The organism is Alkalibacterium pelagium, assembly GCF_900109325.1.
In the GTDB taxonomy this organism is placed as follows: Bacteria; Bacillota; Bacilli; order Lactobacillales; family Carnobacteriaceae_A; genus Alkalibacterium; species Alkalibacterium pelagium.
Map to the genome: position 1 here is coordinate 1 of NZ_FNZU01000006.1, position 57,671 is coordinate 57,671.

50 protein-coding genes and 1 riboswitch (1 of these 51 running past the window's edge) are annotated in these 57,671 nt (G+C 42.5%); of the genes, 30 read left to right on the top strand and 20 right to left on the bottom strand.

Annotated elements, in window-relative coordinates:
- A partial coding sequence (locus BMX79_RS06005) for a transposase (RefSeq protein ID WP_143059420.1) occupies positions 1 to 192 on the bottom strand: 192 nt, incomplete at its 3' end.
- A 255-nt stretch (positions 193 to 447) separates the two neighbouring features.
- Positions 448 to 1,101 (bottom strand): DNA alkylation repair protein, encoded by a 654-nt coding sequence (locus BMX79_RS06010; protein WP_091480328.1) that lies wholly within the window; start codon positions 1,099 to 1,101, stop codon positions 448 to 450.
- A gap of 346 nt (positions 1,102 to 1,447) precedes the next feature.
- On the opposite strand from BMX79_RS06010, the gene BMX79_RS06015 reads away from it, so the two are divergent.
- Positions 1,448 to 3,013: a Mur ligase family protein gene (locus BMX79_RS06015; protein WP_091480330.1), complete on the top strand. Its 1,566-nt coding sequence runs from the start codon at positions 1,448 to 1,450 to the stop codon at positions 3,011 to 3,013.
- Between the two features lie 92 nt (positions 3,014 to 3,105).
- Positions 3,106 to 4,614, top strand: coding sequence for a DUF1846 domain-containing protein (locus BMX79_RS06020; protein WP_091480333.1), 1,509 nt, complete (start codon positions 3,106 to 3,108; stop codon positions 4,612 to 4,614).
- Between the two features lie 48 nt (positions 4,615 to 4,662).
- Here BMX79_RS06020 and BMX79_RS06025 read toward each other — a convergent pair whose 3' ends face one another.
- Positions 4,663 to 5,082 carry a reverse transcriptase-like protein gene (locus BMX79_RS06025; RefSeq protein WP_091480335.1) on the bottom strand — a complete coding sequence of 140 codons (420 nt, stop codon included), beginning with the start codon at positions 5,080 to 5,082 and terminating at the stop codon, positions 4,663 to 4,665.
- Between the two features lie 101 nt (positions 5,083 to 5,183).
- Positions 5,184 to 5,393 (bottom strand): cold-shock protein, encoded by a 210-nt coding sequence (locus tag BMX79_RS06030; protein ID WP_091480338.1) that lies wholly within the window; start codon positions 5,391 to 5,393, stop codon positions 5,184 to 5,186.
- Positions 5,394 to 5,566: 173 nt separating this feature from the next.
- Between BMX79_RS06030 and BMX79_RS06035 the strand changes: the two genes are divergently transcribed.
- The 3 genes from BMX79_RS06035 (at position 5,567) to BMX79_RS06045 (ending at position 8,965) form a co-directional block, all read left to right on the top strand.
- Positions 5,567 to 7,450, top strand: a complete 1,884-nt coding sequence (locus tag BMX79_RS06035) for an ABC-F family ATP-binding cassette domain-containing protein (RefSeq protein WP_091480340.1) — start codon at positions 5,567 to 5,569, stop codon at positions 7,448 to 7,450.
- 13 nt (positions 7,451 to 7,463) lie between these two features.
- Positions 7,464 to 8,408 carry a thymidylate synthase gene (locus BMX79_RS06040; RefSeq protein WP_091480343.1) on the top strand — a complete coding sequence of 315 codons (945 nt, stop codon included), beginning with the start codon at positions 7,464 to 7,466 and terminating at the stop codon, positions 8,406 to 8,408.
- Positions 8,409 to 8,473: 65 nt separating this feature from the next.
- Entirely contained in the window at positions 8,474 to 8,965 is a 492-nt protein-coding gene (locus BMX79_RS06045) for a dihydrofolate reductase (RefSeq protein WP_091480346.1), read from the top strand.
- A 119-nt stretch (positions 8,966 to 9,084) separates the two neighbouring features.
- On the opposite strand, the gene trhA is transcribed toward BMX79_RS06045, so the two are convergent.
- Complete coding sequence (trhA, locus tag BMX79_RS06050; protein ID WP_091480348.1) at positions 9,085 to 9,741, bottom strand: PAQR family membrane homeostasis protein TrhA; 657 nt, start codon at positions 9,739 to 9,741, stop codon at positions 9,085 to 9,087.
- Between the two features lie 164 nt (positions 9,742 to 9,905).
- On the opposite strand from trhA, the gene BMX79_RS06055 reads away from it, so the two are divergent.
- The 13 genes from BMX79_RS06055 to hslU all read left to right on the top strand — a co-directional run bounded on the left by BMX79_RS06055 (position 9,906) and on the right by hslU (position 22,359).
- On the top strand, positions 9,906 to 10,529 hold the full coding sequence (locus BMX79_RS06055; protein ID WP_091480351.1) for a YpmS family protein: 624 nt from the start codon (positions 9,906 to 9,908) through the stop codon (positions 10,527 to 10,529).
- Between the two features lie 45 nt (positions 10,530 to 10,574).
- Entirely contained in the window at positions 10,575 to 11,096 is a 522-nt protein-coding gene (gene msrA, locus BMX79_RS06060; RefSeq protein ID WP_091480353.1) for a peptide-methionine (S)-S-oxide reductase MsrA, read from the top strand.
- Entirely contained in the window at positions 11,093 to 11,314 is a 222-nt protein-coding gene (locus BMX79_RS06065) for a YozE family protein (protein WP_091480355.1), read from the top strand. Before msrA ends, BMX79_RS06065 begins: the two co-directional genes overlap by 4 nt.
- 30 nt (positions 11,315 to 11,344) lie before the next feature.
- The gene (gene deoD, locus BMX79_RS06070; RefSeq protein WP_091480357.1) at positions 11,345 to 12,067 is read left to right on the top strand and encodes a purine-nucleoside phosphorylase; all 723 of its coding nucleotides are present in this window, start codon (positions 11,345 to 11,347) and stop codon (positions 12,065 to 12,067) included.
- Between the two features lie 22 nt (positions 12,068 to 12,089).
- Positions 12,090 to 13,586, top strand: a complete 1,497-nt coding sequence (locus tag BMX79_RS06075; RefSeq protein WP_091480359.1) for a S41 family peptidase — start codon at positions 12,090 to 12,092, stop codon at positions 13,584 to 13,586.
- A 114-nt stretch (positions 13,587 to 13,700) separates the two neighbouring features.
- Positions 13,701 to 14,321, top strand: coding sequence for a signal peptidase I (lepB, locus tag BMX79_RS06080; protein ID WP_246117654.1), 621 nt, complete (start codon positions 13,701 to 13,703; stop codon positions 14,319 to 14,321).
- Positions 14,322 to 14,348: 27 nt separating this feature from the next.
- Complete coding sequence (gene ylqF, locus BMX79_RS06085; protein WP_091480363.1) at positions 14,349 to 15,212, top strand: ribosome biogenesis GTPase YlqF; 864 nt, start codon at positions 14,349 to 14,351, stop codon at positions 15,210 to 15,212.
- Positions 15,213 to 15,225: 13 nt separating this feature from the next.
- A complete protein-coding gene (gene rnhB, locus BMX79_RS06090; RefSeq protein ID WP_091480586.1) occupies positions 15,226 to 15,960 on the top strand; it encodes a ribonuclease HII in 735 nt (244 codons plus the stop codon).
- Between the two features lie 80 nt (positions 15,961 to 16,040).
- Positions 16,041 to 16,913, top strand: a complete 873-nt coding sequence (gene dprA / locus BMX79_RS06095; RefSeq protein WP_091480365.1) for a DNA-processing protein DprA — start codon at positions 16,041 to 16,043, stop codon at positions 16,911 to 16,913.
- A gap of 152 nt (positions 16,914 to 17,065) precedes the next feature.
- On the top strand, positions 17,066 to 19,135 hold the full coding sequence (gene topA, locus BMX79_RS06100) for a type I DNA topoisomerase (RefSeq protein WP_091480367.1): 2,070 nt from the start codon (positions 17,066 to 17,068) through the stop codon (positions 19,133 to 19,135).
- A 199-nt stretch (positions 19,136 to 19,334) separates the two neighbouring features.
- Entirely contained in the window at positions 19,335 to 20,231 is an 897-nt protein-coding gene (xerC, locus tag BMX79_RS06105) for a tyrosine recombinase XerC (RefSeq protein ID WP_091480369.1), read from the top strand.
- Positions 20,232 to 20,381: 150 nt separating this feature from the next.
- Entirely contained in the window at positions 20,382 to 20,921 is a 540-nt protein-coding gene (gene hslV, locus BMX79_RS06110; RefSeq protein WP_091268314.1) for an ATP-dependent protease subunit HslV, read from the top strand.
- A 13-nt stretch (positions 20,922 to 20,934) separates the two neighbouring features.
- A complete protein-coding gene (gene hslU / locus BMX79_RS06115) occupies positions 20,935 to 22,359 on the top strand; it encodes an ATP-dependent protease ATPase subunit HslU (protein WP_091480372.1) in 1,425 nt (474 codons plus the stop codon).
- Positions 22,360 to 23,016: 657 nt separating this feature from the next.
- Here the strand turns inward: hslU and plsY are convergent.
- On the bottom strand, positions 23,017 to 23,619 hold the full coding sequence (plsY, locus tag BMX79_RS06120; protein ID WP_091480374.1) for a glycerol-3-phosphate 1-O-acyltransferase PlsY: 603 nt from the start codon (positions 23,617 to 23,619) through the stop codon (positions 23,017 to 23,019).
- 256 nt (positions 23,620 to 23,875) lie between these two features.
- Here plsY and parE point away from each other — a divergent pair, with 256 nt between their 5' ends.
- Entirely contained in the window at positions 23,876 to 25,849 is a 1,974-nt protein-coding gene (parE, locus tag BMX79_RS06125) for a DNA topoisomerase IV subunit B (RefSeq protein WP_281282339.1), read from the top strand.
- A gap of 14 nt (positions 25,850 to 25,863) precedes the next feature.
- On the top strand, positions 25,864 to 28,347 hold the full coding sequence (gene parC, locus BMX79_RS06130; RefSeq protein WP_371862071.1) for a DNA topoisomerase IV subunit A: 2,484 nt from the start codon (positions 25,864 to 25,866) through the stop codon (positions 28,345 to 28,347).
- 145 nt (positions 28,348 to 28,492) lie between these two features.
- On the opposite strand, the gene BMX79_RS06135 is transcribed toward parC, so the two are convergent.
- On the bottom strand, positions 28,493 to 29,503 hold the full coding sequence (locus BMX79_RS06135) for a potassium channel family protein (protein ID WP_091480377.1): 1,011 nt from the start codon (positions 29,501 to 29,503) through the stop codon (positions 28,493 to 28,495).
- A gap of 601 nt (positions 29,504 to 30,104) precedes the next feature.
- Entirely contained in the window at positions 30,105 to 32,702 is a 2,598-nt protein-coding gene (gene adhE / locus BMX79_RS06140; protein WP_091480380.1) for a bifunctional acetaldehyde-CoA/alcohol dehydrogenase, read from the bottom strand.
- A 347-nt stretch (positions 32,703 to 33,049) separates the two neighbouring features.
- Between adhE and pflB the strand changes: the two genes are divergently transcribed.
- The 3 genes from pflB (at position 33,050) to BMX79_RS06155 (ending at position 37,159) form a co-directional block, all read left to right on the top strand.
- A complete protein-coding gene (gene pflB / locus BMX79_RS06145; protein WP_091480383.1) occupies positions 33,050 to 35,311 on the top strand; it encodes a formate C-acetyltransferase in 2,262 nt (753 codons plus the stop codon).
- A gap of 40 nt (positions 35,312 to 35,351) precedes the next feature.
- Positions 35,352 to 36,104 carry a pyruvate formate-lyase-activating protein gene (gene pflA / locus BMX79_RS06150; protein ID WP_091480385.1) on the top strand — a complete coding sequence of 251 codons (753 nt, stop codon included), beginning with the start codon at positions 35,352 to 35,354 and terminating at the stop codon, positions 36,102 to 36,104.
- A 128-nt stretch (positions 36,105 to 36,232) separates the two neighbouring features.
- Positions 36,233 to 37,159 carry a manganese-dependent inorganic pyrophosphatase gene (locus tag BMX79_RS06155; RefSeq protein WP_091480388.1) on the top strand — a complete coding sequence of 309 codons (927 nt, stop codon included), beginning with the start codon at positions 36,233 to 36,235 and terminating at the stop codon, positions 37,157 to 37,159.
- 66 nt (positions 37,160 to 37,225) lie between these two features.
- On the opposite strand, the gene BMX79_RS06160 is transcribed toward BMX79_RS06155, so the two are convergent.
- From BMX79_RS06160 to BMX79_RS06195, 8 genes are all read right to left on the bottom strand, one after another.
- Positions 37,226 to 37,990, bottom strand: a complete 765-nt coding sequence (locus tag BMX79_RS06160; RefSeq protein WP_143059421.1) for a hypothetical protein — start codon at positions 37,988 to 37,990, stop codon at positions 37,226 to 37,228.
- A 601-nt stretch (positions 37,991 to 38,591) separates the two neighbouring features.
- Positions 38,592 to 39,647 (bottom strand): alanine racemase, encoded by a 1,056-nt coding sequence (locus BMX79_RS06165; RefSeq protein ID WP_091480392.1) that lies wholly within the window; start codon positions 39,645 to 39,647, stop codon positions 38,592 to 38,594.
- Positions 39,644 to 40,804: a M20 metallopeptidase family protein gene (locus tag BMX79_RS06170; RefSeq protein ID WP_091480395.1), complete on the bottom strand. Its 1,161-nt coding sequence runs from the start codon at positions 40,802 to 40,804 to the stop codon at positions 39,644 to 39,646. Before BMX79_RS06170 ends, BMX79_RS06165 begins: the two co-directional genes overlap by 4 nt.
- A gap of 103 nt (positions 40,805 to 40,907) precedes the next feature.
- On the bottom strand, positions 40,908 to 41,624 hold the full coding sequence (dapD, locus tag BMX79_RS06175) for a 2,3,4,5-tetrahydropyridine-2,6-dicarboxylate N-acetyltransferase (RefSeq protein ID WP_218025361.1): 717 nt from the start codon (positions 41,622 to 41,624) through the stop codon (positions 40,908 to 40,910).
- 3 nt (positions 41,625 to 41,627) lie between these two features.
- Positions 41,628 to 42,362, bottom strand: coding sequence for a 4-hydroxy-tetrahydrodipicolinate reductase (gene dapB, locus BMX79_RS06180; RefSeq protein ID WP_091480399.1), 735 nt, complete (start codon positions 42,360 to 42,362; stop codon positions 41,628 to 41,630).
- 1 nt (position 42,363) lies between these two features.
- Positions 42,364 to 43,245, bottom strand: coding sequence for a 4-hydroxy-tetrahydrodipicolinate synthase (dapA, locus tag BMX79_RS06185; protein ID WP_091480404.1), 882 nt, complete (start codon positions 43,243 to 43,245; stop codon positions 42,364 to 42,366).
- 1 nt (position 43,246) lies between these two features.
- Positions 43,247 to 44,236, bottom strand: coding sequence for an aspartate-semialdehyde dehydrogenase (locus tag BMX79_RS06190; protein WP_091480408.1), 990 nt, complete (start codon positions 44,234 to 44,236; stop codon positions 43,247 to 43,249).
- Positions 44,237 to 44,260: 24 nt separating this feature from the next.
- Positions 44,261 to 45,463 (bottom strand): aspartate kinase, encoded by a 1,203-nt coding sequence (locus tag BMX79_RS06195; RefSeq protein ID WP_091480410.1) that lies wholly within the window; start codon positions 45,461 to 45,463, stop codon positions 44,261 to 44,263.
- 110 nt (positions 45,464 to 45,573) lie between these two features.
- Positions 45,574 to 45,753, bottom strand: a riboswitch (Lysine riboswitch).
- Positions 45,754 to 45,964: 211 nt separating this feature from the next.
- Between BMX79_RS06195 and BMX79_RS06200 the strand changes: the two genes are divergently transcribed.
- The 6 genes from BMX79_RS06200 (at position 45,965) to BMX79_RS06225 (ending at position 51,837) form a co-directional block, all read left to right on the top strand.
- Positions 45,965 to 46,714: a DeoR/GlpR family DNA-binding transcription regulator gene (locus BMX79_RS06200; protein ID WP_091480413.1), complete on the top strand. Its 750-nt coding sequence runs from the start codon at positions 45,965 to 45,967 to the stop codon at positions 46,712 to 46,714.
- Positions 46,711 to 47,634, top strand: a complete 924-nt coding sequence (pfkB, locus tag BMX79_RS06205) for a 1-phosphofructokinase (RefSeq protein WP_091480418.1) — start codon at positions 46,711 to 46,713, stop codon at positions 47,632 to 47,634. Before BMX79_RS06200 ends, pfkB begins: the two co-directional genes overlap by 4 nt.
- Complete coding sequence (locus BMX79_RS06210) at positions 47,635 to 49,536, top strand: PTS fructose transporter subunit IIABC (protein WP_091480420.1); 1,902 nt, start codon at positions 47,635 to 47,637, stop codon at positions 49,534 to 49,536.
- Positions 49,537 to 49,997: 461 nt separating this feature from the next.
- Positions 49,998 to 50,621: a hypothetical protein gene (locus BMX79_RS06215; RefSeq protein WP_091480422.1), complete on the top strand. Its 624-nt coding sequence runs from the start codon at positions 49,998 to 50,000 to the stop codon at positions 50,619 to 50,621.
- Positions 50,585 to 50,875: a hypothetical protein gene (locus tag BMX79_RS06220; protein WP_091480425.1), complete on the top strand. Its 291-nt coding sequence runs from the start codon at positions 50,585 to 50,587 to the stop codon at positions 50,873 to 50,875. The genes BMX79_RS06215 and BMX79_RS06220 overlap by 37 nt, the downstream gene beginning before the upstream one ends.
- 104 nt (positions 50,876 to 50,979) lie before the next feature.
- Positions 50,980 to 51,837 carry an aldo/keto reductase gene (locus BMX79_RS06225; RefSeq protein WP_091480428.1) on the top strand — a complete coding sequence of 286 codons (858 nt, stop codon included), beginning with the start codon at positions 50,980 to 50,982 and terminating at the stop codon, positions 51,835 to 51,837.
- A gap of 831 nt (positions 51,838 to 52,668) precedes the next feature.
- On the opposite strand, the gene BMX79_RS06230 is transcribed toward BMX79_RS06225, so the two are convergent.
- The 3 genes from BMX79_RS06230 to BMX79_RS06240 form a co-directional block, all read right to left on the bottom strand.
- The gene (locus BMX79_RS06230; protein ID WP_091480430.1) at positions 52,669 to 53,265 is read right to left on the bottom strand and encodes a hypothetical protein; all 597 of its coding nucleotides are present in this window, start codon (positions 53,263 to 53,265) and stop codon (positions 52,669 to 52,671) included.
- Positions 53,266 to 53,267: 2 nt separating this feature from the next.
- Positions 53,268 to 53,777, bottom strand: a complete 510-nt coding sequence (locus BMX79_RS06235) for a hypothetical protein (RefSeq protein WP_091480432.1) — start codon at positions 53,775 to 53,777, stop codon at positions 53,268 to 53,270.
- A 205-nt stretch (positions 53,778 to 53,982) separates the two neighbouring features.
- Positions 53,983 to 55,641, bottom strand: a complete 1,659-nt coding sequence (locus BMX79_RS06240) for an extracellular solute-binding protein (protein ID WP_170230992.1) — start codon at positions 55,639 to 55,641, stop codon at positions 53,983 to 53,985.
- Positions 55,642 to 55,856: 215 nt separating this feature from the next.
- Between BMX79_RS06240 and BMX79_RS06245 the strand changes: the two genes are divergently transcribed.
- Complete coding sequence (locus tag BMX79_RS06245) at positions 55,857 to 57,116, top strand: hypothetical protein (RefSeq protein ID WP_091480436.1); 1,260 nt, start codon at positions 55,857 to 55,859, stop codon at positions 57,114 to 57,116.
- Between the two features lie 77 nt (positions 57,117 to 57,193).
- On the opposite strand, the gene BMX79_RS06250 is transcribed toward BMX79_RS06245, so the two are convergent.
- A protein-coding gene (locus BMX79_RS06250; protein ID WP_170230991.1) for a macrolide 2'-phosphotransferase crosses the window boundary here: on the bottom strand, positions 57,194 to 57,671 show its 3' portion. It continues 425 nt past the right edge of the window; 478 of the gene's 903 nt are visible here — the last part of the coding sequence; the start codon falls outside the window, past its right edge; its stop codon occupies positions 57,194 to 57,196.

The following is a 57,671-nucleotide window of genomic DNA, read 5'->3' on the forward strand; positions in this document are numbered from 1 at the left end:
GAACAGAAGGGCCTTGAGTAGAACTTTTGGGTGATAAGCCGGCCGACCAAAGTCATTTTCAATCAGACGGTAATGAGCATCATCCAAGTCTTCGACGACCTCGTTGATAGAATATATAATATGATTATTGGGTAAAAGTGAGTCTATTTCTAATGGCAAGGTTGTCTGGTTCATGGTATATTGAGTATACATAAGGAGCACCCTTTCTATGATTTGTTGTGGTGACTTAATTATATCAAAGCCGTGCTCCTTTTGCGTACATAAACAAATAAGATCCGCTAAAAATCTCAAGTAGATTTTCAGCGGATCTTATTATTTTTCTGGGACTTTTGTCCCAGCCTCTTTTTTTCATCCGATTAAGACATGATTAATTTATTGACTGCAATACTGCACTTTGCATTAAGACAATCAATAGTCATCATAATTCCGTTTGGCGAGACACTGGTATTAAAGGTACTTGCTGGCTTCCCGGACGCTCAGTGGAGCCATCTCCTGTCTATGAGTTTCGATGAATCGTCGGACCCATTTTGGATCAGTCTTACTGTAATCTCTTAAACTCCAGCCGATTGCTTTATTAATGAAGAATTCAGTTTGGTTCAGGTTATTCACTATTATCTGCTCCAGAAGGACGGTGTCTGTCTGCTTTTTCCTCATTCTCTGATGGTCAATTGCGATTCTTCTGAGCCATATATTATCTTCCTTGCTCCAATCCAGTAAGGAATCGTTCAGCTCGGGGTGCTTCAAGGCAATTGTTCCAATCAGCTTATCAAGGTTGTCAATGGTGTCCCACCAGGATTTATCGAGTGCTAGCTGTCTGATATTATCTACATCTTCAATCGATAAATCATCTTTTTTCTGCAGAAGGTAATCACAGGCAATATACTGATATTCCCGGTAAGGTTGTTCCCACAGAAAAAAGACTAACTGCCAGTCTAACGCTGAGTTTTTTAATGAAGAAAGAAAAGGGCGTGAAACATCTCTCCGTTTAACAGACTGAAGGCCTAGAAACTTGAACTGATCTTTCATATATTTCTTCATTTGAACTGCCTTAACCGGGTCACGGTATCTTTCCATTGCTTCTATAAGCTCATAACGATCCATACCCTTGTTACTCCTTTCTCTATCTCACTTATAAAGTACTATAGAAATCAGTTAAAAGCCAGACGATATTAATGATTGAAAAATGAGTATTAGCCTCAATTCATTTAGAAACGCAGAAGGTCACTACTAGCTGACAGTTCAAGTTTGAAAAGTCTGTACTTGACCACTTAATGCAAAGCAGACAAGACGAATAGTGTTCTTTGTTAAATATCTTGAGCAAATGATATGACATTAAAATCCGAATAAAGTAAAATTAAACAAGTGAGAATTAGATAACATCCGTAATGTTAAATAAACTATATCCAGTAAAAGGATAGCTTAAACAGTGCATGAGAGGACTAACAATATGAAACTAAATTTACTACTTCAATCTATTTACTGCGTTACTTCAGCGAACGCAAATGACAATCTCGATATTGAGAAGATAGCCTACCATTCGGAAAGGGTAGACGAACAGACTTTATTTGTCTGCATACGTGGGTATCAGACCGACGGGCATGAATTTGCACATAAGGCTGTAAATGCCGGAGCGATTGCTTTGATCGTTGAACAGCTGATTCCGGATATTGAAGTCCCGCAGTATGTTGTTGAAGACAGCAGGAAAGCGCTATCTCATCTATCAGACCGTTTTCTTGATCGTCCATCTAAATCTATGCGTGTTTTTGGCGTAACTGGTACAAATGGCAAGACCTCAATTACATACATGACTGATGCTATCTTTAAAGCAGCTCAGCTGAATACTGGACTCATTGGTACTGTCATGGTTAAAACGAATGATAAAGTGGAACCAAGCACTTTGACCACTCCTGAATCTCTTGACCTTCAGAACTATCTGTTCAAGATGAAAGAATCTGAAGTGTCGCATGTTTCAATGGAAGTGTCGTCTTCTGCACTGGATCTTTGTCGAGTTGAAGACGTTGATTTTGATGTAGTTGCTTTTACTAATATAAATAAAGATCACATCGAACTGCACGGATCCTTTGAAGCATATTACAATGCTAAAGCAAAACTTATCAGAGAGGCTGCTGAATACAGTAAGGCTATTTTAAATATAGATCAGCCTTTACTGGAAGACTTGGTAAATGAGACTGCAGCTGAGGTCCTTACATTTGGTGTGAAAAATGACCGAGCAGATTTAACGGTCACTGATATCAATATGAATCAAGGAAGACCGGCTTTTACAGTGCAGCTGAAAACCCCACTCAAAACATTAGGCGGCAATTTAGTTGATCCGTGTTCGTTTACTGTCAAAATGGGGATTCCTGGCTATCATACGATTTATAACGCATTGACTGCCATAGCAGTCGGTCTGGTCAATGATATCCCGATTCAGCTTGTAAAAGAAGGGATAGAAGGATTTGACGGAGTAGAGAGACGCTTTCATATTTTATATGAAGATGAGTTTACCATTATAGATGATTTGTTCTTAAACGAAAATAATATCGAATCCAGCATGAATGCTCTGCAGAATCTGCCATTTAATGCAATCCACAACGTTCATGCCATCAGAGGAAGCAACGGTCCTTCTTTGAATCAAGGGAATGCACTGATTATGGCAGAATGGTATAAGAAACTTGGGATAGATCGTATGATCCTTACGGCTAGCCGGTCACATGTCAAAGCTAAGGATGAGGTATCCGATGAAGAACTAGGAGCTTTTCTTAAAGTCATGGGGGAAGCTGGAGTGGCTGTCAAATATTATGATGAACTGGAAGATGCGCTGTGCACCAGTTTGGACCACGTAAAAAAAGGGGATATTCTATTGATTACAGGAGCTCGAGGGATGGATTATGGTGCTAAAACTGTTCTGGAAATGCTGCTGGAAAAGAAGACATTAGTTAAAAGAGAAGCTGTCATAGATGTACTGAACAAGAAAATAGTGGGAATGGATGACCTGAAACTTGTCGAGTGATTTTCTTTTTAAGAATTTAATAAAATTCCTAAGATGTCCTCCTGTTTAGTGCTATAATGAGTCAGATAATGGACTAGTTACAGGAGGAAGAAATGAAGACAATCGGTTTTGACACAGAAAAGTATTTGAAGGAACAGTCTGCCTATATTCTTGAACGAGTTGAGAACAGTGACAAACTATATCTTGAGTTTGGTGGGAAATTAATCGGAGACAAGCATGCCAAACGTGTGCTGCCTGGGTTTGATGAAGATGCCAAGATGAAACTTCTGGCAACATTGAAAGATCAGTCTGAAATCATCATTTGTGTATATGCAGGAGACATAGAGAGAAACAAGGTGAGAGGGGACTATGGGATTACATACGACCGGGATGTGTTAAGGCTCATAGACGAGTACCGGGCATATGGTATTCCAGTGAACAGCGTACTGATTACTAGATACCAGAATCAGCCTAACGTTGACATCTTCATGACCAAGCTTAAACGCAATGGCATAAGTGTTCATACGCATAAAGCCATTGATGGTTATCCTACCAATGTCGAAGCAATTGTTGGAGAAAATGGCTTTGCTAAAAATGCCTACATTGAGACTACAAAACCGCTAGTCGTCGTTACAGCTCCAGGAGCTGGAAGCGGAAAACTGGCTACCTGCCTGAATCAGCTCTATCATGAATATGCTAGAGGAAATGAAGCGAGTTATGCAAAATTCGAGACGTTTCCGGTATGGAACCTTCCGCTCAAGCATCCGGTCAATACAGCATACGAAGCAGCTACTGTGGACCTTAAAGATGTTAATATGCTGGACAACTATCACTATGAAGCATACAGGGAAGTGGCGGTCAACTATAATAGAGACACAGAAATGTTCCCGGTCATTAGACGTATTATTGAAAAAATATCCGGAAAAGCTTCGGTCTATCAGTCTCCCACAGATATGGGAGTAAACCGGATCAAATCTGGGATTATCAATGATGAAGTGGTCTGTGAGGCTTCCAGACAGGAAATCATCCGCCGCGCATTTTCTGTTGAAAATGATTATAAGAAAGGGCTGGCTGATGAAGATTCTCTGCGACACATGCAGCTGATCTTGGAAGAAACGAATTTGAAAAAGGAAGATAGAAAGCCTGTTTTGATAGCAAGACATTACGCTGAAAAGGTACAGAGCAGGATGGATGATACGAGTCTTCAAGCAGTCGTTGCTATCGAACTACCTAATGGCAAAGTAGTGACTGGACGCACGACCAGTCTAATGGATGCCGCTGCGGCTGTAATCGTCAACAGCTTGAAATCTTTAGCTAATATTTCTGATGAAATTGATTTGCTGGCTCCTATGATCCTGCAGACGATTCAGACATTGAAAAAAGATGATCTGAAGAGCAAGGTACCTACCTTGTCTGCCAACGAACTGCTTATTGCCCTGGCAATCAGTGCGGTAACTAACCCGACCGCTGATCTGGCCTACAAACAGCTTGATAAATTGACTGATGCTCAAGCGCACTCAACAGTAATTCTGAACAGCGAAAATGAACAGACAATTAGAATGCTAGGAATAGACATTACGAATGATCCCGTCTATCCGACAGACAATCTGTATTACAATTAAGATTAAAGCTGCCGTCCGCTTATCTCAACTGAGATAGACGACGAGCAGCTACTTTTTTGCTGTTTTTTGCTTTAGCTGTTTCGCAATGGCCTGTTTCGCGAGATTGTCTGCACCTTTGTTCTGCTTTTCTGGAATCCACTTTACTTCATAAAAACTCAAGTGAGACAACAGGTGCTGTATATCTTTAAATATCTCAATGTAAGCTGGATTCTTCATATGATTCTTTCTGATGGACTGGGCTACAAGCTGACTGTCCGTATGGAATACAGTCCATTCCTGAGTTCGGTCATGCTCATGAACCCAATTGACTGCCAGGTAGAAAGCTTTTAATTCAGCAAGGTGATTATCCAGACAATCTTTGAGAGGGGCATTAAGCTGTTCATGCAGACCGTCCCCAGCAACTACCAGTCCTGTTCCAGCAAGCTGGTTTTTCTGAGATACAGCCGCGTCACTGTATATTTTAAGCATATCGGGATTCTCCTTATTTATTATTCATTTAAAAATGACGTAGAAAAAAGACCAGTTCCTCCGTGCAACTGATCCTCATTTCTATGTATAAGTATAATGCATTATTCAGATTCCACGACTGTAACATTTGTAGCTTGAGGACCGCGTGACCCTTCAACGATATCGAACTCGACTGTCTGGCCTTCATTAAGAGCTTTGTACCCTTCCATAGTGATGCCTGTGAAGTGAACGAACACTTCTTCCTCATCACCAAATTGAATAAACCCGTAGCCTTTTTGATTGTTAAACCATTTAACAGTACCTGTAGTCATCGTTTTCCCCCTAAAATTACTCATTATAGTTGGTTATATCCCTCAGTATAAAGGATACGGTAAACCTAGTCAATCATTGCTACAAGGGAGTCACCGGTACCTTCATTAATCCATGCTGTTTTGACCCGTGAAATGTGCTAGAATGATTAGGAGAAAAGGTGAGGGGATATGCAATGAAAGAGTGGAAAGTAGAACAGCTGACACATTCTTATGGAATAAAAACATTATTTGACGATCTGTCTTTTTCTATCCGTGAAGCACAGCGGGTAGGGCTGATCGGAGTCAATGGGACTGGAAAGACGAGTCTTCTCAGAATTGTAGCTGGTGAATTAAAGCCAGATAAAGGACTTATTTCAAAGCCAGGTGAATACGAGATTGGCTACCTTAGTCAGGAATCAGAACTGGATGAAGAGAAAACCTTGTTTGACACCGTGTTTGATGGGGATTCTCCAGTAGTGCAGGCTGCAAGACATTATGAAGAAGTCCTTCAGAAACTGTCAGAAGATCCGATGAATCCTAAAACTCAGCAGGCATTCACAGAAGCTGAAAAACGGATGAATCAGGAAGATGCCTGGACAGTCAGCTCCAGAGCTAAATCAATTCTTAACCAGTTAGGGTTGTCAGACAGTACAAAAAAAGTTGGTACTTTATCAGGCGGTCAGAAAAAAAGAGCGGCCCTTGCTCAAGTTCTTATTCAAGAACCTGATCTGCTGATTCTTGACGAGCCGACAAACCACCTCGATTTTCAGATGATCAAATGGCTCGAGGATTACCTTGCTGGATATAGAGGGGCCTTACTGATGGTCACTCACGACCGGTACTTTCTTGACCGGGTTTCCAATGAAATATTGGAGCTGGAGAACGGAAAGATACAGTCTTACCCAGGAAATTATCAGCAGTACGTTCAGTTAAAAGCTGAGCGGGAAGAAACTGAAGCCAAGATGGCTCACAAGCAGAAACAGCTGTATAAACAGGAGCTGGCCTGGATGCGTGCAGGCGTGCAGGCTCGAGGGACCAAGCAGGAGGCCAGAAAAGAACGTTTTGCTGGTATCGAAAAACAAGTCAAGAGTCAGGTGTCTAAATCTGATCTTGAACTGAATTTATCTGGATCCAGACTGGGAAAAAAAGTGCTGGAACTTGAAAATGCGACAAAACATATGGGTGATTTAACTATACTTGAGGACTTCAACTTGCTTATTCAGCAGACCGATAGAATCGGAATCACTGGTGTCAATGGAGCAGGAAAGACGACCTTCCTGAACATCCTCGCCCAGGAAACAGAACTGGATTCAGGGGAACTTATTATTGGAGATACAGTTAAAATAGGTTACTACAGGCAGTTAAATGAAGCATTTGACGAAGATAAGCGAGTGATTACTTATTTGAGAGAAATTGCCGAAGAAGTAAAACTAGCTGACGGAACCAGTGTCAGTGTGTCTCAGTTGCTTGAGAGATTTCTTTTTGACCGTTCAATGCACGGCTCACCGATCAATAAGCTGTCAGGTGGGGAGAAGCGACGCTTATATCTGCTGAAAATACTGATGCAGCAGCCTAATGTTCTGATTCTTGATGAGCCGACAAATGATTTGGATGTTCAGACGTTAACTATATTAGAAGAGTACATCAGTCAGTTCTCCGGCGCAGTGATTGCCGTCTCTCATGACAGATACTTCATAGATAAGATAGCCAGTAAGCTGCTTATCTTTAATGGCAATGGAAGGATCGAAGAAAGTTACGCCACATTAACTGAGTACCTGGAAGAGAATAGGGAAATAAAGGAAGAAAAGCCTTCAGTCAATAAGAACAAAACTGCTCCTGAAAAGAGAAAAGAACCGAAAGAAAAGACGTCACTGACTTATATGGAGAAAAAAGAGTGGGAGTCTATAGAAAGTGACATTGAGCAGCTGGAAATGGAACTGGAAGCCATTCAGGGAGAAATTGGTCACGTAGTATCAGATCACGTCAAGCTGAGTGAATTAACTGACAAGCAGACTGAAATAAGTGAACAACTTGCCGAAAAATACGAACGATGGGAATATCTCGCACAATACGTTTAGAGGAGAGATTAAAGTGGAACAGGAATACCTTGATTTAGCTAAGAGAATTATTAACGAAGGATCAGTAAGGGATGACAGAACAGGTACAGGAACACGTTCAGTATTTGGACACCAGATGAGATTCGACCTTCAAAAAGGCTTCCCTCTTCTGACAACAAAGCGCGTGTTCTTCAAGCTGATAAAAAGTGAACTGCTCTGGTTCTTAAAAGGCGATACAAACATCCGGTTTCTTCTGGAAAACAACAATCACATTTGGGACGAATGGGCTTTTGAACGCTATGTTAAGAGCGAGGATTATAAAGGTCCAGACATGACTGACTTCGGTATCAGAAGTCAGAAGGATCCGGAGTTTAAAGAACAATACGAAAATGAAATGGCACAGTTCAGAGAAAAAGTCCTAACGGATGATTCATTTGCAGAACAGTACGGGTCTTTAGGGAATGTTTACGGTGCTCAGTGGCGGGCGTGGAAAACAGCCGATGGCGGATTTATTGATCAGATCAAAGAAGTCATTGACTCTATTAAAAGGAATCCTAACTCAAGAAGACACATTGTGTCAGCGTGGAATCCAGAAGAAGTCCCAACAATGGCTCTGCCTCCATGTCACACGCTTTTCCAATTTTACGTGCAGGATAATAAACTGAGCTGTCAGCTCTACCAAAGAAGTGGCGACGTATTCTTAGGTGTGCCATTCAATATTGCCAGCTATGCGCTTCTTACTCATCTGATAGCTCAGGAAACAGGTCTGGAAGTCGGAGATTTCGTACACACTTTAGGAGACGCACATTTGTATCTGAATCATATGGATCAGATTAATGAACAATTATCCAGAGAGATTAGAGATTTCCCAACTCTGGAACTTAATAAAGATAAAAGTATCTTTGATTTTGAAATGGATGATATTAAAGTGAAAGACTACCATCCACATAAATCAATTAAAGCACCTATAGCGGTATAAGAACATAGTGTTGCGCTCTGCAACTTTTATGTTGCATAGAGCAACCAAACAACAGGAGGACTGACATGATCACATTTGTATGGGCAGAAGATGAAAATGGACTGATTGGAAAAGATGGGGAGCTTCCGTGGTCGCTACCTGTAGATATGGCCTTTTTTAAGAAGGTCACATTAACAGGTAATGTGGCTATGGGTCGTAAAACTCTCGACAGTATTCCTAATCCTCCATTAAAAAACCGAATCAATTATGTGATGACACGTAATAGAGATTTTCATATGGAAGGCGTGATTGTCACCCATTCTAAGGAAGAGCTGTTAGATTTAGCTGCGACGGACAAGCCACTTCATATTATAGGGGGAGTTTCACTTTTCGAGGCGTTTGTTGGGGAAGTTGACAGACTTTACCGGACAGTGATCCACGATTCCTTTGAGGGTGATACGTATATTCCGGAGATCGACTACAGTAAGTTTAAACTGATCGAAGAAGTAGAAGGAACAGTAGATGAAAAGAACCGTCATCCACATACGTTTCAGATTTTCGAGCGGATAAAAGACTGATTCCTCCTAAGAGCATGGATAAGATACAAAAAAGTCACACCCGACTGATCGGTGTGTGACTTTTTTGTATCATCAAAGATTACTAACTGTGAAAAAATTGAATGGAGCTTGAGATTGTCTTAAGTGTAAAGATAAATTGAGAAGAACATGCATACAGTTCCTGTCAGTACGAACAGATGCCAGACAACATGCATATATTTAACATGCTTCAGTCTGTAGAACAGTGCGCCGACTGTAAAGGCAACTCCTCCAGCCATTAACCAGATGAATCCTCTGGTGCCAAGCCCCTGGTACAAGTAGTTGAGGAAAAAGAGAGAGATCCAGCCCATTGCTATATACAACCAGACTGAAAGACCTTGGAACTTCTTGAACCATACCGTTTTGTACACGACACCCAGCAAGGCAATGAGCCAGATGATCGATGTCAGTATCGCTCCAAGCCTTCCTCCAATCGTAATCAGAGTATAAGGGGTATATGTTCCTGCGATAAGCAGAAAGATACTGCAGTGATCGATCACTCGAAAGACTTTTCTTGCTCGAGTAAACGTAAGACTGTGATAAAGCGTACTGGACAAGTACAGTAGAATTAGTGTGGAACCGTAAACAGTGTAGGATGTTACTTCAACTGCACCGCCATATTCAAGGCCTTTATGGACGAGAAACACCAGGCCGACAATGCTCAAAATCACTCCTATACCGTGAGTGATTGCGTTCAGGACTTCATTAAACACCAGATATTTCTTTGAAAATACTGGATGTTCTGTAAAATTTGACATAGACGCCTCCTTTGTCTCTCACGTTCTGTACGACCAATCAAATATTTGGTATACTACTTTAGAAAGACTACTTCTATCTTGTAGTCAGAAGTATAACATATTTACAGCAATCAGTTAAATGAAATTACAGAACTGAAATTAAAACCTGTGAAAGGAGACAGCAAGTGGCAGAATCACGAGGAAACAGAAATAGAGGAACAAATGGATGGATGTGGGCCTTTCTCATTCTGCTGGGGATCATTATCTCATTGAGTATCTGGATCATTGTCCGTCTGCAACCTACCAGTTCAGAAAATACAGGAGAACAAGCTGGAGACGTGACTGTAATCGAAGACAGTTTGAGATTCGAAGTTGTAACAGATAAAAATCAACTTAATAGGGTCATCAATCTTTATCTGGAAGAAGAGCTGGATGAACAGTTTGCCGGGTACAATGTAGTGATTGATGAGGATGTCCAGTTGAGCGGGGCTCTCCAAGTCTTCGGTTTTGATGTAGACTTTTTATTGAGAATGGACCCTTATGTTGTCGATGACGGCAATTTACAGCTTAGAGCAACTTCGATACAATTAGGGTCATTCGATTTACCTATTGGGATCGCAATGAATGTTCTCAGCCAGCAGCTTGATCTTCCTCAATGGATCAGAGTAGACAGCGAGCAGCAGATGATTCTGGTAGCATTGAACGAGTTTCAGCTCGAAAATGACCTTCAGTTCGCTATGCAGCGTATCGATCTGGAAGAAGATGATATCAGATTGAATATTATTTTGCCTGAAGAGGCTGTAAGATGATATACTGATAATCATTTATCATGATGTGTGAAAGGATTGAATACGATGGAAAAAGCTTTACTAGCTGGGGGATGTTTCTGGTGCATGGTCCAGCCTTTTGAAGAAATGGAAGGCATACTGAATGTAGAGTCCGGATATACTGGCGGCCATGTCGAAAATCCAACTTATGAAGAAGTGAAAAGTCAGAAGACAGGGCATACTGAAGCTGTACTGATCGAGTATGATGAAAAATGTGTGTCGTTTGACGATCTGCTGGAGATGTACTGGCAGCAGACAGATCCGACCGATGCAATGGGTCAGTTCATGGATCGCGGAGACAGTTACCGACCGGTTATCTTCTATTATAATGAAGAGCAGGAAAAAGCTGCACGGGACTCAAAAAGACGTCTGGAAGAAAGCGGGAAGTATAAAGAGCCCATTGTAACTGATATTGAGCCTGCGCAGACATTTTATCGTGCAGAAGATGAGCATCAGCAATTTTACAAAAAGAATCCAAGGTTATATGCAGAAGAAAAAAGGCAGCGCAAGGAATGGGTCGACGAAAGAAAACAGGTGGGCGCTGAATGAGGCGATCATTTTACCATTTTGTCAAAACGCTGGCAGATCCTTACAAAAAAGATGACATCACGCTATTCGCAAATGCCGTTTCTAGAGATGGCACATTTCCCAAACAATCTGAGGATTATGACGAACTGTCAGACTACCTTGAGCTGAATGCAGACTATGTGGAGTCTATGACTTTGTTCGATGAAGTTTTTCAGGAATACAAAGAAACAAACGGGTAGAAAATAATAACAGTCGGAGGAGATTTTATCATGAGTACACATATTGGAGCTAAACAGGGAGACATTTCAAAAACGGTTTTAATGCCGGGGGATCCGCTTCGTGCTAAATACATTGCGGAAACGTTCCTGGAAGATGTTAAGCAGTATAATACAGTCAGAAATGCCTTTGGTTACACTGGAACTTATAAAGGGCAGGAAATATCTGTTCAGGGAACAGGTATGGGTATTCCTTCCGTTATGATTTATGGTGAAGAACTGATTCAGGAATATGGTGTAGAGAATCTGATTCGTGTCGGATCTGCTGGAGGAATGAAGAAAGAAATCAAAATCCGTGATGTCGTACTGGCACAAGCAGCGACTACGGATTCCAGTCTGCACCGTCATATTTTCAATAATCAGGTCGACTTTGCACCGATAGCAGATTTTGATTTGCTTAAACACGCCTATGACATCGGGATGGATAAAAACATGAGCATCCGTGTCGGGAATGTCTTAAGTGCTGACCGATTCTACAATGCTGAACTGGACAAGCAGAAACTTGCTGATTATGGTGTGCTGGCAGTGGAAATGGAAGCAGCAGGACTCTACTCATTGGCAGCCAAGCACAATAAGAGAGCTCTCGCATTACTGACTATCAGTGATCACCTGCTGACAGGTGAAGAAACAACTGCAGAAGAAAGACAGACTACCTTTAATGACATGATGATTATTGCACTGGAAGCCGCTTTAAGAATAGAAGCACAAGCTAAATAAGCTTTAAGAAAAGGGGACACTCATGCAACATGAACCTGGTTCACAAAAAGAGACAAAAAAAGTCAGTTTACCTTTATATATCGGATCACTTTTGGTCGTACTTGTTGTCGCTATAGCTGGGACGGCTCTGGGACTCAGCTATTTCGGTGATGCCGCTGATGAAACTGATCAGCCAGAAACTGAAACAGCGCTTGATTTTACTGATGAAGAGGCAACACAACCGGTAGATTTTCAGCCAATCGAGGAAATGTACTCTATTCTCATGACCCAGTATCTTGAAGAAATAGACTCACAAACTTTGATAGAAGGCGCACTGGAAGGTATGGCTGATGCTGTCGGTGATCCGTATACAGAATATCTTGATGAAGTAGAAGCGACATCAATGGATGAGGACATTCAAGGCTCATTTGAAGGCATAGGAGCTGAAGTCATGAAGGAGGGCGAATATGTTCGTATCGTTTCCCCAATTGCCGGTTCACCTGCTGAAGAAGCTGGCTTAATGCCGAATGACTACATCGTTGAGGTCGACAATGAGTCTGTCGCAGATTTGAACATCAATGAAGCTGTCTCTCTTATAAGAGGGCCACAGGGGTCTGAAGTTGAGCTGCTTATTTTACGGGGAGAAAACTTGTTTAACATCACACTAACAAGAGATTCGATCCCTGTTGAGTCAGTCCGGTACGAACTGGACGAAGACAATCCGACCATAGGATACGTGCACATTACTAATTTCAATTTGCCAACCTATGAGGAGCTGGTCGAAGCGATTGAAGAGCTGCAGGACCAGGGGGCGGAACAGTTTATATTTGACGTCCGCGGAAATCCAGGTGGACTGCTGAACTCAGCTATTCGCATCTCGAATATCTTTGTTGAAGATGGAGACCCGATCATGCAGTCTCAGGGAAGAAACGAAGAACCATTCATATATGTGGCAGATTCGTTAGAATATGGCGATTTTAAATTCGATCAGCCAGCCGTTCTGCTCATTGATGGAGGAAGCGCCAGTGCTTCAGAAATACTCGCTGGGGCAATGAGTCAGTCTGCTGATATTCCTCTTATTGGTACATCTACCTTTGGTAAAGGAACGATTCAGAACATTCTTCCGCTTTCAGGTGATGGAGAAGTGAAATTCACTGCCGGACGCTGGTTGACAGCTGATGGAGACTGGGTCACTGAAGAATCGATTCAGCCGGATATTGAAGTGGAAATGCCTGAATATCAGAATTTCCTGATCATCAATCCTGAAGAAACGTATCAGGAAGGGGATGTTTCTGAAGAAATCGAAAACATCAACGGCATTCTTGATGCACTGGGTTATGATATCGGTGAAGTGGATAATTCTTTCGATACAGAGACTCAGGCCGCTGTAGAGTCTTTTCAGGAAGAAAATGATCTGGATGCTGACGGAATTGTAACAGGTCCGACAGCTAGAGCACTGATAGAGGCTCTACGCGAACTAATTAATGAGAATGACACACAATATGATAGAGCTGTAGACTATTTATTAAATAATGAATAAAATCTATAGAGGAAGAAAATAAAGTGTGAATTTAGTCACCTTATTTTCTTTCTCTATCTTTTTTAGTGTAGAATAGAGTTACAGAGTGAAAACATAAAGAAAGCAGGGATGACTGTGAGCGACTCATCATTTGAACCTCGCAATGAACGTCATAATTCAGGTAGGAAAAGAAAAAAAGACTACAAAAAGAAAAGTTTTGCCCAGGAGTTAGTCAGCACATTCTTATATATCATCGTTATCACAGGAATTTTTGTCGCTATTCGTACGTTTCTTTTTGCGCCGGTGAGTGTAGAAGGTGATTCGATGAATCCGACACTTGAGCACGAAGACAGACTTCTGCTTAACAAGGTTTCCAATGTTGATCGATTCGATATCGTCGTTTTTCCAGCTCCTGAAGATCCGGAAAAACAATATATTAAACGTGTGATCGGTCTCCCTGGTGATGAAATCTCCTATCGCGATCAGGTCCTTTATCTGAACAGCAGACCAGTGGAGGAAGCTTACGTTGACTTGTCACAGGAAAGCGATGAAGTTGCGGCGTATTACAACAGTGACTTCAGCCTTCAGTCACTTGAAGGCGTTGAAAGAGTACCTGAGGGCTCGTTCTTCGTTATGGGAGATAATCGGGTCAATTCTAAAGACAGTCGCTCCTTTGGCTTTATCGATATCGATTCTGTCATAGGAGAAACAAGTTTACGAATCTGGCCTATCGACCGCATCGGTGGTCTAGATTGAGCAATGGTATGAAAGAGGATTGATAATGTGGTAATACAGTGGTACCCCGGCCATATGGCCAAAGCCAAAAGAGAATTTACTGAAAAATTGAAGATGGTTGATATTGTCTTCGAACTCGTTGATGCACGGATCCCTTATTCAAGCAAGAATCCGGATATAAAAGAGATGATCGGAGATAAGCCTCACGTCATGGTGCTGATGAAAAGTGATCTGGCTGATCCTAAACGAACAGCTGAATGGATCAAATACTATGAAGAGCAGGGTATTCCGGCCGTATCGATTAATGCTCAACAAGGTCAGGGTCTAAAAGAAGTGATGCAGCTGGCTAAGAAAGTTCTGCAGCCCTTCTTCGATAAGCGTGCTCAGAAGGGGCTGAAAATGCGAGCAATCCGTGCCGTCTGCGTAGGGATTCCAAATGTAGGGAAATCAACGCTTATTAACCGATTTGCACGCAAGAATATTGCCAGGACTGGAAATAAACCAGGTGTGACTAAAGCCCAGCAGTGGATCAAATACGGTAAAGAACTGGAACTTCTTGATACTCCAGGTATTCTTTGGCCAAAGTTTGAAGATCAGGAAGTCGGCAAACGGCTGGCTGTTACTGGAGCAATCAAGGATACGCTTCTTCATCTGGATGATATTGCTATATATGCTATGGAGTATCTGAAAGATAATTATCCCGGAGCTCTTACTGAGCGGTATAAACTGGATAAAGAGCTTGAGACAAGTGAAACGATGCCGGAGCTGCTTATGTCAATTTCTCACAAACGTGGATTTAGAGATGACTATGACAGGGCATCAAAAACAGTCATTTATGAAATACGAAATGGACAGTTAGGACGGTTTACTTTTGAACGACCATCAGACATCAAAGAAAAAACAGACGATTAAAGAAATTAAAGATATGCTTGCCGACAGCAAGACCCTGTCAGAGGAGGCAATATCTGCACTTGAAGCTGATGAGCGAGCTGGTGTGAAGCAGGCATTAAGAAGCTGGAAACGGCAGGTAGCGAAACAGGCAGAGCTTTTAGCTCAGTTCGAGACGATGCAGGCATTCGAAAATCGGGCCTATGAACAGGGAGCAGCTTATATAGCCGGGGTCGATGAAGTAGGTCGAGGACCTCTGGCAGGACCTGTAGTGTCTGCCGCAGTTATTCTCCCGCCGTCTCCCGACCTGATCGGAATCAATGATTCCAAGCAGCTTAGTTTAAAGGAGAGAGAGTACTGGGTAAGTAAAATCAGCGAACAGGCTCTGGCAATCAGTTATTCGGTTGTTCCAGCGGAAGATATCGATCGTCTGAACATTTATCAGGCCACCCGCGTATCGATGACTCGTGCTGTTAAAGACTTGTCAATCAAGCCAGATCATCTGCTTATAGATGCCATGCAGCTCGATCTGCCTATTGCTCAAGAGAAGATTATCAAAGGAGATGCCAGAAGCATTTCAATTGCTGCGGCGTCGATTATCGCAAAAGTGACTCGAGATGAGCTAATGGCTGAATATGATAAGACTTATCCGGGTTACGGATTTAGTAAGAATGCTGGATACGGCACTAAACAGCACTTGGAAGGTCTCGAAAAACTCGGGCCTACACCGATTCATAGGCGCTCATTCAAGCCCGTCAGTACCTATTTTTAATTTTCTTCAACTTTTTTCATGAGTTTTTATCTATTTCATCAATGAGATAGATAGAAACTTTTTTTATTGGAGGAAGATAAATGATAATTGATCCGAAAGAACGTCTGTTATTCAGCCTGGCCCATTGCCCGTTTCTCACGTTGTCCGAGAAATGGCAGCTGGCAGCTGAAAGGATAACAGAATTGAAAGAACTGGGGCGGATGGGTAATAAACCGTGCATGGTATCAGAGAAGAAACGAGCTTCTTTTTTGCGTTATGACGAGAATATGCCTATAATGCAACTAAATGACCGCTATAAAGCCTCATCGGTTTATTTACTCTCTATTTTATCACCTGACTACCCTCATCTTTTAAAAGAAAGTTTTGATCCGCCGCTAATCCTTTTCTGTAAAGGGGAACGAACGCTTCTATCCGGAAGATTACTTGGGATTGTAGGAGCCAGAGACTGCACGGCTTATGCTTCGAATGTTCTTGACATACTGATTCCAGACTTGACCAGGGCCGGGATAACTATCGTCAGTGGTCTTGCAAAAGGTGTGGATTCTACCGCACATCATTTAACTATGACAGCCGGGGGGGAAACGGTCGGCGTCGTAGGGACTGGTCTGGATCAGGCTTATCCAGCACAGAACCGTACAATGCAGAAAAGGATGGGAGAAGAACAGCTGGTGGTCAGTGAGTATCCATTCGGCACTTCTCCAAGAAGGGAACACTTCCCGGCACGCAACCGCATTATTGCAGGCCTGACCAGAGGAACTCTTGTTGTTGAAGCAAAAAAAAGAAGTGGCAGTCTGATCACTGCACGGCTTGCACTGGAAGAAGGCAGAGATGTATTTGCGGTACCTGGATCTGTGCTGAGTGAGCTGTCTGTCGGAAGCAATGAGCTGATCAGAAGTGGAGCGATTTCCTGTCTGAGAAGTTCAGATATTTTAGAAGAGTGGAACGTTTATTAGTGAAAAAAATTACAAATTTTTATATTCTAAGTTGACAAAGCCATTTAAGATGACATATGATGGTAAACGATTCTTTGATTGTAAAGACACTGAGTCGTACAGTTACTTGAATACCTTGTAAAAATGGAACACAAAAGGGAGGAGCCATCAGTATGGCTTTCAAATATCTGGTGATAGTCGAATCACCTGCTAAAGCAAAAACTATAGAAAAATATTTAGGACGAAATTATAAAGTCGTTGCCAGTCTAGGGCATATACGCGATCTGCCGAAAAGTCGGATGGGTGTCGATTTTGAGAATGACTACCAGCCCGATTACATCACAATTCGAGGTAAAGGCCCGGTCATTAAAGATTTGAAGAAGCACGCTAAAAAAGCGGAAAAAGTCTTTCTTGCAGCCGACCCGGACCGTGAAGGTGAAGCCATCGCCTGGCATCTGAGTTTTCTGCTGGACTTGAATAATGAAGAGAAAAATAGAGTTGTCTTTAACGAAATCACTAAAGATGCCGTGAAGAATGCCCTGAAGAATCCGCGTCATCTTGACGAAGACCTGATCGACTCTCAACAGGCCCGACGTGTCCTTGACAGGATCGTAGGATACCAGATCAGCCCTCTTCTATGGAAGAAAGTCAAACGTGGACTGAGTGCCGGACGTGTCCAGTCGGTCGCTTTGAAAATGATCTGTGACCGTGAAAAGGAAATTAAAGACTTCAAACCTGAAGAATACTGGTCTCTGGAAGCAAATTTCTTGAAGAAAAGAAGTAAATTCAAGGCCAATTACTACGGCTTGAATGGCAAGAAAGCAGATTTGCCGAATAATGAGGCAGTCCAGGCAGTACTTGAAAAATTAGACCAGTCCGGTGAGTTCGACGTCAAAAAAGTCGTCAGAAAAGAACGCCGACGTAATCCTCATCCTGCTTTTACTACCAGTAGTCTTCAGCAGGAAGCTGCCGGCAAGATCAATTTTAGAACGCGTAAAACAATGATGGTTGCCCAGCAGCTATATGAAGGAATCTCTTTAGGTAGAGGTGGAGCTGTCGGTCTGATCACATATATGCGTACAGATTCAACTCGTCTGTCAGAAACTGCTAAAGCTGAAGCCAATGAACTGATCGTTAGTGAATTCGGCGAAGAGTATGCAGCGCACAAACCTAAAACACAGAAGAATAAAAGTGGGGCACAGGATGCGCACGAAGCGATCCGTCCAACTAGTGCCTCAAGAAAACCTGAAGACATCAAGCAGTATTTAAGTAAAGACCAGTACAAACTGTATCAGCTGATCTGGTCCAGATTTATTGCCAGTCAGATGAAACCTGCTATTTACGATACGATGCGTGTCGATATCGAACAGAATGACGTCATGTTCCGTGCTAACGGATCAAAAGTGAAATTCAAAGGGTATCAGATGGTCTACTCCGAGAGCAAGAAAGAAAAAGATAATATGCTGCCGGAACTGGAAGAAGGCGACTCAGTCAAACTGGACTCTCTGGAGCCGAATCAGCACTTCACTCAGCCGCCTGCACGATACAGTGAAGCGACACTGATCAAGACACTGGAAGAAAACGGAGTGGGCAGACCGTCTACCTATGCGCCCACACTTGAAACGATACAGCGCAGGTATTATGTTACGCTGAAGAACAAACGATTCGAACCGACTGAATTAGGTGATATCGTCAATCAGATCATCGGAGAGTTTTTCCCTAATATTGTCGATGTTAACTTTACAGCAGACATGGAGAAAGATCTGGATGCTGTCGAGGACGGGAAAAAAGAATGGATCGAAGTCATCGATCAGTTCTATCGTCCGTTTAAAGAAGAAGTCACTCATGCAGAAAAAGAACTGGAAGAAGTTGAAATTGAAGATGAGCCAGCCGGGTTTGACTGCGAAAAATGCGGCTCACCAATGGTCATCAAAATGGGACGATACGGCAAGTTCTATGCCTGTTCGAACTTCCCTGACTGCCGCAACACGAAACCGATCGTGAAGAAACTGGGTGTCACTTGTCCGAAATGCAAAAAAGGAGAAGTAGTCGAACGTAAATCCAAGAAGAGCCGAATTTTCTATGGCTGCGAACACTATCCTGACTGTGACTTCACGTCCTGGGATAAGCCTATCGGTCGTGACTGTCCGAAATGTGACCACTATCTTGTTGAAAAGAACACCAAGAAGCAAAGTCAGGTCAAATGTTCAAATTGTGATTACGAAGAAGCCCCTCAGAAATAAATAAAAAGAATCACCTAATTAAGGCTGCTCAGATCTGGTATCAGGATTCTGGGCGGTCTTTTTCTGTCAGCTTAATTCGCTGATTTGCTGTCACTGTAACGAGGAGGAGAGGGATTTCTGGCCTTTAATACCGAGGACAGAGCCTCATGCGTGTCTGCCCGAAATGTGTTAAAATAAGGAGAGCGGAGGATGAAGAGACATGACAAAAAAATGGCTGAATCTGTTTTCAGATTATCTGAACAATGAAAGACACTACTCGGAACATACCAATCAGGCCTATATCGATGATATTAAAGCATTTACTGTTTTTTTAAGTGAAACAGGTGAAGCGGACCTTCTAGCTGTAGAGCTGTCGGATGCCCGGATTTATTTAAGCTACCTGACAGACAGAAAATACTCGAGAGCATCAATTTCACGTAAGATTTCCAGTCTTCGCGCATTTTATCAGTTTCTTTTGAATAATGAAATCGTCAGTGACAATCCCTTTTCATATCTTCACGTGAAGAAAAGAGGATCCAGACTGCCGACCTTTTTCTATGAGAAGGAAATGGATGCGCTGTTCAAGGCTGCTGAAGGAGAAAAGCCGCTTGACTACAGGAATCAGGCACTTCTGGAGCTGCTGTATGGAACGGGGATTCGTGTCAGCGAATGTCAGGGGATTCAAGTAGACGATGTGGACTTCTCGATGGGTATGCTCTTTGTTAAAGGAAAAGGAAACAGAGAACGCTATATCCCATTCGGACATTATGCCAGTGAAGCAATGAAAGCTTACCTGGTCAACGGACGCGAGGTCCTGATGACCCGCTACAATAAAACGCATAATCACCTGTTTGTCAATCATCACGGTGAGCCGATCACACAAAACGGGATTCATTTTGTCTTGACCCAGCTGATAAAGGAAAGCAGTCTGACGAATAAAATATCCCCGCATATGCTGAGGCATACCTTTGCTACTCATCTGCTCAACAACGGGGCTGATATTCGGACCGTTCAGGAGCTTCTGGGGCACAAAAGTCTGTCGTCTACCCAAGTGTATACGCATGTGACGACAGAACACCTGCAGAAAGATTATAATGCCTTCCACCCTAGAGCCTAATGATTGATCCTCATAGACTGGCTTTTATGGTCAGTTAGGTTGAACCTTTCAGGATCTTGCTCTTTACAATATAAAGAAAAGGTTATACATTGGTTAATGGAACTATGAGTAATTTAAAAAGCATAGGAAGATAATGACGGAGGTTTGAACATGACACAATTTCATGCAACAACGATACTTGCAATCCAGCACAATGGTGAATGTGCGATGGCTGGAGATGGACAAGTCACAATGGGTGAGCAAGTTGTGATGAAAGGCAAAGCGCGTAAAGTTCGAAAAATTTACAACAATGAAGTTCTAGTTGGATTTGCAGGCAGTGTAGCAGATGCCTTTACTCTTGAAGAAAAATTTGAAGGGTATCTGAATCAGTATAATGGTCACCTGATGCGTGCGGCTGTGGAACTGGCACAGGAATGGCGCACAGATAAGATGATGAAGAATCTGGAAGCCCTTCTTATTGTAATGAACAAGGAACAGATGCTGCTTATTTCAGGAAACGGCGAAGTGATCCAGCCTGACGATGGCATTCTGGGAATTGGCTCAGGTGGCAACTTTGCTCTCTCAGCAGCCCGTGCACTGAAAAAGTACGGCGATGGTCTTTCTGCTGAAACGATTGCGAAAGACAGCCTGACTATTGCAGCGGATATCTGCGTCTATACCAACCATAATATTGTAACGGAAAAACTGTAAGGAGACGGACTATATGAGAACAAGAAAAGATTTGACCCCTAGAGAGATCGTAAGCCGCCTGGATGAATACATCGTTGGACAGAATGATGCTAAAAAAGCCGTAGCTGTTGCCCTGCGCAATCGCTACCGTCGCCTGAAGCTGGACGATGACATGCAGAAGGAAATCACCCCTAAAAATATTCTGATGATCGGTGCTACAGGGATTGGTAAAACTGAAATAGCCAGACGTTTGGCAGCTATCGTGGATGCACCGTTTATTAAAGTCGAAGCGACGAAGTTTACGGAAGTGGGATATATCGGCCGCGACGTCGAATCCATGGTGCGTGACCTGACAGAATCTGCTGTTCAGCTAGTCAAAGAAGAGTACAGAAGAAATGTCAGAGGCCGTGCTGAAAAAAGAGCAATCGACCGTGTAGCTAAAGCATTGGCTCCGGGAATCAAGAAAGAAAAAAATGCATACGACAATAATCCACTAGCCGGTATGTTCAGAGGTATGGGCATGGATCCTAACCAGTTTCCTCAGAACCAGGAAGAAGAAGAGGAAACCGTTACCTCCGAAATTTCATCCAAACGCGATGAACTGAAGGAACAGATTTCTAGAGGCATGCTGGACAGCCGCGAAGTAGAGATCAAAGTCGAAGAAAAGAAAAAAATGCCGAACAATCCAATGAGTGCACCTATGGAATCCATGGGTATCGACTTGTCTGAGACATTTGGGGCACTTACACCAACGAAGAAAGTTAAGCGTAAGGTGACTGTCAAGGAAGCGGTCAAGATCTTCACTGAAGAAGAAGCGGACAAGCTGATCAATCAGGAAGACATTAATGCAGACGCAGTTCATCTGACAGAAAACAGCGGGATCATCTTTATTGATGAGATCGATAAAATCACCTCTAAAGGTCAGCAGAACAGTGGTCAGGTATCCAGAGAAGGCGTACAGCGAGACATCCTTCCAATTGTTGAAGGATCAAGTGTGCGTACAAAATTTGGGACAGTTAACACTGACCATATCCTCTTCATCGGTTCTGGTGCTTTCCACTTGTCCAAGCCAAGTGATTTGATTCCTGAGCTTCAGGGACGTTTCCCGATCCGTGTCGAGCTGAACGATCTGACTAATGAAGATTTCGTCAAGATTCTGACTGAACCTCAGAATGCACTGATCAAACAGTACCGTCAACTGTTGGGTACAGAGAATATCGATGTAGTATTTACGATGGAGGCGATTGAAAAGATCGCCGATATTGCCTTTGAAGTGAACGAATCTACGGACAATATTGGAGCACGCCGCCTGCATACTATCCTGGAACGCCTACTCGAAGACCTCCTATTCGAATCACCGGATATGAGCATGGGCGAAGTCAAGATCACTGAGAAATACGTAGTGGACAAAATCGGCCACATCGTCGAGAACAAGGATCTGAGCCGTTATATTCTGTAACAAGTCGATTTATCGTTTCAATAAGGGTAACTAGAAATCAAAAAGCATTGAAGCTGTTCGGAAAGTCCGGCAGCTTCAATGCTTTTTTTCAGTTAATTATCGTCTGATGAAGAATAATCGTGTCATAGTGACAGTTTAACAGGTAATGTCCTTGATGAACTACAAGTAGAGCGGACTTTAGCTGAATTTCTTGCCCCTATTAACCGATTGAACTGTAACGAGAGGATGTTTAACAGCATCTTAGGCTGATTATTTAATCAAATCTCCAACTAGGAGGCCTCTAAAAGAAATTTAATCCGTCTGACACCTTTAAACTATAACTAGAAGAGGTCCAGCGACAGTTTATTTCCGGTCAGTCAGTCTAAAGTATAAGTAGCCCGGTTCTAACGGCATGAGAGCCAGTTCAAGCCATCCAAAACTCTAGTTAGCCCTTCATCGATAGAGTCTTCATCCCCGTCGGAAATCCTTCAATCCTCTCCAGTCTAGAATAGAGATCTTAGATCTGATAAGGAAACGATTCGCCTAGCGAATCGCACATATTATGAAGACTTTGAGCTGCTCATTATAAAGAAAACCGGTCAGAGGGATTTCACCTGTCTAACCGGTTTAGTATACTGACTCTATTATTATCTAATGAACAGTAACTAGCTAACAGTTTTATGATTTTTTTGAACTGTTGCGACCGAACGGTACACGGTTTTCTTCGCCTTTTCTGATGCGTTCAATATTTGACCGGTGTCTGACAACAATAAGTATCATGGCGATCCAGACGATCACTGCAAAAATCCAATCTCCGATAAATAGTGAAGCCACTGCAGCAACCACTAAGGTGATGATGCTGGCCAAGCTGACCATGCTGGAAAGATACAGTATACCTGCCCATAAGGCAATCAGAATGGCTACAAATAATGGCTGAGCACCTAGAGCAATACCAGCAGTGGTTGCTACAGCCTTACCTCCATTGAATCCTGCAAAGATAGGGTAGACGTGACCGAGCACTGCAAAGATACCGGTAATCATTGGATGGAGTCCTAAACCCAGCCAGACCGGTAAGAGAGCAGCTAGTGTTCCCTTGGCGATATCAAGTATCATGACGATTGTACCGGCTTTTACTCCAAGGACTCGAAAGGTATTCGTCGTTCCCATATTTCCGCTTCCGTGTTCACGGATGTCAATTTTAAAGAATAGTTTTCCGACCCATACACCTGAGGGGATGGATCCCAGAAGATAGGCAACTACAATAATGAGTATATTACTCAACTTATTTCCTCCTTAACTCATGTCCTGCACTAGGAATTATTTTACCATGTCCAGAGACCGATCGACAGTAGAATTTGATTAAACTAGAGCTGGAGTTAAATACTCGACAAAAGAGGAACAAATGTTTTTTACAAAAAATGCCTCAGGTATGGTAATATTAATAATGCTTGTACTTTTCATTTTGAAAAGTATAATGAGTCTGGAGCCACGCATGCTTTACCAGCAGTAAGCGAATGCATAAAGGAGACTGTAAGGAATGGCAATGAATAAATACGATGATAATGCAATTCAAGTACTGGAAGGCCTGGATGCGGTTAGAAAACGTCCGGGAATGTATATCGGGTCGACCGATTCAAGAGGGTTACATCATCTGGTCTATGAGATCGTTGATAATTCCGTAGATGAAGTCCTGGCCGGTTATGGGTCAGAGATCGACATCACTATTCATAAAGATAACAGCATAACCGTAAAAGACAACGGGCGCGGTATGCCTACTGGAATGCATCAGTCAGGCGTTCCGTCTATTCAAGTCATCTTCACTGTCCTGCATGCCGGAGGAAAGTTCGGTCAGGATGGAGGATACAAGACTTCGGGAGGCCTGCACGGAGTTGGGGCTTCTGTCGTCAACGCGCTTTCAGAATGGCTGACGGTCACTGTCAGACGAGACGGATTTGAATACACTCAGCGTTTCGAGAACGGTGGAAAGCCGAAAGGTAAACTCACTAAAAAGAAAGCCGGCAAAAAAGAAACAGGTACGACTGTCCACTTTAAACCTGATCCTGCTATCTTTTCTACCACTGACTATTCATTCAGCCTATTGAGTGAACGGCTTAGAGAATCTGCTTTCCTGCTGAAAGGCATGACGATTTCAATCACAGATGAACGCAAGGATGCTATGGAGACTTTTCATTATGAAGAAGGGATCAAAGAGTTCGTTCATTATTTAAATGAAGAAAAAGATACCTTGACGCCGATTGCCTACTTTGATGGCGAATACAACGGGATCGAAGTGGAATGTGCGTTTCAGTATAACGATGGCTATTCTGAAAACGTCCTGAGCTTTGTCAATAACGTCCGCACAAAAGATGGCGGAACCCATGAAATCGGTGCGAAATCAGCAATTACAAAAACCTTTAATGAGTATGCCAGACGAGTCGGTTTGCTGAAGGAAAAAGACAAGAATCTCGAAGGAACGGATGTCAGAGAAGGGATCGCTGTTATTCTTTCGGTACGTATTCCTGAGAATCTGCTTCAGTTTGAAGGTCAGACAAAAGGCAAGCTGGGAACAACTGAAGCTCGTACCGCCTGCGATACAGTTATTTCAGAGCAGTTCAACTTCTATCTGGCTGAAAACGGCGAAATGAGCCAGCAGATCGTGCGTAAAGCTATTAAGGCTAGAGAGGCTAGAGAAGCTGCCAGAAAAGCCAAGGAAGACTCCAGAAACGGCAAAAAGCGCAAACGCAAAGAGACCCTATTGTCCGGCAAACTGACTCCTGCCCAAAGTAGAGATGCCAGCAAAAATGAACTTTATCTGGTTGAGGGAGACTCAGCGGGTGGATCAGCCAAGCAGGGACGAGATAGAAAGTTCCAGGCGATTCTTCCACTTAGAGGGAAAGTCATTAATACTGAAAAAGCAAACATGCAGGACATTCTGAAAAATGAAGAAATCAGTACAATGATCTATACGATCGGTGCTGGTGTCGGTCCGGAATTCGATCTGAAGGACTGCAACTATGACAAGATCGTGATCATGACAGATGCAGATACGGACGGAGCCCATATTCAGGTGCTGCTTCTGACGTTCTTCTACCGATACATGAGGCCACTAATCGAAGCAGGTAAAGTCTATCTTGCACTTCCACCTCTTTACAAAGTTTCTAAAGGTAAAGGGAAGAGTGAGGTTATTGAATATGCCTGGACTGACGACGAACTGGATCAGCTGCTGAAATCATTCGCAAAGAACTATATGATCCAGCGTTATAAAGGTCTGGGAGAAATGAATGCTGACCAGCTATGGGAAACAACGATGGATCCCGCTACCCGAACGCTGATCAGAGTAACGATTGATGATCTCGCCCAGGCAGAACGCCGCGTATCTGTCCTGATGGGGAACAAAGTCGATCCGAGAAGAAAATGGATCGAAGACAATGTCGAGTTTTCTCTGGAAGAAGAAGGGAGCATTCTCGAAACGAACGAGGTTATGGATGAACTCGAAAACCCAATCCAATAGCAAGAAAGGTTTGAATGACTGACATGACAAAAGAGAGAGCAGAAGTACAAGAACTGACCTTGGAAGAGGTCATGGGTGACCGGTTCGGCCGGTACTCAAAATACATCATTCAGGAACGGGCCCTTCCGGATATCAGAGATGGACTAAAACCCGTTCAGAGACGTATCCTTTACGCCATGTTTTCTGAAGGCAACACTCAGGATAAAGGGTTCAGAAAGTCAGCCAAGACAGTCGGTAACGTCATCGGTAACTTCCACCCGCACGGAGACAGCAGTGTGTACGAAGCGATGGTAAGAATGAGTCAGGACTGGAAGATGAAGACGCCACTTATCGATATGCACGGGAACAACGGAAGCATGGATGGCGATCCGCCTGCTGCCATGCGTTACACGGAAGCTAGACTGTCAAAAATTGCGTCCGAATTGCTTAAGGATATCGATAAGGAAACGGTCGAGCTGGTACTCAACTTCGATGATACGACGAATGAGCCGACTGTACTTCCGGCACGTTTTCCAAATCTCCTGGTTAATGGAGCAACTGGGATTTCTGCAGGTTATGCGACGGACATCCCGCCTCATAATCTCAAAGAAGTGATCGATGCCTGCGTGTATCTGGTGTCTCACCCGAATGCATCGATAGACAAACTGATGGACTTCATCAAAGGGCCTGATTTTCCTACAGGGGGCATCATTCAAGGTGTCAAGGGGCTCAAGTCTGCTTATAAGACAGGTAAGGGTAAGATAGTTGTAAGAAGCAGGACTGAAATTGAGTCCTTGAGAGGCGGAAAAGAGCAGATCGTCATTACAGAGGTCCCTTACGAAGTCAACAAAGCGACCCTTGTGCGTAAAATGGACGAGATTCGTTTGAATAAAAAAATTGAAGGCATAGCTGACGTCAGAGATGAAACTGACCGGACCGGCCTTCGGATAGTTATTGAACTGAAAAAAGATACACCTGCAGCAGGAATCCTGACTTACTTGTTCAAGAATACAGATCTTCAGGTCTCCTATAACTTGAACATGATCGCCATCAGTGACAGACGTCCTCAGCAGGTCGGAATCAGAGAAATACTGAATGCCTATCTGAAGCATAAGCGTGATGTAATTATTAAGCGTACAAAATTCCTTTTAAGCAAGGATAAGAAACGGGCACACATCGTTGAAGGTCTGATCAAGGCTATTTCAATTCTGGACCAGGTCATCAAGACGATCCGTCAGAGCGCCAACAAATCTGATGCTAAAGACAATATCATCAAAGCCTATGACTTCACTGCCATGCAGGCAGAGGCAATTGTCAGTCTGCAGCTTTACCGTCTGACTAATACAGACATAACTCAGCTGCAGAAAGAGGCAGAAGAGCTGAACGCACGAATCGATGAGTATAATAAAATCCTGACTGACGAAAAGACACTGAACAACGTCATCCGGAAAGAATTGAAGGAAATTGGCAAAACTTATGCCCAGGATCGTAAAACAGTGATTGAAGAAGAAATTGAAGAATTAAAAGTAGAAAAAGAAGTGCTGATAGCCGAAGAAGAAGTGATTGTTTCTGTCACCAGAGACGGCTACCTTAAGAGAACCAGCCTGAGATCGTATGGGGCGTCTTCTCCCGAAGAAATCGGACTGAAAGAAGGAGACTACTCGCTCTTTACAGAAAAGATGTCGACACTCGAGCAGGTCGTCCTGTTTACCTCCAGAGGGAATGTGATCAACCGGCCTGTCCATGAGATTCCAGATATCAAATGGAAAGATCTCGGCCATCACATTTCTCAAAGTATTGGTCTGGAGCCAAACGAAAAAATCATTGCGGCCTTCGGACTGGATGACTTCAGCGACAAGCAGCGATTCGTCTTTATTACTAGGGAAGGCTACATCAAGCAGACGTTAGCGTCTGAGTATGAGCCGAAACGGACTTACCGCTCACGGTCTGCTACAGCAATTAAACTTAAATCAGCAACTGACGAATGTCTGTCCGTCTATCTTATTGATGATGACAGCGGACTGGACGTCTTCCTGATTACTCATCTTGGTTTCGGCCTGAGGTATAACTTGTCTGAAGTGTCTACAGTAGGGGCAGGAGCCAGTGGAGTGAAATCGATCAATCTGAAGAAAACTGACTATGTGGTGAACGGTATCGTATTCAATCCTGAAGAAGGGAACAAGAGCATTATGCTGTTAACGCATAGAGGTGCAGTCAAGAAGATGAATGCGAAAGATTTCGACCTGATTTCCCGTGCGAAGCGGGGACTGATGGTTCTTAGAGAACTGAAGAACAAACCTCATCGTGTATCTTTAGTAATCGATGTAGATGACGATCAGAATGAATGGACGATCGTCACGGACAAGAATGCCAGACAGCTTCTTGTGCCGAAAGACTATTCCTACAGTGACCGTTACAGTAACGGCTCCTTTATTTTTGATGAAGATTCTGACGGAACACCAGTAGATGCCTACAAGGCAAAAACAGTTGAAATCGAAAAAGAGGAAAAAGAAAGTTAAGTTATAAATGCGTGACGTGAAGCTGGATGCCAGCGATTAGTATTATTTTTTCTGAACTATAAAAAAACGAGCCGCTCTACTCATCAATAGAAAAGCGGCTCGTTTTTTTATTTTGGTGAAATCAATTAGTAATCATTCAAAGTATTCAGCTTTCTGCTAATTTCTTAAGCTTATTCAAATCAGCATCTTCTCCCAGGACAATCAGTGTCTGACCCGGTTTGAGCATGTACTCTTTCGTCGGATTAAATATGATTCCGTCCACCGCATTGTCATTCTCCTTGACTGCAATGATGATCAAGTCTGTCTGTTCCGGAATATTGGCATCCATAAGCGTTCTATGACTCAGTCTTGAGCCATCACGAATGACGACTTCATTCAAGTTAAGATCGATCTTCCCGGAATGGGTAATTGTATCCAGAAAGGCGATGACAGAAGGCTTCAACAGCATCGAAGCCATACGGTGCCCACCGATTTCGTTTGGCGAAACTGTCTTATCAGCCCCCGCACGAATCAGTTTTTCATGAGAGTCGTGAGTGATCGCTCTAGCGACGATATTTAAATCAGGATTGAGCTGACGGGCGGACAGAACGGTATATAAGTTGTTCGCATCGTTATTTAGTGAAGCCACTAGTCCCTTAGCTCTTGAAATCCCCGCTTTTTCGAGCACTTCGTCGGATTTTGCGTCACCTTGAAACGCAATTACTGAACTGTACTCTTTTACAGCTTCCAGTTTTTCTTCTTCAAATTCAATCACCACGAAGTCGACATCTTCTTTTTCCAGTGATTCGATCACATGACGTCCTGTTTCTCCAGCTCCACAGACAATAATGTGATTCTTCATTTCACTTAACTGGTCTTTCATTCTCTGTTCCCTCCAAATCTCCTGTAATCGCCCGCCAAAGAAAAAACCGATCAATTGTGACCCGGTGTACCCGATCGTCCCCAGACTGAAGAATATCAGTATGATCGTAAACAGCTGGGCTGGAGCTGTCAGTGGGGCGACTTCCTGAAATCCGACAGTGGACATCGTTATAACGGTCATATAAATCGCATCCATCAGACTGATATCCAGTAGAAGCGAATAGCCGATTGTTCCAACAATGATAATAGCTATCAGAAGATAAAAAATAAGAAATGTCCGTTTGCGCTGCTGCAATGGATCAGCTCCTCTCGATGGTCTTTTTATGATTTTAGCATGTATATCATAGAGAACATAGCTGGAAGGTAAAGAATCGTTCCTGCCAACATATCATTAAGCAATGAGTTATACAGTCTACTTCTACTTCGACCAGTCAATCCAAAGATGAAGTAGAAGTAGAAAGATTCTCTTTCTACTTTCATCCAACCTATCAGACTTAAAATGAAACTAGGAGGCATCTAGTTCTAGCTTATCGTAAAAACTATGCTTTAATTTCAACTAGAATAGGTCTAAGAGAAGATGTTTGTCAATAAATTATTTAAACTACAAGTAGAAAGGGTCTAGTTGTAGCTTACTTACTTGACGGCTAACTATACTATAACTAAAAAGTCTTTACTTATATTTTAGGCAGGTGAATAAGAACGAAAGTGCCAGTACCCCTCTTGTAATTGAAGCTTGAGTAACTTCTAGATAATATGCTGTCGTTAGCACGACCTGTTCAAAAATATAGTTATTGGTCAGTAGAGTAGGGTGGACGATTGTAACTGACTGATATACAAAAAAGACAAGACCGAGTGATCAGTCTTGTCTGATGAAAATAGTTTAACTAAGCAATGATTTAGCCTTTAAATGCTGCACGGTAAACTTCTGCGAGCTCTTTAACTAATGGCATTTTAGGGTTAGCTGTTGTACACTGGTCTTCAAATGCACGCTCAGCCATGTCGTCAACAACTGCTTCAAAAGCTTTTTTATCAACGCCGTTGTCTTTGATGCCCATTGGAATCTCAAGTTCCTTAGCTAGATCATAGATGGCTTTGATCAGACTTTCGACACCTTCTTCAGTCGTGCTTGCTGGAAGATCAAGAGCTTTTGCAATTTCAGCATAGCGTTCGTCTGCAATAAAGTGCTCATATTTAGGGAAGGCAACAAATTTAGTTGGCTTCTTCGCATTGTAGCGGACTACATGAGGCATGAGGATCGCATTGGCACGTCCGTGAGCGATATGGAACTGAGCACCCAGTTTGTGCGCCAGACTGTGGTTGATTCCCAGGAATGCATTTGCAAAGGCCATACCGGCAATCGTTGATGCGTTGTGCATTTTTTCTCTGGCTACTTCGTCATCACCATTGTGATAAGCAGTAGGCAGGTGCTTGAATACCAGCTGGATTGCTTTAATTGCCAGACCATCAGTGTAGTCGTTGGCCATATTTGACACATAAGCTTCAATCGCATGAGTCAGGACATCCATACCTGTATCAGCTGTAACCACTTTTGGTACACTCATAACAAACTGAGGATCAATGATCGCAACATCAGGAGTCAGCTCGTAGTCTGCCAAAGGATACTTGGTTGATTTTTCAGTATCAGTAATAACGGAGAACGACGTTACTTCAGAACCAGTACCAGAAGTTGTCGGGATAGCTACGAACTGTGCCTTTTCTCCAAGAGTAGGGTACTTGTAAACACGTTTTCTAATATCCATGAATTTCTGCTTGATGCCGTTGAAGTCTGTATCTGGGTGCTCGTAGAACAGCCACATTCCTTTAGCTGCATCCATTGGAGAACCTCCACCCAAGGCGATGATGACGTCCGGCTGGAAAGCAGCCATTGCTTCTGCACCTTTTAAAACAGTCTCTTTAGATGGATCCGGTTCAACATCAGAGAATATTTCACAGTGAACATACTCCTGACGGTTACGCAGGTGATAAAGGACACGGTCAACATAGCCCAGTTCGACCATCATTGGGTCAGTTACAATGAAAGCTTTCTTGATGTCAGGCATTTTAGCCAGATACTGGACAGAGTTACGTTCAAAGTAGACTTTTGGTGGGATCTTGAACCATTGCATGTTGTTTGTACGTTTCGCACGTTTCTTCACATTGATTAAGTGCATGGTACTGACGTTAGTTGACACTGAGTTTCCTCCAAACGATCCGCATCCTAGAGTTAGGGAAGGGAGATAAGCATTGTATATATCACCGATAGCACCTTGAGATGACGGGGCATTGACAATCAGACGGCCTGCTTTCATGCGGCGGTCAAACTCGCTGATCACCTGTTCATTGTTAGAATGGATCACTGCTGAGTGACCTAGACCACCATAGGCAAGCATTTCTTCAGCACGTTTGATTCCTTCTTCAGAACTGTTGACTTTGTAAGCAGCTAGTACTGGACTTAGTTTTTCTCTTGAAAGAGGGAAATCTCTTCCGACACCAGGGTATTCAGCTATAAGAATTTTTGTATCTTCAGGCACTTTTACGTTTGCCATTTTAGCAATCTGATATGCTGAACGTCCGACTATATCCGGATTCAAGTGATTATCTTCTGATACCATCAGCTGTTCCACTTTAAGGCGCTCCTCTTTAGTCAGGAAGTGGCATCCGTTGTCGATCATCTGTGATTTCACTTCTTCATATACTTCTTTATCAGCGATGACAGCTTGTTCAGAAGCACAGATCATTCCATTATCGAATGTTTTGGAAAGAATCAGGTCGTTAGTGGCTCGTTTGACATTTGCAGTCTTTTCAATGTAGCAAGGGACGTTTCCGGCACCTACACCAAGAGCAGGTTTTCCTGAGCTGTATGCTGATTTAACCATGCCTGATCCGCCAGTTGCGAGAATAGTAGCTACTCCGTCGTGCTTCATCAAGGTCTGTGTCGCTTCAACAGACGGTTTTTCGATCCACTGGATACAGTTTTCCGGCGCACCCGCTTTAACAGCTGCTTCATAAACAGCACGTGCTGCAGCTGAACTGGATTTCTGAGCAGAAGGGTGGAAAGCGAAAATGATCGGGTTACCTGTTTTAATAGAAATCATAGATTTAAAGATCGTTGTGGAAGTAGGGTTGGTTACTGGCGTAACGCCGGCAATGACACCGACCGGTTCAGCAATCTCCACTGTGCCTTCATGAAGGTTCTCATTTATCACGCCAATCGTTTTGTCATGCTTGATGCTGTGATAGATGTATTCTGAAGCAAAAAGGTTTTTGATGATTTTATCTTCATATACACCGCGTCCTGTTTCTTCTACAGCCAGCTTAGCTAAAGGCATATGCTGATCAAGAGCAGCCAGAGCCATTTCCTTCACGATATTATCGATCTGTTCCTGATCAAGTTTGTACATATTATCGAGAGCTGTTTTAGCCTTCGTGACTAACTGATCGATATCTTTCTGTACATCTGTTACTTTATTAGTTTTGTCTAATACTTTTACCATAATGGGTTCCCTCCATTTAGTTAGTGAAGTATTGAGCAAGTTTAGATTAAAATAAGTCTTTCTCCAATTTTACCGTCTTATAAAGATGAAAAATGAAGAAAGCTTGTCTGCTCAACACTTGAGATGTTTTTATCTTTTTACATGCACATCATAACACAGTGAAATCGCTTGCTAAAAATTGAAATTGTGTCCATTTTGTGACATATTGTGATAGAGTGAGCAATAATGATGTGGCGGTCAGTTCCTTACTTATTGTCATTTAATGTTCAAAGATTCACTTGTATAAAGTGAGTTAATGTGATAAAGTGAACATGTAGAAAAACGTGAAAGACAAAGGAGAATCGACTATGGAAAAGCAACGCACTGATGAGATGACTTTGGAAGCTTTATGGGAAGGGTTCAAAGGTAAGAAATGGAAAGGCTCCATTGATGTCCGTAATTTCATTCAAAGTAACTACACCCCTTATGATGGTGATGAGTCATTCTTGGAAGGCCCAACTCAACAGACAGAAGAGCTATGGGAACAAGTGATGGATCTTAACAAAAAAGAACGTGAAGCAGGCGGAGTTCTTGATATGGATACTTCTGTTGTTTCGACAATTACTTCTCATGGACCGGCTTATCTGACTAAAGATAAAGAAAAAGTTGTCGGATTCCAGACAGATAAACCATTTAAACGATCACTTCAGCCGTTTGGCGGGATCCGAATGATGGAACAGGCTGCTGAATCATATGGTTTTGAAGTAGATCCTTATCTATCTCATATCTTCAGAGACTGGAGAAAGACTCATAATGAAGGAGTGTTCAATGCATACACGCCTGAAATGCGAGACGCAAGACGCACTGGTGTCATTACAGGCCTCCCTGATGCATACGGTCGCGGAAGAATCATCGGTGACTACCGTCGTGTGGCGCTATATGGAGTCGACCGTTTACTAAAAGAAAAAGAAGCAGATAAAGCACAGTCAGATACTGCTATGATGAGCGAAGATATTATCCGTAAACGTGAAGAATTGAGCGATCAGATTAAGGCTCTTCACGAATTGAAAGAACTGGGTAACATTTACGGATTTGATATCTCACGCCCTGCCAAGACTGCTGTAGAAGCGTTCCAATGGCTGTATCTTGGTTATCTGGCCGCAATCAAGGAACAGAATGGTGCCGCAATGTCATTAGGCCGAACATCGACTTTCCTTGATATCTACATTGAAAGAGATCTTAAAGAAGGCATCATGACTGAAGTTGAAGCACAGGAACTCGTCGATCACTTTGTCATGAAACTGCGTCTTGTAAAATTCGTTCGTACACCAGAATATAATGAACTGTTCTCGGGTGATCCGACATGGGTAACAGAAGCAATTGCCGGTGTGGGAATCGATGGACGTCACTTAGTTACTAAGAACAGCTACCGTTTTCTGAACACATTGAGCAACTTGGGGCCTGCTCCTGAACCCAACTTGACTGTTTTGTGGTCAACTAAGCTTCCGTCAGCATTCAAGAACTACTGCTCTAAAGTATCTATCATAAGTAGTGCGGTACAGTACGAAAATGATGACATTATGCGTGAAGAATGGGGCGATGACTATGGTATTGCCTGCTGTGTATCTGCTATGCCGATCGGTAAACAGATGCAGTTCTTCGGAGCTCGTGCGAACCTTGCAAAAGCTTTACTTTATGCCATCAATGGCGGCGTAGATGAAATGAAGAAAACTCAGGTCGGTCCTAAATTCCGTCCGATCACTTCCGAAGTACTGGATTATGACGAAGTGATGGAAAAATACGATGATATGCTTGACTGGCTTTCAGGCATGTATATCAATACTCTGAACATCATCCATTATATGCATGACAAGTACAGCTATGAAAGCATCGAAATGGCTCTTCATGATTCAGAAATCGTCCGTACTATGGCTACCGGAATTGCCGGATTCTCAGTTACAGTCGATTCTCTGTCAGCCATCAAATATGCAACTGTGAAAACTGTAAGAGATGAAAGTGGCCTCGTTGTCGACTATATTATCGAAGGTGATTATCCTAAGTATGGAAATAATGATGATCGTGTTGACCAGATCGCTGTGGATCTGCTTACGACATTCATGAGTAAAGTTAAGAAACATCCAACTTACAGAAATGCAGTACACACCACATCTATCCTGACTATTACTTCAAACGTAGTTTACGGTAAAAAGACAGGAAATACGCCAGACGGACGTAGAGCAGGCGTGCCATTTGCACCAGGCGCCAATCCGCTTCACGGAAGAGACACAAACGGTGCTCTTGCAAGTCTGAACTCTGTGGCGAAACTGCCGTATGACCAGTCGCTTGACGGTATTTCAAATACTTTCTCTATCGTTCCTAAAGCATTAGGAAAAGAAGAAGAGACTCAAAAACGTAATCTCTCAGCAATGCTGGATGGATACGTCAAAAAAGGTGGGCACCACCTGAACGTTAATGCGTTGAACCGTGAGACACTTGAAAATGCTATGAAGCATCCGGAAGAGTACCCGCAGCTGACGATCCGAGTATCTGGTTATGCGGTAAACTTTATCAAACTGACGAGAGAACAGCAGCTTGATGTATTGAGCAGAACATTCCATGACAACATGTAAGACAAGTCGGTAAGGGACTTATTTATAGGGGGAACAACAAATGGCAGAAAAAACAGTAGGATATGTACACTCAATCGAGACATTCGGTTCACTGGATGGACCAGGCATTCGATTTGTGGTGTTTATGCAGGGGTGTCGTATGCGCTGTGAATTCTGCCATAACCCCGATACATGGAATATGGGAGGCGGCACGCCGTACACTCCCGAAGAAATGCTTGAAAAAGCGATTGACTATAAGGACTATTGGGGTGAAGAAGGTGGGATTACAGTAAGTGGTGGAGAACCACTGCTGCATATCGACTTTCTGATCGAGTTTTTCAAGCTCGCTAAGGCAGAAGGCATCCATATGTCTTTGGACACCTGCGGACAGCCCTTCACTTATGACGAGCCATTCTTCAGTCGGTTTCAGGAATTGATGCAATACACTGACCTTGTTCTTATGGATATCAAACATATCGACAATGAGATTCATAAAAAATATACGATGCATCCCAATACGAGCATCCTGGATATGGCCAATTATTTGTCAGAAGTAAATGTGCCTATGTGGCTGAGACATGTCTTAGTCCCTGAACGCTCTGATTACGATGAGTATCTGCAGCGGTTAAGTGACTTTATAGATCAGCTGGACAGTGTAGAGAAGGTTGAAGTCCTTCCGTACCATAAACTGGGTGTCTATAAGTATAAGGAATTGGGCATCCCGTACAAGCTGGAGCATATCGACCCACCAACCGCTGAACGAGTTGAAAATGCCAATCGTATTCTTAAGACTTACAAATATCAGACAAACTGAGTAAAAAGAACTTTGCCTGTCTAAGATTCGTTAGACGATCATGGCAAAGTTCTTTTTGCATTGATTGAAATTTTCACTAAATTGCTATATTCTTATATTAAAGACATTTATCACAAAGGAGAATGACAGTGAGTAAACTATTGATTTTCGGACATCAAAGTCCCGATACTGATGCAATCACTTCTGCCATCAGCTTTTCTTACCTGCAGAATCAGTTAGGTAAAAATACAGAGGCCGTTGCTTTAGGAGAGGTTACAGATGAAACAAGATATGCCCTTGATTTCTTCAACACAAAAGCGCCTAGAGTCATCTCTTCAGCTGCCGACGAAGCAGATGAAGTCATGCTGGTCGATCACAATGAAGCCCAGCAGAGCGTATCAGATATCGATAAAGTTGACGTCGTAGCCGTTGTCGATCATCACCGTATTGCTAACTTCCAGACGGCTAATCCCCTTTATTACAGAGCAGAGCCTGTAGGATGCACAAACACCATCATTTTGAAATTATACAAAGAAAACGGAATCGATGTACCTAAAGACATCGCCGGACTGATGCTGTCAGCTATTATTTCAGATACCTTACTTCTCAAATCACCGACATGTACGGCTGAAGATGAAGCAGCAGCTAAAGAGCTGGCTGAGCTGGCAGGTGTTGAGCTTGAAGCATACGGGAAAGATTTGCTTAAGGCTGGTACGAATACCGCTGACAAGTCTGCTGATCAGCTCCTGAATTCGGATGCCAAGAACTTCCCAATGGGTGACTTGACTGTTCGTATTGGACAAGTCAATGTGGTCGATGTGGATGAAGTACTTAACCGCAAGGACGAACTGCTTGAGGAAATGGCTTCTCAAAGTAAAGCTGAAGATTACGATCTGTTCCTGCTTGTCATCACAAACGTGCTGGAAAGTGACTCAGTTGCCCTTGTTTATGGTGATCAGAAAGCTAAAGCAGCAGAAGCATTTGATAAAGAAGTAGACAACGACCTGATCCTTCTTGAGGGTGTTGTATCAAGGAAGAAACAAGTTGTTCCTCCATTGACCAAAGCATTAAGTTAATCTGATTAACAATAAAGGAACACCCCTGACGGTTTTGAACCTATCGGCAGGGGTGTTTTATTGTATTTAAATGGAATATGACTTTTCTGTGGATCGGTTGAGTCGTTTTCTGATTAGTTTAAGCCCGGTGATCATCCCTGATCCGCTGACTGTGGCGAGAAAGGCGATGGCTCCCAGTTTTCCGCCTGATCCGTCAAATAGGGAAAAAGCAGCTACGAAGAGCATGCCTGTCAGAATACTTAAAAAGAGCATCTGACGGTAGGTTGTTACTCTATCAGGGGATACCATTCCAGCAAAAGTTGCACAGAAGGCAGCTACTACCACTACATGGGTTGCGTCTGGAAACAACAAGGCGATGACTAGGCCCACTAATGCAGAAGCTGTCACAGCATCTATGTCGAGAGCTTTCTGAAGGAAATAGGTAGCCATGCCTGCGATTATAACAAAGAGAAAAACTAGGAAGTATAAGTTTCTGGATAGTGGATCAATTGTTCTCAAGGGCGTACCGATAATTGCCGAAGCGCTATAGGTTCCGGCAAAAGCCATGAAACCAAGTTTTCCTCCGAAACCAACAAACATATTGGAAGAAAGAATAAACAAGGTGCCAGAAATGATGCTGGCAAGTAAAAGCGAGAGAGGGTTGGAGAAGATAATGCTGCACGCCATACCTATAAACGACCCACAATAAATAGCTGCTGCGTATTTTTTAAATGCCCAAGCTGCTATAAGGCCCACTGCGCTGGATGCTAGAACTCCACCCATCCCGATTGAATGGTTCAAGAAGAAGGTTAAATAGGTTCCTCCAGTCAGAGCCGTGAGGGTGTATACCAAACTCCTTTCCAAACTTATCGCTTTACCTTTGATTACACGCTTTATGTCAGTCCATTCAGCTCGTATCTGGAACAGTAAAGAAAGTGCTGAGAGGGCTATGATAGCGAGCAGAAAGATATTCAAGTTTTGAATTGAACTGGATAACATTGACTGCAAGATAAACAGGGCGGTCAGAATTAAAAATATAAAACTAGCCAAGGTAATCACTGTTTTCGCTCCTTTGTAGTGAATATTTTCACATGAATTGATAAAAAAATAACAGGTCATAACGAAGTAATCGCTATCCTATATAGTGTGAGTGTATCACAAAATGGCGTTAAAATAAAACTTATTTCACAAACTAACTAATGAATAGCGAAATATCATGTATTTGTCATAATGTTTTAATTAAAAACAGCTTTAGTTCAATGGTGAACAATTTAATAGAGATTTAAGTATAAATTAAGGAATTTTGACTAGCTTTCAGTTCATTTTCTATGGTTTAATTGTTAGGCTATCCAGTACCCGAAGGTTGCTTTAACGTAAAAAAAGCAATGAGAACCCGAAAATACAGGGTCACCCATTGCTTCTTTTATTGAATTAAAAATTGTATATACGGTATTTAGTATGGAATGAACTCTTCCACAAAAGTTTCTTTGTTGAAAGCAGCCATCTGCTGTGAGAAGGAACCGGCGCCATGTTCAGTAAACCAGTCAAATCGCAGCTGGTCGTTATACAAGACTACTTCATCTCCAACAGAGACAGACTCATCAATTTCAACAAGCAAATGGCTCATCATCATCACTTTTATTGGATATGACTGGTCATTGATCAGCACAGGGAAGTCTTTTCTGGACAGGATCAGTCCATTTCCGTATCCGATATCGCAGACTGCCAGTCGAGTAGGCTTATCAGCTGTGAAAGCAGCGGAATATCCCGCATTTTGTCCAGCTGGTACATCGGTGATTTCTATCACGTTAGCGGTGACTTCAATGGTCTGCCTTGCTATAGCTTCATCAAGGCCCTGATAATATGGGCGTGTCCCGTAAAGAATGACGCCTCCGCGGATATGTGTATGACCCTCGTGCAGGCCTTCTCTTAAAAAGGACGCACTGTTTTGAGCATGGATATAAGTCATACCAGATAGATGGTCATCTAGATCACTCAGCACAGCCTGCCAGTTTGCGATTTCATTAGCATGACGGTCTGTTTCGAAATCATCAGCATAAGCAAAATGAGTCCACATACCATTAACATCAAGCTGGTCATCTTCTAATACCTTCAGCATATCTTTAGAAGAAGTGAAGCCTAATCGATTCAGATCATTTCTGTACACCAGCTGTACCGACAGTCCCTCGAGCTCATCTCTATAAGTTGAGTAAAATTCGAAGGAGGGGATGGACAGGGTGATGTCATGCTGTCTAAGTTCATCAAATGCAGTTGACGGATCGAGAAGCAGTACCAGGACATTTGGGTCATAACTCCTGAGGCGTTTGGCTTCTTTGAGATTTGTTGTCGCAAATGCTCGGATTCCTCCATGATAAAAGGCGTCGAAAGTATCTTTCAGTCCAAAGTTGTACGCATCGTTTTTAACAATTGCGATCGTCTGGACCTGACTTTGAATGCTTCGGGCCTGTTCAGCCAGTCGTTTCTGATTTCTGATCAATCGTGCAGTCATGTCAAAGCTCCTAACGTATGAAGGATTGACTGATAATAGTACACACCTTTTTCAAGCATCGCTTCATCAAAATTGAACAAGGCAGTATGGAGGCCATGGATGAATCCTTTTTCTTCATTTCTGACACCTAGAAAAGCAAAGTTCGTTTTGGCAATAGACGAATAAAATGAGAAGTCCTCACCAAACAGATAAGGTTCTTTCAGCAATTCTAGAGATAAGTCAGCACGTCTGCTGCTTTCTGTCACAGTTATCATCAGTTCGTCATCATTATAGACAGACGGATACCCTTTGGCTACAGTCAGCTTGGATTCAGTTTTGTATAATGAATCGGTTGCGCTGATGATTTCTTCCATTTTAACTTTTATGCGTTCGAGGTCTTCTGGATCGTACGTACGAATCGTGCCTTCAATATACCCTTCTGTCGCAACCGTATTAATGGCTTCGCCGGCGTAGAGTTTTCCAATATGAAGAATATTCTGATGCAGCCCGTTCAGGAAGTAGTGCTGAACTTGTGAGAGTTGTGTTGCAATCTGAGTTACTGCGCCCAGTGCGCTGCTGCCCTGATCTTTCTGAGCCACATGCGCAGACAACCCTTTTACACGGATACGGTATTCGGTTGCACTGGCCATCAGAAAACCTGGCTTAGTCGCCAGGGTGCCTTCCGGAATATCCGGACCGAGGTGCAGACCGTAAATCTGTGAGACGTGGTATTCTTCAAAAGGGAAGGCTTGAATCAGCGCATCCGCACCGGCATTCGATTCTTCAGACGGCTGGAATATCAGCATGACATTCTTGTGTAAATGTCCAGCGTCATGCTGTTCCTTGAGCCACTCGGCAAAGGTTAGAAGAATGGATGCATGCCCATCGTGACCGCATGCATGCATCGCGCCTTCATGGGATGAACGATAAGGCAGATCTGTTTCTTCCTTTATAGGCAGCGCATCGATATCTGCTCTGAACCCGATCGTTTCTTTTTCTCCAGAATTCCCCTTGAAATAGACGACCGTAGCTGTATCCAGGGGTTCAAAGTAGGGAATGTCCAGATAGCTGAGCTGCTGTCTTATATAGTTGGTTGTTTTAAATTCCTTAAAGGACAGCTCCGGGATTTGATGTAGGAACTGTCTGTGTTTCGTAGCTGTTTCTAGTAAGTCAGTCATGTCATCCTCCAGTTGATTCGGACAGTCTGCAGATGTCTCTTTTTTATGATGATAATTGCGTTAGTTGAGCTGGTGCATAAGATGATGTTAAGTGGTGCTAATCTTATTTCTTCAACTGTCTAAGTGCAGAAATGATTGCCACTTTATCCGATTCGACTTCATCTGTATTTTTGATCTTGCGGGCAGGGACACCGGCTACAACAGTATTTTCAGGAACATCTTCAGTGACGATCGCACCTGCAGCCACGACTGAGCCCTTGCCGATCGTGACGCCTTCAAGTACAACTGCATTTGCACCAATCAGTACATTGTCTTCAACGACGACGGGCTTGGCGCTGGCTGGTTCGATGACTCCGGAAAGAACGGCGCCTGCTCCAACGTGAACATTCTTACCAGTAATTGCACGACCACCTAGAATAGCACCCATATCGATCATGGTGCCTTCTCCGACGACAGCTCCGATATTGATGACTGCGCCCATCATGATGACTGCACTGTCACCGATGACCGCATGTTCTCTGATGAATGAACCAGGTTCGATGCGGGCATTAACTTCTGTTGCATCGAGTAATGGAATAGCTGAATTACGACGATCCTGCTCAATGACCAGATCAGCTAGTGCGTCACTGTTTTCATTGAAGAATGGTTTCCAGTCGTTCAAGTCAGCAAAAATCGTATAGCTGCCTTCAGATCCGAACACTTTAAATGAGTCCGGGAACGCGCTCTTCTTCATTTCCGTATTTACATAAATTTTCAAGGGGGTCGTCTTTTCTGAGTCACTGATGTACTGGATGATTTCTTTTGCGCTGAATTCTTTCATTATTTACACTCCTAAATTATTGTAGGTATAAAACCCATTAGTTTTGTTGATCAGTTTTTCGGCCACTGTCAAAGCGCCGTTAGCGAAAATGTCTTTGGACTGAGCCGTATGCTTGATGGAAATGACTTCATCTACACCCGCAAACAGGACTTCGTGTTCACCGACGATCGTTCCGCCACGGATGGTGGAAATACCAATGTCTTTCTTCTCTCTTTTTTCGGTGACTTGACTGCGGTCGTAAACTTCCCTGGCATCCTGACGGCCGTTCTCCTTGATTGCATCAAGTAGCTTGATAAGTGTCCCGCTTGGCGCATCGATTTTCTGATTATGGTGCTTTTCGATCATTTCGATATCGTAAGCATCCATAAGCGGTGCGATATGCTCGAGGAGTTGAGTGACAATATGCACGCCGTAGCTCATATTGGCAGAGAAGAAGACTGGAGCGGATTCCGCCTTATCCTGCATCAATTTGACCAGTGTATCTTTTTCTCCGGTCGTTGCAATCACCATGGGGACAGTCAAATCAGACTGCAGCATGCGCTTGGTCAGATCCGGATGAGAAAAGTCGATCAGAACATCCGCTTCAGGCAGCTGATCATCAAAGGATGTGAAAAGAGGGTAAGGGCAGTTCTCTTCTTCGACTGGTGTGATCACGCCGGAAATCGAATGCCCGCATTTTTCCGCCAGTGCAGCGACACGTTTATTCATTGCGCCGTAACCGACTAACAACAGCTTCATATTATCCGTCCTTTCTGATGGAATCAAACAAACTGATCAGCACGTCTGATTCATTTTCTTCCAATTTGACAAGAGGCAGTCTCAGTTCGTATTCGCCATAACCCAGGTGACTGACAAGGGCTTTGATCGGAATAGGGTTGACGTCCACACCTAGTGCATCCACTAACGGGAAGAGCAGCTGATGGGTCTCGAGTGCTGCTTTGTGATCAGTAGTCGCCTGCTCAAACAATTCCTGGTATTCATTCGGCAAGGCATTGGCCAGTACTGAGATGATGCCATGTCCGCCCTGTGCGAAGTAGGGAAGAGCCAGGTCATCATTTCCGCTGTAGAAAGAAAAGGTGTCGTCCACAACGGCCTGAAGACGGCTGAAGTGCGCAAAGTCGCCTGTAGCATCTTTCAAGGCAACGATATTATCGTGCTTGGCCAGAAGCTCAAGTGTTTCCGGTTCAATCGTCATGCCGGTACGAGACGGGACATCGTATAAGACGACAGGGATCGACACGGCATCTGCAACGGCAGTAAAGTGTGCCACAAGACCTTTCTGACTGGTCTTGTTGTAGTAAGGCGTAATAACGAGCAGTGCATCGACACCAAGGTCTTCTGCTTCCTTGGATGCAGCGATCGTCTGAGCCGTATTGTTCGATCCTGTTCCGGCAATGACCGGAATATCTTTGTCGGCTACTTCTAGAGCAATTTTCAGGCAGTTGCGTTTTTCTTCTGCTGTCAGGGTCGAGCCTTCTCCAGTTGTTCCATTAATGACAAAAGACTGAATGCTGTTTTCTTTCAAAAAGTTAAGATGAGCACGTAATGCGTCGTAGTCAACAGCACCGTCAATGAAAGGGGTCGTAACGGCTGCAGCAGTTCCTGTGAATAAACGGGTCATATCAGTTTTCCTCTCCTTTAATCAGTTGGTCAAGTATCTGAACGGCATTCCAAGCAGCGCCTTTCAGTATATTGTCGCTTACTGACCATAAATGATACGAGTTCGGCAGACTTGGATCTTTTCTGATCCGTCCAACGTACACGCCTTTTTTATGAGCAGCGTCAAGCGGTGTAGGGTAAATTTCGTTTTCAGGGTCATCCATCAGTACAACAGAAGGAAAGCCCTCAAGCGTCCGTCTGATTTCTTCGACACTCGCTTCTTTTTCAAGTGTCACATTCATTGCTACTGCATGTGCGTGAGGAACGGGGACACGAACACACGTTGCTGTCACGTCCAAATCGGGCTGATTCAGTATTTTTTGTGTTTCCTTGATCATTTTCTGTTCTTCTTTAGTGTAGCCGTCTTCCATAAAGACATCAATCTGAGGAATGACGTTGTGGTAGATGGGGTGGTTGTAGTTCTGAGGCTTTTCGCCTTTTTCTCCGCGGTCCAGATCCTCAATACCTTTCCATCCCGACCCTGATACAGACTGATACGTTGTGTAGGCGACGCGAGTGACACCGAATGTGTCGGCTAAAGGCTTCAGGGGAACGACTGACTGAATAGTGGAGCAGTTTGGATTGGCAATCAGCTTACGCTTCAATGATGCGCGGTTGACCTCTGGAACGACCAGATCCACTGACTCATCCATTCTCCAGGCACTCGAGTTATCAATAATAACTGCCCCTGTTTCTTCAAAGAGGGGAGCGTACTCGAGACTTGTTCCACCTCCGGCAGACATTAATACATAATCATACTGACTGTTTCTCACATGTTCTTTTGTCAGTTCTTCTACTATATACGTGCTTCCTTTAAAGGTTACTTCTTTTCCAGCTGAACGGGCTGATGAATACAGGGTAAGGGAATCAAAAGGAATCGATTCCTCGTCCAGGAGCTGAAGCATGGTCTGGCCGACTAAGCCGGTCGCTCCGACTAGAGCTAGTGATACCATAGTTAAATCATCCTTTCGCTTTTCTTATAAATCAAACGTCTGACAGAGTATACGTGTCGCTTTTTCACCGTTTTCTCCATCGACTACATATGAGACACTAATTTCTGAAGTGGTGACCTGATAGAAGGGGATATCAGATTCTATCAAAGTCTTGAAAATTTTTGATGCGATACCAGTCATGTCTCTCATTCCAGCCCCGATGACTGATACTTTACAGTAAGTTGTTTCGATTTTAACATAGAGACGATCATAATCCGACTTTAGCGAGTCGAACAGTTCGTTCAGTTCTCTTTCTTCCGATTCCTTAAATGTAAATGACAGCTGAAGGCCATCCTGATTCTGAATCTGAGAAATCATATCAATATTGATTTCAGCTTCTTCCAGTTTGATGAACAAGTCATGCAGGAAGGACTGACTTTCGTTAGGGTAGGTGATAGTGACATGGGCCATCTCTTTATCCAGAGCTACACCAGTCACAGCTTTTCTTTCGAGCATTTGATCATACGGCACGATCCATGTTCCTTTCTCATTAGAGAGTGTTTTTCCAAGATAAATTGGGATATTGTGATTATTGGCCAGTTCCACGCTTCTAGTCTCCAGTACACCTGCACCAAGAGCTGACATTTCCATCATTTCCTCAAAAGAGATGGTGTCCCAGCGCTTGGCTTCAGGGTAGACACGAGGATCTGTAGAAAAGACACCCGTCACATCCGTGTAAATCTCACATGGGCAGTCAAGGGCGGATGCAATGGCAACAGCGGTCGTGTCGGATCCGCCTCTGCCAAGTGTCGTCAGTTCACCGGCTTTATTGAATCCTTGAAAACCGGCCACAATCAGTATGTTCTGCTCTTTAAACAACTGTTCAAGCAGATCAGTCTTGATTGATGAAATCTTACTTTTAAGGTGCTTACCGATTGTTTCGATGCCGGCCTGGTAACCTGTGAGCGGCTTGGCATTGACGTTAAGATCATTGAGTGCCAGCGACAGGAAAGAGATCGTCTGCTGTTCACCTGTCGTCAGAAGCATTGCAAGGTCTTTATCATTCGGTTTTGATGTCAGCTCATTAACTGATGCCAGAAGCTGGTCAGTAGTCTTACCCATAGCAGAGACAACCACCACCAGCTGCTCGTCAGCTTCTACACGTTCCTTGAGGTACTGCGCAATATTTTTAATTTTTGAGAAGTCGGCCACACTAGACCCGCCGAACTTCAGTACACTTCTTTTCATAGGCGCTCCTTTATCAGATTGGATAAAACGGACGGCTTAAAACGTACAGCTTTTTGACTATAAAAAAAACAAGCCGGGAATGCCGACTTGTTTTAAATAACCTATCATAAACAAGTGGAAGCACTCCGTTAAGCACACGCTTTACGGCAGTCTGCATATTGTTCATATGCAACCCAACAACTTATTCTCTGTAAATAACAAGTCATTTCGGCAGATTTCCCTTTCCTTATTTCAGACTTACAGGTCTTTATGAAATAAGTACTCATGATTTCCGCACCTCATCCAGTTCTAATCTTTAATTGTATAATTTTAATGTTCCTGATTAATAGCTTATCAAATATGCGTAGAGATGTAAAACGATATTTTGAATTAATTACATATTCTGTTTCAGAAACACGACAGATCCTTTTTATAAAGTGAGTGAATTTGAGTGAAAATGACCGTTAAATATTGTTTGTGAACGTTTTATATGGTAAAATCAGTTGTGAAGAGGTGAGGTAAGTGCTTACAGAAGACAGGTATGCTCATATATTAAAAGTGCTGAAAGAGAAAAGCACAGTCACAGTTCAAGAATTGATTGATCAGCTCAATCATTCAGAATCAACGATAAGACGGGATTTAACTGAGCTTGAGAATCAGAACAGACTTGTACGAATTCACGGAGGAGCCAGAAGAAAGAGGCAGCCGACTGATGAGGCATCAATGGAAGACAAAACAGTCAAAAACACTCAGGAGAAACAGGCGATTGCGAGAAAAGCAGTCTCACTGATTGAAGCACATGAGGTGATTTATCTGGATGCAGGATCGACGACCTATGAGATGATACCACTGCTTGCTGATAAGGATATTACAATAGTAACAAATGGTGTTCCGCATGCAGCACGTCTGGCTGATTACGAAATTGATGCGATACTCATTGGTGGACGCATTAAGAAACGGACAAAAGCGGTCATCGGATCAGTTGCAGCAGATCAGCTGGGAGAGTATCATTTTACCAAAGCTTTTATGGGAATGAACGGGGTAGATGCCGAAGCTGGTTTTACTACCCCGGACATTGAAGAGGCAGCTGTGAAGAAAAAAGCCATCCGACAGTCAAATGCGTCGTATGTATTGGCAGATCCGACTAAATTCAATGAAGTCACCTTTGCCAAAGTCGCAGACATAGACGATTGTACAGTCATTACCACACCCCTTGCAGAAGAAAATAGAACAGTCGCAGATTTAACTAAAGTAATAGAGGTGAACATATGATTTATACGGTGACACTCAATCCTTCGATCGATTATGTCATCTTTCCAGATGAACAGATCAGACTCGGTGATTTGAACCGTTTTGACAAAAGCCAGAAATTCCCTGGAGGTAAAGGGATTAACGTTTCTCGCGTATTAAAAACCCTCGACAAACCTTCTATAGCTCTAGGCTACATTGGAGGGTTTCCAGGAGCTTTCATAAAAGAGACATTAGAAAGGCAGACGATCAGTACACAGTTTATAGAAGTTGAGGATGACACACGAATCAATGTCAAAATCAAAGGATCGGAAGAAACAGAGCTTAACGGCGCAGGCCCAGTAATCTCCAAAGATGATCAGAATCGCCTTCTCGACCAGATATCCGATCTGAACCAAGGAGATATCGTCATTCTATCAGGCAGTAAACCAGGTGGGATGCCGAATGATTTTTATCAAGTCCTTATTGAACGGATTCATGAGAAACAGGCGGAATTCGTCATAGACACGACGGGCAAAGAACTGATGGATGCTCTCAGCAAGCAGCCGCTTCTGGCTAAGCCGAACATTCATGAACTCGAAGCACTGTATTCGACTCGTATCGATTCGAATAAAAAACTGATCCATTATGGAAAAGAGCTGGTAAGTAAAGGAGCCAAGCACGTAATTGTTTCCATGGGTAAAGACGGAGCAGTACTGTTTACTAAGGATGAAATTTATCACGGAAAAGCAGAAGAAGGTCAGCTGGTAAATTCTGTCGGAGCAGGTGATTCGATGGTAGCCGGCTTCACAGGCGTGTACAGCGATACGCATGATGCGAAAGAAGCTTTCCGTTACAGTGTGGCCTGTGGATCAGCTACAGCATTCAATGCAGACTTGGCTACAGAAAAAGACATACAGACCGTTCTAAAAACTGTGACGGTTGAAAAATGGGAGGAAAAGTAAATGCAGATCAATGATGTATTGAGAAAAGATTTAATGATTATGGACCTTGAAGCAACGTCAAAAGAAGCCGTTATCGATGAAATGATCCAGCGACTTGCTGAGAAAGATGTAATCAGCGATGTAGAAACATTCAAGACCGGGATCATGAATCGGGAAAGTCAGACGTCTACAGGCCTGGGTAATGGGATTGCCATGCCTCACTCCAAGAATAAAGCGGTAAAAGAACCAGCTGTTCTGTTTGCCAAATCGACTAAAGGTGTAGAATACGAAGCGCTCGATAACCAGCCGGTTGAACTGTTCTTTATGATTGCGGCTCCTGAAGGTGGAAACGACCTTCACCTGCAAGTACTGGCCTCTTTGTCCAGAAAGCTTGTCGACGAGTCAGTTGTATCGGACCTTAAGCAAGTTCGTACACCTGAAGAAGTTCAGAATCTTTTTAAAGAAGACGAAGAAGAACAAGTCGTTAGAGAAGAAACTGCTAAGGATGCAGGAAGCGACCAGAAATTTGTTGTCGCTGTAACAGCTTGTCCTACTGGAATTGCCCATACCTATATGGCAGAAGATGCATTGAAACGAAAAGCAGCTGAGATGGGTGTTGAGATCCGTGTCGAAACGAACGGCACAGATGGAGCGAAGAACAAGCTGACTGCTGAAGAGATCGAACGGGCTGACGGCGTTATCGTTGCCGCAGACAAGAAAGTGGATATGGCTCGTTTCAACGGGAAACCTGTATTACAAAGACCTGTTTCAGAAGGCATCAACAAGTCTGAAGAACTCATCACACGCGCCGTCGCAGGCAATGCACCTATTTTTCAGGCAGAAGGCTCATCAGCTTCAAGCGATTCAGATGATACTGAACGTGGCAGCGGCTGGCAGTCGATCTATAAAGATCTGATGAACGGGGTATCCCACATGCTCCCATTCGTCGTTGGTGGAGGAATTCTCCTGGCGATTTCATTCCTGTTTGAAGCCCAGCTTGGTGATGACAGTATTCTGTTCACTTCTCTTAACTCGATCGGTGGATCTGCCTTTACGTTCCTTATCCCGATTCTGGCTGGATACATTGCCTACAGTATTGCTGACCGTCCGGGACTCCTTCCGGGTATGGCAGGTGGACTGCTTGCAGTAGAAAGCGATGCAGGTTTCCTTGGTGGACTAGTAGCCGGTTTCGTTGCTGGTTATGTCATGAACCTGATTAAAAAATCACTTAAAAACGTACCTAAGACACTTGAAGGACTGAAATCGATTCTTCTTTACCCAGTATTAGGACTGCTGGCAGTTGGTCTTCTAATGTTCTTCCTGATTGGTCCGTTCTTCGCCGTCATCAACAATGCGATGATTGGTTTCCTGGAAAATCTAGGAACGGGCAATGCGGTAATTTTAGGTGCTGTTCTGGGTGGAATGATGGCCGTTGATATGGGTGGCCCTGTCAATAAAGCAGCTTACGCTTTCTCTATTGGTATTTTTGGAGACACAGGAGATGGAAGTCTGATGGCTGCAGTAATGGTCGGAGGAATGATTCCACCATTAGCTATCGCCATTGCGACTGTTCTGTTCAAATCTAAATTTACGGATATCGAACACAAATCAGGTTTATCCAACTTTGTATTAGGTGCATCGTTTATTACCGAAGGAGCCATTCCATTTGCGGCAGCTGACCCAATGAGAGTCATCGGATCATCCATACTCGGTGCAGCAATCGGTGGTGGACTGACTCAATTATGGAACGTAGCCATCCCAGCTCCTCACGGCGGCCTTTTCGTAATCGGAATCGGTGAAAATCCGTTATTCTTTGTTGCTGCTCTGCTTATCGGTTCTATCATATCTGCAGTAGTATTAGGATTATGGAAAAAAGATGTATCCCAATCATCAGCAAATATTGAAACAGATGAACTAGTATAATATATAAATAATACATTGATCCTGCCTTTTAATTAGAGGCAGGATCTTTTTTGTGATTTAGAGGGTGAGCTTATTTTCAGGTTTATGTTGTAGCTATGGTATCCGACGGTAAAAGTATACCGAGTTAGGGTGCAATCGTGATAGCTATGGTACTCAGATGGATATTACCAATGAGTTAAGGCAAAAACACTATGCATTATATCCATTGATCTCTTTTCATAACTTATTCGCTTATCATTGTAATCTTTACCCAACATAAACCATAAAATCCAAATCTTTATACTGGAATATTTTTCATAACTTGCTAGACTATTTTTATGGTTTTAAAAATACATACACTAAGTATTGTGAAAGGAGAGGTGAAGGGCTTTCCGTTAGAAAGAAGCATGTATCTAGAGATATGGATGCGCATAGTAGTTTATAATAGACAGGGTAAAGGATACTCAGAGGAGAAGGAACATATGAAGAGACAGATTTTAGCAATGGCAGGCGTGGTACTATTAACTGGATGCGAGGCAGATGCACAAGGAGATAGTGAAGAACCGTCTTCTACAGCTATCGAAGGAACCGATTCCGAATCAGATCTGGCAGAGGATGCAGAATTAACCGACAACGAAAGTGATTCATCCGAGGAGATAGATACTGAAGATACGGCCTTTGATTCAAAAGATGAGCTATCGGACAACCAAAATATGCCACTTAATGTGAGCGCTTTCGATTCGTTGATTGATAAAGAAACGTTTGCTAATGAGGCCGGCTATCAGGCCTGGATGGACTATAAGGACATTACTTCAGCCTACACTTTAGGCGATCTGACGGGATCGACAGAGGATGAAGGGAGCACGCTGGAAGAGATGGACCAGCTGATAGATGAGATTTTGGATAGAAACGATGTGATACGAGATGTCATTGAGATTACCGAAACAGATAAAATGATTTTCTACCGGTATTCGTTGTCTGAAGAAACCACTGATCGTTCAGCTGAATTGTCTTTCTACTATATTGAAGATGAGCTGATGTTTCTTCCATTACACCTTCATTTTATAGTGTGGATATTACAAATGCCAGTACTTATGAAGAACTGACTTCGTTAATCACAATTGATGAAATCCTTGAAAGGGAACCGGAAGTCTTCACTGTAGCTCAAGTCAATCTGTACGGAGATACATTCAATCAGCTGATGGTAGCCTCACAGTCACCGGCTGGCGAGGAGGAAGGGTCAGTGAGCGCGTTTTACTTCATCACAATGGGTGAAGCAATCATTCAGTACGTGACCGTGCCTTTTCTGGAGACGGCTCAGGATTTCGCAACGTATTCAGTGATTTTGTCAGTACATTAAACAGCATGCAGTAAATCTGTTAAGGTATTAGTAGCTATCATTTCAGCAGCCGTCAGAAAACTGGTAAACTGGAAATGATTAAGGAAATGAAAGGGGAAGAAAGAATGTCTAAAACAATCACATTTCCAAATGGCCGTGAAGTTCTTAAACTCGGACAAGGAACCTGGCGGATGGGGGAAGATGATAATAAACGCCATGATGAAATTGAGGCATTGCGTACCGGGATCGATAACGGACTGACGTTAATTGATACAGCGGAAATGTATGCAGAAGGTAAAGCTGAAGAAGTTGTAGGCGACGCGATCAAACACGTGGACCGTGACGATTTGTTCTTAGTATCTAAGGTATATCCCACAAACGCAGGCGAAGAACGCATGTTCGACTCATGTGAAAAGACGCTTCAACGCATGGGTGTTGATGAACTTGATTTGTACTTACTGCACTGGCCAGGCAATGTTCCGCTGCAGGAAACAGTCGACTGCTTCGAAGAACTGAAACGTCAGGGTAAGATAAGGGACTGGGGCGTGTCAAACTTTGATCTTGAAAATATGCAGGAGCTGTTGTCTCTAAGAAACGGTGAGAACTGTCAGACCAATCAGGTTCTGTATCATTTAGCTTCAAGAGGGATTGAAGTCGTTTTGCATGACTATATGAAGGAAAACAATATTCCGATCATGGCATATTGCCCAATTATCGGTCAGGAGCCGGATCTGAAAGATAAAGTCTACAACAGTCCAATCATCAACAATATTGCAGAAAATAAGGGAATTTCAATTGTTCAGCTGCTGCTGGCGTTTGTCATGCATCAGGAGCAGATGACAGCCATTCCCAAAGCCGGGTCATCAGAACACGTGCTGCAGAATAGAAAAGCGCTGGATATCGAATTGACTGACGAAGAAATAAATCTGTTAAACGAAGCATTTCCAGCGCCAGAAAAACGTGTGCCATTAAGAATTCAATAAAAAGAACCAGCTGAGCAGCGCAAAGGTTGCTGACGGCTGGTTTTTATTTTTAGAAACTAAATATTGATCAATAGACTATCTGAGTAGATGGAATTGAGAAATCGGTTAAATGCCACTTAAATTCAAATCAATTTAAAACACTATCTGATTAATACGCGTGAGGTTCAAAATCAATCTAAATTTTAGAGAGGGTCCCTTAAATCTATATATTCTACTTTGTATAATATATATTATGTAAACTAAAATAAAGAAAAAGCAGCTTCAGACAAGACACGTCATTTTTTCAGTAAAATCCCCTATTTTTCGATGAATTTTTCAATATTTTATTTAGCTGCGTATTAAGTCTGATTTATTCTATTATTTAATTATTATTTTTTGTTATAAGAAGCGCTCAGATCTCTGCTCGTACAGTTATTCAACTTACTGTAGCTAAAACGCTTTTAAATAATCCTGTAGCGATTAATTGCTGAGTCTATATATCTGATTCTTATAGTCATCAAGTTTGATTTGATTCATGTATGTTCATGGCTTGCTTACAATTATTAGATTAGTAAATTGTTTAACTCGCAAATTTCATTACTATAACTGTTTTAATACAGTATTAAAATCGACTGATTTTTATCCAGTCAATCGATTAAACTATAGTTTTATTTATCATGCATAGCTTTGTTTTTAGGCTTTAGTTTAATCCTGACAGCCTAAAAACATCCCAATATACTCATTAAATCGGTACTTATAAAAGACAATAAATATAGATTGTTCTTGCTGCTGATACACGCATTAATCAATACCAGATAATTATATGCGTATTATTTGAAAATAATCTAGCATTTAGACTGTTAAATCAACATTTGAGACTGTTTTTATAGGGTCGATCCGTCTTATACCAGTTTCAAAGTATATACAGAGAATATAATAAAGGTGCTCTATATACCCTCCCTCCCCACTCTCCTCTTCTGCTGATAAGGAAGGGCAGCAACCAATTATATTTTTTAATTTGTTGCTGTTAATATTTTTCAGACTCTCTGAAATCACACGCACATGTAACAGAGCTTCATACTCGCTCATATATTCCAAACCGCCTTCGTCTACAAGACAATGAAGAAATAGAGGAAAATCATTTTCCTTATTTAGCGCTCTAATATCCTTTTTGAAGAGCTGAACATCAACTGAAGTCTCAATTAGATTAGTGACTTTGTCTTCAGTTTTGAGATATTCTTGAAAAGTCTCAAACATTAATAGACGTAAACTATAGTGTGTATTTACAAAGTCTGCGAATTCTTTTAGAAAAGGCACGGCACTATCTCTCTTCAAAAATACGTGAGTGAAATTATTGAAGTCTATTATCGCGTGCTGCTTCTCAAATGATTCATTGATGCCCCGGGTAAACTCGTCTGACTTGTATACGTAATGTTGTAGTTGGCTCATTCTTATTCTGCCTCCCTGTCTTCACTGATCGTCATCCATGAGCTGAATGGATTATAATTTTCCAGCGTATAATATCTGTCCTCTACCTGGAACTCAGACTCTGTAAAATAATATGTTTCTGAATCGCCGTTAGTAAAAACAAGTTCTGCCGAGTGTGCGTCTTCAGAAATACTGCTGAAAGGCTGTCTGGTCATGTCAATGTGCCAGTAAACAAATCTTTGCGGGTAAGCGAGTACGTCTTCCAGGTTAGAAAAATTTTCAGATACACTGGCATTAAAGTAATCAATCATATCTTCGTCAACCGTGTATTCTTCAATCCCTTCTGAGCTGGTTTCATTAAAAGTAACCGAACTGACTTCACGGCCATTGATGTAATTAATCAGAAAATAATCCATGCGGCTGTCTCTCCACATCAGAAAGGCGGCTAAAACCCATAAGACAATTAATACCAGATATTCTAATAGTTTCAGCACTATCTTTGTAATGGAAGGGTCTTTTTTATTCTTTTGCATGAGACAAGTCCCCTCTTGATAAGTTTGTTCATAGATTTAAGGGAATGAACTTTATAATAACTAATATATAATATGATTTTAACATCGAAGAAATATTTTAACAATGTATTAATGATTTGGCCTGTGAAAAATGTAAAAAGACCCTTACCCCTCCTTTCAATCTCTTGAATATTTACGAAGGTTTAAGGATCTTATGTTATACTATTTAGTTTTCGCCTAATGTGTCTTGGTGATTACGATATGCTTCATTGACTATGTCTATTAGTTCTTGGGCCCCCTGGCTCTCCAATTCATCCATAAATTCGTCCCAACGATCTAAACTATATTGACCTGTGATAAATCTAAATGTATATTGATCTACTGTATCAAGTAAAGGGGTAGATAATAGTGTTGCCTGTTCCTGTTGTACGGGATCCATAGGGTATCTAGGAGCTGGATAGACTATTTCTACTGCTTCAGACATATATTCTTGAACCACAAATTCATTTTCTGACATTATTGATAAAGCAATGTGATTTGGATCTCCATATGCAAATCCTGGGTTATTAAAGCCATAATCTTCCTGCAAACTTTCTTCTCCACCTGGATTGAAATGCTCAAACCTTATGTGATCCAAGGGTTTGTATCCTCCTGGTAGTTCATCAGTTTTTTCAAAAGTGATGCCTTCTACTCCCCAGTTTGCGAATTCAGATGCTTCGTCACTATAATAGAACCAGTCTAAAAATTGAAGAATGGCTAAAAAGTCATCTCTCTCTGCAAGGTTAGCATTAAACATTTTACCATTATGAAAGTTGCTATCGTGAAGCCTTCTACCTTTAGGACCTTCAAGTATAGGCATTCTTACAAATTCATATTCTCCGTCTCCATAAATTTCATTCATTGAATCATTCACCATATTGATTGTACCGACATTACCGGAACTCACAAAGGCTTCTTGGTTAGCCAGTTTATTTCTTGCTAACTGATCGTCTTGTGTCAGAGCTTCTATATCAAGTAATCCATCAGCTGTTAATTCTGAAAAATAAGTGATCATATCACGATACTCATCTTGCATAGGACCATAAACGAACTCGTCATCATCATCATTGTAAAATGCCCCATCTCCGAGACCCCAACCTCCTCTAGTACCAAATGAGGCGCTTGAAAAACTAAGAAGAGATCCTCCTTGCCACCATAGAGTCATAGGTGTGGTATCAGTTTCATCTCTCAGTACTTCTAGAGCTGATCGTAATTCATCCCAGTTTTGAGGTTCGTCAATGCTATATTGATCAAAGACAGTTTTATTATATTTTAATGTAAAAGGCATTTCAGGACTTTCTCTCAATCCAGGAAGAACATAAAATTCTCCGTCAGAATATCTAAGATTATTCAACTGGTCTTCTATTCCATCCCAATTATCAATTCTATCCTGTAAGTGAGGCATATGCTCTATGTACTTAGAGATAGGTAATAACTGCCCGCCTGCAATATAATCCGTTTCATCTCCTACATGAATATCAGTCGAATAGTCCGGTAAATCACCAGTAGCCATTGTAACTGATAATCGTTCATCCCAGTCTGATAGCGGAACAGAAGTTACATCAAAACTGACATTGTGTTCTTCCTCAAGCACCTCGAAGAGTAACCATTGAGGATCATATGGATAATCCGGATAATCTCTATATAGTATTTCAAGGTTTAGAGGTTCAGTAGCTACAAATGTATCTCCTACACTAAAATTTTCCATTGCCCCTTTAGAACCAATGTTCTGATCAGGTTCACTCCCGTCAGTTTCAATTGCATTGTTATCGTTACAGGCAGTCATTAATAAGATACTTGCACATGCCGCACCTAATATAAATTTAAGTCTAATTTGATTAATCAATATATTTCCTCCTTGATATAAGTTTGACCACTCTACGTAATGCATACGCTTTCAATTAGCGATACGTACGTACGTGTGTTATAACTTACAGTATCATTTATATATTTTTAAATCAAGTTATAATATCATTTATTATAATAATGATAAAAGCAGATAGTTTGATCAATGAGTTTAAGTTATAATTCAACTAAAGACACACTTATGGACGTGAGAAAATGATGAAGCATACTGAGTTAAATAGCCTTGAAGCCGATAGACTTCTACGCGATTCTTTAGAAGGATTCACTGAGGCCTCCCTATTCCCTGCTGACCAGCTGACAAAAATTTCCTTATGGAAAAAGATCTGGAATGAAAAACGTCTGGAGAAATTACTGACTGATCTGATGGATGACTTGGATCCATACATGTCAGAACTGGCGAATTATGCTGAGGAAATGGATGATAAGCATTCAAACTCGATCAGTCGAGTAAAGCATTTAGTTACTGAGACGCTTGAAGAGATCGATGAGAAACGTCTCCTCTTTGATCGGCCGTTCCTGACTTACTTTATGTCTCATGGCTATATGGATGTGGCGGAACACTTTATCGAGCGGGCCAAAAAAGAAGATCCGAATCTGAAAAATGAAGAGATTTTTCAGGCACTTAGAAATGTCTGGATCATGAACAGTCTCCAGCTTCTGTGGGATCAGCCTCTCACCCTCACCTCCCCTATGTACGCCTACAGTATGCTCTACCCATACACTGATAATCTTCTGGATGATCCTGAAGTGAGTGGTGAAATAAAAAAAGCATTCAATGATAGACTCAAGCTTGTCTTGTCGGGAGAATCGATTGAAGGAACAAGTATTGTTGAAGCACGGATATTCGACCTTGTCAGAGATATTCACTCAACCTTCCAGCCTGAAAGATATCCAGAGGTATGCGAGAGTATTATGCTTATTCAATCAGCACAAATTAAGAGTATGAAGCAATGTGACAAAGAAAAACTGACTAAAGAAAATCTGCTTGAAATCAGTTTTTACAAAGGCGGAACGTCAGTGTTGGCTGATGCTTTCCTTGTGAAAGCATCACTGAGTGATGAAGAGATGCTGTTCAGTTACCAGTACGGTGCATTCCTACAGCTTCTGGATGATCTGCAGGATAAGGATGAAGATGCAGAACAAGGCAATCAGACCCTTTTCTCCAGGCTCGAGTCACATGAAAAAGCAGATGGTGAGATCCGTCAGCTCATAGCGTACATTTACTCAGTCAATTCAAAATCGGCTTTAGATTCAAGACATGCCTCGTTACTGAAAGATGTTATCAGCCAATGTACACTACTCATGATAATGGAAGCAGTAGGCAGGCACCCAGGCATTATCTCGACAGCCTTTTACAAAGAACTTGAAGCCTGTTCAAAAGTCAGGTTGTCCTTTTATAAAAAGCTTAATGACAAGATCAGCACATTCATCAAGGAGTCCGAACTGATGAGCTGACTTGATTCCTTTGATAGTTAACAGACCCCTTCCACCAGGACTGGTCCTGATGGAGGGGGTCTTATAGTATTCTGAAATCAGTTACCTTTCAGCATATCTTCTGCCATTTTGCGGTAGTCTTCCAGACCAGATGATTCGGCAAACTCGGCAATGGTTATGGCTTGAATAGAAAGGCGTTGGATTGTGTGCTCTTTCATCTTGGGCCAGGTCCGTCCACCGGCTGCTCTGTAAGCTTCAATCAGCTTGTCCAAACCTTCTTCACCAAACAACATATAGATAGCTGAAAAATCGATCGACGGATCAGAACCTTCCGCTTCAGTCCAGTCGATGATCCCTGTGACCCGATTGTCGTCACCGACAAGAGTGTGTCCTGGGAATAAGTCTCCGTGAACCATAACTGTGTGTTTCGGCCAGTAAGTCTCATCGTTTACCCAGGTCTGCCACTGCTTCCAGAGTTTGACATCAACAGTGTAGTTGTTTTTGATCTTGTTCATCCGACTCTTTAACGTACTCCTTACCTCTTCGGCAGAATAGACGTTCACTCCTGCTTCACTC

Excerpts from the sequence above, each read along its gene's own strand:
- BMX79_RS06010 (WP_091480328.1), bottom strand. The coding sequence starts at position 1,101 with ATGGATCGTTATGAGCTTATAGAAGCAATGGAAAGATACCGTGACCCG.
- BMX79_RS06015 (WP_091480330.1), top strand. The coding sequence starts at position 1,448 with ATGAAACTAAATTTACTACTTCAATCTATTTACTGCGTTACTTCAGCG.
- BMX79_RS06020 (WP_091480333.1), top strand. The coding sequence starts at position 3,106 with ATGAAGACAATCGGTTTTGACACAGAAAAGTATTTGAAGGAACAGTCT.
- BMX79_RS06025 (WP_091480335.1), bottom strand. The coding sequence starts at position 5,082 with ATGCTTAAAATATACAGTGACGCGGCTGTATCTCAGAAAAACCAGCTT.
- BMX79_RS06030 (WP_091480338.1), bottom strand. The coding sequence starts at position 5,393 with ATGACTACAGGTACTGTTAAATGGTTTAACAATCAAAAAGGCTACGGG.
- BMX79_RS06035 (WP_091480340.1), top strand. The coding sequence starts at position 5,567 with ATGAAAGAGTGGAAAGTAGAACAGCTGACACATTCTTATGGAATAAAA.
- BMX79_RS06045 (WP_091480346.1), top strand. The coding sequence starts at position 8,474 with ATGATCACATTTGTATGGGCAGAAGATGAAAATGGACTGATTGGAAAA.
- trhA (WP_091480348.1), bottom strand. The coding sequence starts at position 9,741 with ATGTCAAATTTTACAGAACATCCAGTATTTTCAAAGAAATATCTGGTG.
- msrA (WP_091480353.1), top strand. The coding sequence starts at position 10,575 with ATGGAAAAAGCTTTACTAGCTGGGGGATGTTTCTGGTGCATGGTCCAG.
- BMX79_RS06065 (WP_091480355.1), top strand. The coding sequence starts at position 11,093 with ATGAGGCGATCATTTTACCATTTTGTCAAAACGCTGGCAGATCCTTAC.
- deoD (WP_091480357.1), top strand. The coding sequence starts at position 11,345 with ATGAGTACACATATTGGAGCTAAACAGGGAGACATTTCAAAAACGGTT.
- BMX79_RS06075 (WP_091480359.1), top strand. The coding sequence starts at position 12,090 with ATGCAACATGAACCTGGTTCACAAAAAGAGACAAAAAAAGTCAGTTTA.
- rnhB (WP_091480586.1), top strand. The coding sequence starts at position 15,226 with ATGCTTGCCGACAGCAAGACCCTGTCAGAGGAGGCAATATCTGCACTT.
- dprA (WP_091480365.1), top strand. The coding sequence starts at position 16,041 with ATGATAATTGATCCGAAAGAACGTCTGTTATTCAGCCTGGCCCATTGC.
- topA (WP_091480367.1), top strand. The coding sequence starts at position 17,066 with ATGGCTTTCAAATATCTGGTGATAGTCGAATCACCTGCTAAAGCAAAA.
- xerC (WP_091480369.1), top strand. The coding sequence starts at position 19,335 with ATGACAAAAAAATGGCTGAATCTGTTTTCAGATTATCTGAACAATGAA.
- hslV (WP_091268314.1), top strand. The coding sequence starts at position 20,382 with ATGACACAATTTCATGCAACAACGATACTTGCAATCCAGCACAATGGT.
- hslU (WP_091480372.1), top strand. The coding sequence starts at position 20,935 with ATGAGAACAAGAAAAGATTTGACCCCTAGAGAGATCGTAAGCCGCCTG.
- parE (WP_281282339.1), top strand. The coding sequence starts at position 23,876 with ATGGCAATGAATAAATACGATGATAATGCAATTCAAGTACTGGAAGGC.
- parC (WP_371862071.1), top strand. The coding sequence starts at position 25,864 with ATGACTGACATGACAAAAGAGAGAGCAGAAGTACAAGAACTGACCTTG.
- adhE (WP_091480380.1), bottom strand. The coding sequence starts at position 32,702 with ATGGTAAAAGTATTAGACAAAACTAATAAAGTAACAGATGTACAGAAA.
- pflB (WP_091480383.1), top strand. The coding sequence starts at position 33,050 with ATGGAAAAGCAACGCACTGATGAGATGACTTTGGAAGCTTTATGGGAA.
- pflA (WP_091480385.1), top strand. The coding sequence starts at position 35,352 with ATGGCAGAAAAAACAGTAGGATATGTACACTCAATCGAGACATTCGGT.
- BMX79_RS06165 (WP_091480392.1), bottom strand. The coding sequence starts at position 39,647 with ATGACTGCACGATTGATCAGAAATCAGAAACGACTGGCTGAACAGGCC.
- BMX79_RS06170 (WP_091480395.1), bottom strand. The coding sequence starts at position 40,804 with ATGACTGACTTACTAGAAACAGCTACGAAACACAGACAGTTCCTACAT.
- dapD (WP_218025361.1), bottom strand. The coding sequence starts at position 41,624 with ATGAAAGAATTCAGCGCAAAAGAAATCATCCAGTACATCAGTGACTCA.
- dapB (WP_091480399.1), bottom strand. The coding sequence starts at position 42,362 with ATGAAGCTGTTGTTAGTCGGTTACGGCGCAATGAATAAACGTGTCGCT.
- dapA (WP_091480404.1), bottom strand. The coding sequence starts at position 43,245 with ATGACCCGTTTATTCACAGGAACTGCTGCAGCCGTTACGACCCCTTTC.
- BMX79_RS06190 (WP_091480408.1), bottom strand. The coding sequence starts at position 44,236 with ATGGTATCACTAGCTCTAGTCGGAGCGACCGGCTTAGTCGGCCAGACC.
- BMX79_RS06195 (WP_091480410.1), bottom strand. The coding sequence starts at position 45,463 with ATGAAAAGAAGTGTACTGAAGTTCGGCGGGTCTAGTGTGGCCGACTTC.
- pfkB (WP_091480418.1), top strand. The coding sequence starts at position 46,711 with ATGATTTATACGGTGACACTCAATCCTTCGATCGATTATGTCATCTTT.
- BMX79_RS06210 (WP_091480420.1), top strand. The coding sequence starts at position 47,635 with ATGCAGATCAATGATGTATTGAGAAAAGATTTAATGATTATGGACCTT.
- BMX79_RS06215 (WP_091480422.1), top strand. The coding sequence starts at position 49,998 with ATGAAGAGACAGATTTTAGCAATGGCAGGCGTGGTACTATTAACTGGA.
- BMX79_RS06225 (WP_091480428.1), top strand. The coding sequence starts at position 50,980 with ATGTCTAAAACAATCACATTTCCAAATGGCCGTGAAGTTCTTAAACTC.
- BMX79_RS06230 (WP_091480430.1), bottom strand. The coding sequence starts at position 53,265 with ATGAGCCAACTACAACATTACGTATACAAGTCAGACGAGTTTACCCGG.
- BMX79_RS06235 (WP_091480432.1), bottom strand. The coding sequence starts at position 53,777 with ATGCAAAAGAATAAAAAAGACCCTTCCATTACAAAGATAGTGCTGAAA.
- BMX79_RS06245 (WP_091480436.1), top strand. The coding sequence starts at position 55,857 with ATGATGAAGCATACTGAGTTAAATAGCCTTGAAGCCGATAGACTTCTA.